General features: G+C 70.2%; 49 protein-coding genes (2 of these 49 running past the window's edge). 31 read left to right on the forward strand and 18 right to left on the reverse strand.

Translation table 11 applies throughout. The features are described from left to right. Both OG568_RS10525 and OG568_RS10530 read right to left on the reverse strand, forming a co-directional pair. A protein-coding gene (locus OG568_RS10525; RefSeq protein ID WP_329531249.1) for an ABC transporter substrate-binding protein crosses the window boundary here: on the reverse strand, nucleotides 1-154 show its 5' end (the start). 1,067 nt of this gene lie to the left of the window's left edge; only the first 154 of its 1,221 coding nucleotides appear in the window; it begins with the start codon at nucleotides 152-154; its stop codon lies beyond the left edge, outside the window. A gap of 29 nt (nucleotides 155-183) precedes the next feature. Continuing rightward, on the reverse strand, nucleotides 184-1,221 hold the full coding sequence (locus OG568_RS10530; protein ID WP_329531250.1) for an ABC transporter ATP-binding protein: 1,038 nt from the start codon (nucleotides 1,219-1,221) through the stop codon (nucleotides 184-186). Nucleotides 1,222-1,325: 104 nt separating this feature from the next. Between OG568_RS10530 and OG568_RS10535 the strand changes: the two genes are divergently transcribed. Together OG568_RS10535 and OG568_RS10540 are read left to right on the forward strand one after the other, a co-directional pair. Further along, nucleotides 1,326-2,162: a FadR/GntR family transcriptional regulator gene (locus OG568_RS10535; RefSeq protein ID WP_443077605.1), complete on the forward strand. Its 837-nt coding sequence runs from the start codon at nucleotides 1,326-1,328 to the stop codon at nucleotides 2,160-2,162. Further along, nucleotides 2,119-2,898, forward strand: a complete 780-nt coding sequence (locus tag OG568_RS10540; RefSeq protein WP_329531252.1) for a cache domain-containing protein — start codon at nucleotides 2,119-2,121, stop codon at nucleotides 2,896-2,898. Before OG568_RS10535 ends, OG568_RS10540 begins: the two co-directional genes overlap by 44 nt. A 31-nt stretch (nucleotides 2,899-2,929) precedes the next feature. On the opposite strand, the gene OG568_RS10545 is transcribed toward OG568_RS10540, so the two are convergent. Next, nucleotides 2,930-3,577 (reverse strand): MmyB family transcriptional regulator, encoded by a 648-nt coding sequence (locus OG568_RS10545; protein WP_329531253.1) that lies wholly within the window; start codon nucleotides 3,575-3,577, stop codon nucleotides 2,930-2,932. A 249-nt stretch (nucleotides 3,578-3,826) separates the two neighbouring features. Between OG568_RS10545 and OG568_RS10550 the strand changes: the two genes are divergently transcribed. Genes OG568_RS10550 through OG568_RS10565 form a run of 4 tightly spaced genes read left to right on the forward strand, consistent with a single transcriptional unit; the run spans nucleotide 3,827 to nucleotide 7,702 of the window. Further along, nucleotides 3,827-4,483, forward strand: a complete 657-nt coding sequence (locus OG568_RS10550; RefSeq protein ID WP_266427874.1) for a helix-turn-helix domain-containing protein — start codon at nucleotides 3,827-3,829, stop codon at nucleotides 4,481-4,483. 32 nt (nucleotides 4,484-4,515) lie between these two features. Next, nucleotides 4,516-5,046 carry a toxin-antitoxin system, toxin component gene (locus OG568_RS10555; protein WP_329536323.1) on the forward strand — a complete coding sequence of 177 codons (531 nt, stop codon included), beginning with the start codon at nucleotides 4,516-4,518 and terminating at the stop codon, nucleotides 5,044-5,046. 15 nt (nucleotides 5,047-5,061) lie between these two features. After that, on the forward strand, nucleotides 5,062-6,270 hold the full coding sequence (locus tag OG568_RS10560) for an MAB_1171c family putative transporter (protein ID WP_329531254.1): 1,209 nt from the start codon (nucleotides 5,062-5,064) through the stop codon (nucleotides 6,268-6,270). Next, entirely contained in the window at nucleotides 6,254-7,702 is a 1,449-nt protein-coding gene (locus tag OG568_RS10565) for an NAD(P)/FAD-dependent oxidoreductase (RefSeq protein ID WP_329531255.1), read from the forward strand. The genes OG568_RS10560 and OG568_RS10565 overlap by 17 nt, the downstream gene beginning before the upstream one ends. A 79-nt stretch (nucleotides 7,703-7,781) precedes the next feature. Here the strand turns inward: OG568_RS10565 and OG568_RS10570 are convergent, their stop codons facing one another. Further along, nucleotides 7,782-8,825, reverse strand: coding sequence for an alpha/beta fold hydrolase (locus OG568_RS10570; RefSeq protein ID WP_329531256.1), 1,044 nt, complete (start codon nucleotides 8,823-8,825; stop codon nucleotides 7,782-7,784). Between the two features lie 216 nt (nucleotides 8,826-9,041). Between OG568_RS10570 and OG568_RS10575 the strand changes: the two genes are divergently transcribed. Together OG568_RS10575 and OG568_RS10580 are read left to right on the forward strand one after the other, a co-directional pair. Further along, a complete protein-coding gene (locus tag OG568_RS10575) occupies nucleotides 9,042-9,284 on the forward strand; it encodes a hypothetical protein (protein ID WP_329531257.1) in 243 nt (80 codons plus the stop codon). A gap of 90 nt (nucleotides 9,285-9,374) precedes the next feature. Continuing rightward, on the forward strand, nucleotides 9,375-10,514 hold the full coding sequence (locus OG568_RS10580) for an IS630 family transposase (RefSeq protein ID WP_329531258.1): 1,140 nt from the start codon (nucleotides 9,375-9,377) through the stop codon (nucleotides 10,512-10,514). Nucleotides 10,515-10,756: 242 nt separating this feature from the next. Here the strand turns inward: OG568_RS10580 and OG568_RS10585 are convergent, their stop codons facing one another. Together OG568_RS10585 and OG568_RS10590 are read right to left on the reverse strand one after the other, a co-directional pair. After that, nucleotides 10,757-11,452: a 4'-phosphopantetheinyl transferase family protein gene (locus OG568_RS10585; RefSeq protein ID WP_266631280.1), complete on the reverse strand. Its 696-nt coding sequence runs from the start codon at nucleotides 11,450-11,452 to the stop codon at nucleotides 10,757-10,759. Further along, nucleotides 11,400-12,308 carry a metallophosphoesterase family protein gene (locus OG568_RS10590; protein WP_266588180.1) on the reverse strand — a complete coding sequence of 303 codons (909 nt, stop codon included), beginning with the start codon at nucleotides 12,306-12,308 and terminating at the stop codon, nucleotides 11,400-11,402. Before OG568_RS10590 ends, OG568_RS10585 begins: the two co-directional genes overlap by 53 nt. Nucleotides 12,309-12,596: 288 nt before the next feature. Here OG568_RS10590 and OG568_RS10595 point away from each other — a divergent pair, with 288 nt between their 5' ends. Continuing rightward, nucleotides 12,597-13,775: an ATP-grasp domain-containing protein gene (locus tag OG568_RS10595; protein WP_329531259.1), complete on the forward strand. Its 1,179-nt coding sequence runs from the start codon at nucleotides 12,597-12,599 to the stop codon at nucleotides 13,773-13,775. A gap of 179 nt (nucleotides 13,776-13,954) precedes the next feature. Then, complete coding sequence (locus OG568_RS10600) at nucleotides 13,955-15,655, forward strand: carbohydrate binding domain-containing protein (protein ID WP_329531260.1); 1,701 nt, start codon at nucleotides 13,955-13,957, stop codon at nucleotides 15,653-15,655. Nucleotides 15,656-15,683: 28 nt separating this feature from the next. Here OG568_RS10600 and OG568_RS10605 read toward each other — a convergent pair whose 3' ends face one another. The 4 genes from OG568_RS10605 to OG568_RS10620 all read right to left on the reverse strand — a co-directional run bounded on the left by OG568_RS10605 (nucleotide 15,684) and on the right by OG568_RS10620 (nucleotide 21,912). After that, the gene (locus OG568_RS10605) at nucleotides 15,684-16,400 is read right to left on the reverse strand and encodes a sulfotransferase family protein (protein ID WP_329531261.1); all 717 of its coding nucleotides are present in this window, start codon (nucleotides 16,398-16,400) and stop codon (nucleotides 15,684-15,686) included. Between the two features lie 318 nt (nucleotides 16,401-16,718). Beyond that, the gene (locus OG568_RS10610) at nucleotides 16,719-19,766 is read right to left on the reverse strand and encodes an alpha-mannosidase (protein WP_329531262.1); all 3,048 of its coding nucleotides are present in this window, start codon (nucleotides 19,764-19,766) and stop codon (nucleotides 16,719-16,721) included. 44 nt (nucleotides 19,767-19,810) lie between these two features. Further along, nucleotides 19,811-21,148: a 6-phospho-beta-glucosidase gene (locus OG568_RS10615; protein ID WP_329531263.1), complete on the reverse strand. Its 1,338-nt coding sequence runs from the start codon at nucleotides 21,146-21,148 to the stop codon at nucleotides 19,811-19,813. Beyond that, nucleotides 21,145-21,912, reverse strand: a complete 768-nt coding sequence (locus OG568_RS10620; RefSeq protein ID WP_329531264.1) for a DeoR/GlpR family DNA-binding transcription regulator — start codon at nucleotides 21,910-21,912, stop codon at nucleotides 21,145-21,147. Before OG568_RS10620 ends, OG568_RS10615 begins: the two co-directional genes overlap by 4 nt. A 126-nt stretch (nucleotides 21,913-22,038) precedes the next feature. Here OG568_RS10620 and OG568_RS10625 point away from each other — a divergent pair, with 126 nt between their 5' ends. The 7 genes from OG568_RS10625 (at nucleotide 22,039) to OG568_RS10655 (ending at nucleotide 32,980) form a co-directional block, all read left to right on the forward strand. Beyond that, the gene (locus OG568_RS10625) at nucleotides 22,039-23,076 is read left to right on the forward strand and encodes a carbohydrate kinase family protein (RefSeq protein WP_266588167.1); all 1,038 of its coding nucleotides are present in this window, start codon (nucleotides 22,039-22,041) and stop codon (nucleotides 23,074-23,076) included. Between the two features lie 103 nt (nucleotides 23,077-23,179). Then, nucleotides 23,180-24,466, forward strand: coding sequence for an ABC transporter substrate-binding protein (locus OG568_RS10630; protein WP_329531265.1), 1,287 nt, complete (start codon nucleotides 23,180-23,182; stop codon nucleotides 24,464-24,466). Further along, on the forward strand, nucleotides 24,466-25,428 hold the full coding sequence (locus OG568_RS10635; protein ID WP_329531266.1) for a carbohydrate ABC transporter permease: 963 nt from the start codon (nucleotides 24,466-24,468) through the stop codon (nucleotides 25,426-25,428). The genes OG568_RS10630 and OG568_RS10635 overlap by 1 nt, the downstream gene beginning before the upstream one ends. Before the next feature lie 11 nt (nucleotides 25,429-25,439). Further along, a complete protein-coding gene (locus OG568_RS10640; RefSeq protein ID WP_266427919.1) occupies nucleotides 25,440-26,324 on the forward strand; it encodes a carbohydrate ABC transporter permease in 885 nt (294 codons plus the stop codon). Then, nucleotides 26,324-29,281 (forward strand): glycoside hydrolase family 2 TIM barrel-domain containing protein, encoded by a 2,958-nt coding sequence (locus OG568_RS10645; RefSeq protein ID WP_329531267.1) that lies wholly within the window; start codon nucleotides 26,324-26,326, stop codon nucleotides 29,279-29,281. Before OG568_RS10640 ends, OG568_RS10645 begins: the two co-directional genes overlap by 1 nt. Nucleotides 29,282-29,407: 126 nt before the next feature. After that, the gene (locus OG568_RS10650; RefSeq protein WP_329531268.1) at nucleotides 29,408-31,252 is read left to right on the forward strand and encodes a LamG-like jellyroll fold domain-containing protein; all 1,845 of its coding nucleotides are present in this window, start codon (nucleotides 29,408-29,410) and stop codon (nucleotides 31,250-31,252) included. A 57-nt stretch (nucleotides 31,253-31,309) separates the two neighbouring features. Continuing rightward, nucleotides 31,310-32,980 (forward strand): histidinol-phosphatase, encoded by a 1,671-nt coding sequence (locus OG568_RS10655; RefSeq protein WP_329531269.1) that lies wholly within the window; start codon nucleotides 31,310-31,312, stop codon nucleotides 32,978-32,980. Between the two features lie 26 nt (nucleotides 32,981-33,006). On the opposite strand, the gene OG568_RS10660 is transcribed toward OG568_RS10655, so the two are convergent. From OG568_RS10660 to OG568_RS10675, 4 genes are read right to left on the reverse strand one after another with little or no spacing between them, the layout of a single operon-like run. Continuing rightward, complete coding sequence (locus tag OG568_RS10660) at nucleotides 33,007-33,462, reverse strand: MaoC family dehydratase (RefSeq protein ID WP_329531270.1); 456 nt, start codon at nucleotides 33,460-33,462, stop codon at nucleotides 33,007-33,009. A 14-nt stretch (nucleotides 33,463-33,476) separates the two neighbouring features. After that, nucleotides 33,477-34,985 (reverse strand): o-succinylbenzoate--CoA ligase, encoded by a 1,509-nt coding sequence (gene menE / locus OG568_RS10665; protein ID WP_329531271.1) that lies wholly within the window; start codon nucleotides 34,983-34,985, stop codon nucleotides 33,477-33,479. A gap of 10 nt (nucleotides 34,986-34,995) precedes the next feature. Continuing rightward, complete coding sequence (locus tag OG568_RS10670; protein WP_329531272.1) at nucleotides 34,996-35,868, reverse strand: amidohydrolase family protein; 873 nt, start codon at nucleotides 35,866-35,868, stop codon at nucleotides 34,996-34,998. After that, nucleotides 35,868-36,785, reverse strand: coding sequence for an SDR family NAD(P)-dependent oxidoreductase (locus OG568_RS10675; RefSeq protein ID WP_329531273.1), 918 nt, complete (start codon nucleotides 36,783-36,785; stop codon nucleotides 35,868-35,870). The genes OG568_RS10670 and OG568_RS10675 overlap by 1 nt, the downstream gene beginning before the upstream one ends. A gap of 291 nt (nucleotides 36,786-37,076) precedes the next feature. Between OG568_RS10675 and OG568_RS10680 the strand changes: the two genes are divergently transcribed. The 4 genes from OG568_RS10680 to OG568_RS10695 all read left to right on the forward strand — a co-directional run bounded on the left by OG568_RS10680 (nucleotide 37,077) and on the right by OG568_RS10695 (nucleotide 41,491). Beyond that, nucleotides 37,077-37,505 (forward strand): MarR family winged helix-turn-helix transcriptional regulator, encoded by a 429-nt coding sequence (locus OG568_RS10680; protein ID WP_329531274.1) that lies wholly within the window; start codon nucleotides 37,077-37,079, stop codon nucleotides 37,503-37,505. After that, nucleotides 37,502-38,269, forward strand: coding sequence for an IclR family transcriptional regulator (locus tag OG568_RS10685; protein WP_329531275.1), 768 nt, complete (start codon nucleotides 37,502-37,504; stop codon nucleotides 38,267-38,269). The genes OG568_RS10680 and OG568_RS10685 overlap by 4 nt, the downstream gene beginning before the upstream one ends. Nucleotides 38,270-38,484: 215 nt before the next feature. Beyond that, nucleotides 38,485-39,756: a L,D-transpeptidase gene (locus OG568_RS10690; RefSeq protein WP_329531276.1), complete on the forward strand. Its 1,272-nt coding sequence runs from the start codon at nucleotides 38,485-38,487 to the stop codon at nucleotides 39,754-39,756. A gap of 349 nt (nucleotides 39,757-40,105) precedes the next feature. Beyond that, the gene (locus OG568_RS10695; protein ID WP_329531277.1) at nucleotides 40,106-41,491 is read left to right on the forward strand and encodes a glycoside hydrolase family 16 protein; all 1,386 of its coding nucleotides are present in this window, start codon (nucleotides 40,106-40,108) and stop codon (nucleotides 41,489-41,491) included. Between the two features lie 96 nt (nucleotides 41,492-41,587). Here OG568_RS10695 and OG568_RS10700 read toward each other — a convergent pair whose 3' ends face one another. Further along, nucleotides 41,588-42,499 carry a helix-turn-helix domain-containing protein gene (locus OG568_RS10700; protein WP_329531278.1) on the reverse strand — a complete coding sequence of 304 codons (912 nt, stop codon included), beginning with the start codon at nucleotides 42,497-42,499 and terminating at the stop codon, nucleotides 41,588-41,590. Nucleotides 42,500-42,645: 146 nt separating this feature from the next. Between OG568_RS10700 and tkt the strand changes: the two genes are divergently transcribed. The 8 genes from tkt (at nucleotide 42,646) to OG568_RS10740 (ending at nucleotide 52,355) form a co-directional block, all read left to right on the forward strand. Next, nucleotides 42,646-44,721, forward strand: a complete 2,076-nt coding sequence (tkt, locus tag OG568_RS10705; protein WP_329531279.1) for a transketolase — start codon at nucleotides 42,646-42,648, stop codon at nucleotides 44,719-44,721. A 19-nt stretch (nucleotides 44,722-44,740) separates the two neighbouring features. Continuing rightward, a complete protein-coding gene (gene tal, locus OG568_RS10710) occupies nucleotides 44,741-45,886 on the forward strand; it encodes a transaldolase (RefSeq protein WP_329531280.1) in 1,146 nt (381 codons plus the stop codon). Continuing rightward, on the forward strand, nucleotides 45,883-47,538 hold the full coding sequence (zwf, locus tag OG568_RS10715; protein ID WP_329531281.1) for a glucose-6-phosphate dehydrogenase: 1,656 nt from the start codon (nucleotides 45,883-45,885) through the stop codon (nucleotides 47,536-47,538). The genes tal and zwf overlap by 4 nt, the downstream gene beginning before the upstream one ends. After that, the gene (gene opcA / locus OG568_RS10720; protein ID WP_329531282.1) at nucleotides 47,535-48,470 is read left to right on the forward strand and encodes a glucose-6-phosphate dehydrogenase assembly protein OpcA; all 936 of its coding nucleotides are present in this window, start codon (nucleotides 47,535-47,537) and stop codon (nucleotides 48,468-48,470) included. Before zwf ends, opcA begins: the two co-directional genes overlap by 4 nt. Continuing rightward, complete coding sequence (gene pgi / locus OG568_RS10725; protein WP_329531283.1) at nucleotides 48,463-50,148, forward strand: glucose-6-phosphate isomerase; 1,686 nt, start codon at nucleotides 48,463-48,465, stop codon at nucleotides 50,146-50,148. The genes opcA and pgi overlap by 8 nt, the downstream gene beginning before the upstream one ends. 155 nt (nucleotides 50,149-50,303) lie before the next feature. After that, on the forward strand, nucleotides 50,304-51,206 hold the full coding sequence (gene gnd / locus OG568_RS10730; protein ID WP_266591575.1) for a phosphogluconate dehydrogenase (NAD(+)-dependent, decarboxylating): 903 nt from the start codon (nucleotides 50,304-50,306) through the stop codon (nucleotides 51,204-51,206). A gap of 5 nt (nucleotides 51,207-51,211) precedes the next feature. Continuing rightward, on the forward strand, nucleotides 51,212-51,817 hold the full coding sequence (locus OG568_RS10735; protein ID WP_329531284.1) for a histidine phosphatase family protein: 606 nt from the start codon (nucleotides 51,212-51,214) through the stop codon (nucleotides 51,815-51,817). Between the two features lie 82 nt (nucleotides 51,818-51,899). Continuing rightward, nucleotides 51,900-52,355: a tellurite resistance TerB family protein gene (locus OG568_RS10740; RefSeq protein WP_329531285.1), complete on the forward strand. Its 456-nt coding sequence runs from the start codon at nucleotides 51,900-51,902 to the stop codon at nucleotides 52,353-52,355. A 53-nt stretch (nucleotides 52,356-52,408) separates the two neighbouring features. On the opposite strand, the gene OG568_RS10745 is transcribed toward OG568_RS10740, so the two are convergent. From OG568_RS10745 to OG568_RS10755, 3 genes are all read right to left on the reverse strand, one after another. Beyond that, nucleotides 52,409-53,371 (reverse strand): hypothetical protein, encoded by a 963-nt coding sequence (locus tag OG568_RS10745; RefSeq protein WP_329531286.1) that lies wholly within the window; start codon nucleotides 53,369-53,371, stop codon nucleotides 52,409-52,411. Between the two features lie 249 nt (nucleotides 53,372-53,620). Then, complete coding sequence (locus OG568_RS10750) at nucleotides 53,621-55,423, reverse strand: bifunctional sugar phosphate isomerase/epimerase/4-hydroxyphenylpyruvate dioxygenase family protein (protein ID WP_329531287.1); 1,803 nt, start codon at nucleotides 55,421-55,423, stop codon at nucleotides 53,621-53,623. A 57-nt stretch (nucleotides 55,424-55,480) separates the two neighbouring features. Beyond that, entirely contained in the window at nucleotides 55,481-56,350 is an 870-nt protein-coding gene (locus OG568_RS10755) for a shikimate dehydrogenase (RefSeq protein ID WP_443077859.1), read from the reverse strand. Nucleotides 56,351-56,512: 162 nt separating this feature from the next. Here OG568_RS10755 and OG568_RS10760 point away from each other — a divergent pair, with 162 nt between their 5' ends. Further along, nucleotides 56,513-57,178, forward strand: a complete 666-nt coding sequence (locus OG568_RS10760; RefSeq protein WP_266427976.1) for a TetR family transcriptional regulator — start codon at nucleotides 56,513-56,515, stop codon at nucleotides 57,176-57,178. Between the two features lie 303 nt (nucleotides 57,179-57,481). After that, on the forward strand, nucleotides 57,482-57,671 hold the beginning of the coding sequence (locus OG568_RS10765) for an MFS transporter (RefSeq protein ID WP_329531289.1). Its footprint extends 1,163 nt past the window's final position; 190 of the gene's 1,353 nt are visible here — the first part of the coding sequence; the start codon lies at nucleotides 57,482-57,484; the stop codon falls past the right edge of the window.

The following is a 57,671-nucleotide window of genomic DNA, read 5'->3' on the forward strand; positions in this document are numbered from 1 at the left end:
ACTGCGCCTTGATGTCAGGGGGGTTGAGGCCGGTGGCCGAGGAGGAGGCCGAGTCGGACGATCCGCAGGCGGTCGCGGCGAGGAGCACCGCGACGGCCGTGAACGCGAAAAGAGAGGCTTGGAGGGTTCGGTTGGGGCGCACGACGTACTCCATACGTGATGGGGGACTGAGCGTGGGGGTCGTCAGCGGGGGGCGGGGACCTTGAAGGTGTGACGGTGGTGCCACTGGAGCCGGACCCGGGTGCCGCGATAGGCGGCGACGTCCTCGGAGGAGGTCTCCAGGTTCTGCTGGAGCGCGGTCAGCCGTCCGCCCGCGTCGAGGTCCACCAGGAAACGGGTGGCATCGCCCAGATAGACGACCTCGACGACGGTGCCCGTGGCGGTTGCGTGCTCCGGCTCGTCGGCCTCGTCGGCCTCCTTGAGGACCCGGATCTTCTCGGGCCTGATGCTGTACGTGCCCGAGGCGCCCACCACCTGCTGCGCGGAGTGCCCTTCGAGCAGGTTGGAGGTGCCGACGAAGCCCGCGACGAAGGGGGTGGCCGGGCGTTCGTAGATCTCGGCCGGGGTGCCGACCTGTTCGATACGGCCCTGGTTGAAGACGGCGATGCGGTCGCTCATCGTCAGGGCCTCCTCCTGGTCGTGGGTGACGAAGACGAAGGTGATGCCGACCTCGCGCTGGATCGCCTTGAGTTCGACCTGCATCTGCTCGCGCAGCTTGAGGTCGAGGGCGCCGAGCGGCTCGTCGAGCAGCAGCACCCGGGGGCGCCCGACGAGGGCGCGGGCGAGTGCGACGCGCTGACGCTGGCCGCCGGAGAGCTGGGAGGGGCGGCGGGCCCCGAAGCCTTCGAGGCGTACGTCCGCGAGCGCTTCGCGGGCCTGTTGGAGCCGCTTGGCCTTGGGCACCTTGCGGACCTTGAGGCCGTACGCGACGTTCTGCTCGACGGTCATGTGCGGGAACAGCGCGTAGTCCTGGAAGACGGTGTGCACGTCCCGCTCGAAGGGGGCCAGCCCGGTGACCTCCTGGCCCGCCAGTTCGATCCGGCCCGCGGTCGGGCTCTCGAAGCCGGCGATCATCCGCAGGACGGTCGTCTTGCCCGAGCCCGACGGGCCGAGCATCGAGAAGAACTCACCGTCGGCGATGTCCAGGTCCACTCCGGCCACGGCGGTCGTCTCACCGAACGCCTTCCGCAGGCCCTGGAGCCGGATCGCTGCTGCCTCCATGGGCGGGAACCTTTCTGGTGCGCTGGCGCGTTGACCGGAAAGATATGAAGTCATAGTTCAAAGCTCAAGACCCCCTTAGAGTAAAGGTTGAGTCAACGCACAAGGTGGTGGCCGTGAAGCAGTACGTGAACAACAACGCCGAGGGCGCCCGCAGAGCCGTTTTCACCCCCGTGGACAACCGCGCCCGGGTGGACACGGTCATCCGCAGGCTCAGCGACGCCATCGAGCTCGGCCTGCTCGCCGACGGGGAGCAGCTGCCCGGCGAGACGGAGCTGGCCGGTCAGCTCGGCGTGTCCACGGTCACCCTGCGCGAGGCGCTGATGGCGCTGCGCCAGCAAGGGCTGGTCACCACCCGCAGGGGGCGCGGCGGCGGCAGCTTCGTCTCCCTACCCGAGGTCCCCGGCGAGGAGCGGCTCAGGATGCGGCTGGCCGGCTGGAGCACGGAGGAGCTGCGCGATCTGGGCGACCACTGGGCCGCCATGTCGGGTGCGGCCGCCCAGCTGGCCGCGGAGCGCACGGAGCCGGGCGATCTACGGCAATTGCGCCGCACCCTGGATGAGTTGGCGTCCGCCGAGGACGCCGCGGCGCGCAGCCGGATCTACGGCCGGTTCCATGTCGAGCTCGCCGCGGCGGCCCAGTCCGCCCGGCTGACCCGCGAGCAGGTCGCGCTCCAGACAGAGGTGGGGGCACTGTTGTGCCTCGTGTTCGGGGACGACGCATATCGTGAAGAAGTCGCAGACCGTCACCGCTCCGTAATCTCGGCCGTGCAAGATGGAGCCCACGCATCGGCCAGAGCGCTGGCCGAGCGGTGCGTCCAGGCCTCGACGGCACGGCTCATCGCCCTCCGCCTCGCGATGCCGCGCGCCGCGTCCGGTCCCCGTCCGCTGGAGGGCACCCATGAGCAGGAGCCCCGGTCCGGCCGGCGCCACGGCGACGCTTGACGCGACACCGGAGGCGGCCGTCGCCGCCCAGGTCCGCTCCACCCTCGAGTCCGTGTTCGAGGCGGTCGCCGAGACCCGCGCCGACACCACGGCCCGGCTCACCGGGGTCGCCGCGCAGGGCCGTCGCCCCGCGACCGTCGACCTGGCCGCGCTGCGCCCGGGGCTTCATCTCCGGCTCACCCGCCAGGAGTTGGTGTCGGGCGTCGGGTTCGTCGCCGCGCCGGGACTGCTGAGTGACGTACCGGCGTGGCTGGAGTGGTGGCAGACCGGCTGCGACGGGGACGTACGGCCGCTGCTGCTCGACCTCGACCCCACGCACTCCGCGTACTCCGACTACACGCACTGGGACTGGTTCGCCCTCCCCCGTGACACCGGACAGCGGGCGGTCGCCGGGCCCTATGTGGACTACCTCTGCTCCGACGAGTACAGCCTGACACTGTCCGCACCCGTGCAGGTGGAGGGCCGTTTCGTGGGGGTCGCCGCGGCCGACGTGTATCTGCGGCACTTCGAGGCGGCGGTCGTTCCGCTGCTCCAACAGCTGCCCGGGGCCGCCCACTTGGTCAACGGGCGCGGGCGGGTGGCCGCGTCCGCCGATCCCGCGCATCTGGCCGGATCGCTCACCAAGGGCCCGGACTTCGGGGCCGTACTGGCAGGGGCGCGGACCGCGCGCCACGACGGGATGCGGCTGATCCCGTGCGACGGAGTGCCCCTCGTGCTCGTTGTGGTGGACCCCTGAGCGGGCCCGCACCCTGGACCGCCGAGCGGGCTCACACCACGCGCAGCTCCGCCGCGCCGTTGCGTGTCCTGCGCGGTCCGGCCGTCATGTGCCGCGCCTCGCGCAGGACCAGGGTCATCCGCGTATAGCCCATGTCCTGAAGGGTCTTGGGGGTCTCGCCGACGATCCGGCAGTCCGTTCGGCCCCAGCGGGGATCGGGATGCACCAGCGGCCGTACGGCGCCGTCGTGCTCGACGGCGTCCGGGCCGACGGCGCGGATCCAGTGCGGCAGGCCCTGCCGGTAGGCGGCTTCCATGATCGGATCCTGGGCGATGTCCCGGCGGATCGACTGCAGCCCGCGGTCCTGGCCGTGGCGCTCCATGGCCGCGGCGAAGTGGGCCAGCATCGGCAGGCACCAGCGCGACTCGTGCTCGCCGAGGACCATGGCCGCGTCCGGGTGAAACAGGACGAACCGGATGAAGTTGTCACCCGGCATCGCGGTCGGATGGGGGCCGACCCCGCTGAAAAGTGTCTCGAACGCGGTGTTGGACAACACGACGTCCCAGCGGTGGTCGAAGACGACGGACGGGAACGCGACGGCCTCCAGAAGAGCGGCGTAGTCCTGGAGATACGCCTGAGCCTCGAGACTCTCGGGGACAGGTCGCGGCTGGGACCGCTGCCATCCTGCCTGGTACGCCATCGGGAGGTCACCCCTCTTGCCTCTGCGGCCTTCACGCGGCGCCCCGATCCTGCTGCCCAGAGCTCAGCCATGTCAACTATCGTGGCATTTGGCGCTTGTTGACGGCTGATTCGCGCCACAGTTGTGGCGACAGCTGGATGTGAGTTCGAACGAGCGGCTACTCTCCGGTTGGTCCCTGAGCCTTGTGAGGGAGACCTGAGAAACCTGAGAGACCTGAGCGAGACTGAGAGAGACGTAGGAGATCAGTCGGTGACGGATGGCTTCGAAGTTCCGGGCGCCACGGCGACGGTTCTACTGCCGGCCGTCGTGGCCCGGGTCACCGCACTCGCCGACCGGCTCGATGTGCAGCAGTCCGAGGTTTTCGACGTCCAGCGCCTGTCGGCCGAGTCCGGCGTCCCCCAACCCGTGGTGCGGGCCCTGCTGAGCGGTCGCCCCGCCGGGGAACCCGATCTGCAGGCCCGCTTCCTCCAGCGCCTGGATCTGTTGCGCCGCACCCGGCTCAAGCCCAACGGGCGCAAATACACCCAACAGGAGATCGCCGACGGCGCCGGAATGTCGCGTCAACAGGCGGGCGCCCTGATCAACGGCGACCGGCGCCCCACCATGGAGCACTGCGACGCCATCCAGCGCTTCTTCCGGGTGCACGCCGGGTTCCTGACGGCCGAGGACTCCGAGGCACTCGTGGGCGCCCTGCAGCGCTCGGAGCAGGAGCTGCTGCAACAGCTCGCCGGCCGCGAGCGCGAGGCGGCCGCGGCCGCCGGCGACCCGCTGGAGCGGCTGCTGCAGGACCACGGCGTCCGTGGAATCGCCTGGCGTGCCGCGCAGTTGCCCACCGACCAGCACCGCGACAAGGTCGCCGAGTGGCTGGACATGCTCCTGGAGAGCGTCAAGCGGCCCGAGTCGTGATCCGGGGGAGAACTGTGGGCATCGGAAAGGACATGCGCCGCCTGTGCGGCGAGTTGGTCGCGGAGCTGTCGCTCCCGGCGCCGGCGGAACCCACCGCCCTGTACGCCGCCCTGTGCGACGCCATGAGCAGACGCCGCGGCCGTCCCGTCCAGTTCCGTACGGCCGCCTTCCCGCCCGGCACCGCCAGCGGACTGTGGCTCGACATGGCCGACCAGGACCTCGTCGTCATCGAGGAACGCACCGCCCCCGACCACCAGTTGGTGATCCTCGGCCATGAGCTGTGGCACATGAAGGCCGGGCACTGCAGTCACCATGTCGAGGGCGCGGCCGTCGCGGCCCGTTTACTCAGCGACACCGCCGATCTGCAGGCGACCGTCCTGAGGGTCGCCGCACGCACCCGCTTCGACCTCGGACACGAGAAGGAGGCCGAGAGCTTCGGTCTGCTGCTCGCCAGCAAGTGCCGTACGTGGCTGGCCGGTTCGCCACTGCGCGGGCCGGTGAGCCGGGACGGTCTGGCCGGCCGCATCGAGGCGTCCCTGGGGTACCGCGGACCGCAGGGCTGAGGCGCCTTCCCGGACATGGACGGACCCAGCTACTACGTCCCGGCCGCCGCCATGGGCGCCGCCCTCGCCGTCAAGGCGCCCACCCTGATCCGCGGCTGGCGCGACCCGCTGCTGCGCTCGGTGGGCGTCCTGCTGGCGCTGGCCAGCCTGGTGTTCCTCTTCGCGGCCCCGCCGACCATCGCCGAGGTCAACGACCTCACCGGTATCCCCAACGTCTCGGCGCCCCTGGTCTACTGCCTGCTGAGCGTCTTCAGCGCGTCCTGCCTGGTGCTGATCATCCACTGGCGCGGCGGCCCCCCCGAGGTCACCCGCCGGCTCTCCCGCCGCTGGATCACCGGGTACGGCGTCGTCAGCGTGGCGCTGGTCGTGCTCTACCTGCTCGGGGACTGCCCCGAGGAACGCCTGCGGGACCTCGACACCTACTACGCGAACACCCCGTTCATCCGCGAGATGATCGTCCTCTACCTCGCCGCGCTGACCGTCGCGGGCGTCGCGATGAACGTCATGTGCTGGCGCTGGGCCCGGCAGGTGGACGGCTGGCTGCGCGCCGGGCTGCTGACGATCGCGGTCGGCTTCCTCTTCAACGTCCCCTACGCGGCGGCCAAGTTCATCGCCGTGGCGGCCCGCTGGAACGGCGCGAACCTGGACGGTCTGAGCACCGACGTGGCCCCCGTCCTGGCCTCTGTCGGAGCGCAGGTCAGCGCGGTCGGCTTCCTGCTCCCGCTGGCCGGTCAGCGTATCGGGGACAGTTGGACCACCTGGTCGACCTACCGGCGGCTCGGACCGCTGTGGCGCGAGCTGAGGACGGTCTCGGCCCACGCGGACCACGCGGTGCGGATCTCCTGGTGGTCCTCCGCCGAACTCCAGGTCACCCAGCGGGAGTCCGACATCCACGACGGCATGCTCAGTCTGTACCCCTACTTCGACTCCGAGGTACGCTCCCTCGCCTACGACGCGGCCGTGACGGCCGGCTCCGAGCCCGCCCAGGCGCAGGCCGAGGCCGACGCGGCGATGGTGACGGCGGCGGTGCGGGCCAGGGCGGCCGATCCCGAGGGCAGGGTCATCAGCGCCGCTGAGGCCGCCACCGCCGGCACCGCTTCCGCCGAGGGTCCACGCGACCTCGTACGGATGTCGATGGCCCTGCGTCAGTCACCCGTCGTCGCGGCCGTCCGAGGACGGGCCGCGACCAGGTCAGAGAGCGACTTCCATGAGCAATCCCGCTAGATCGGCACCGGACGACAGAGGTACGACCCCCCGTCGGGCCGTCGTCATCGGCGCGGGGACGGCCGGCCTGCTGGCCGCCGCCGCCCTGGACCCGTACGCCGAGGTCACCGTCGTCGAACGCGACGTCCTGCCGGACGGGCCGGTGCCGCGCAAGGGTCTGCCGCAGGCCCGGCACGCCCATCTGCTGCTGTCCGGCGGCGCCCGTGCGATGGAGGAGCTGCTGCCGGGGGTCACCGCCGCCTGGCTCGCCGCGGGCGCCCGCCGGATCCCGATGCCCACCGGATTCGTCTCACTGACGGCGCAGGGCTGGCTGCGACGCTGGCCCGAGATGGAGTTCATGATCTCGTGCAGCCGTGATCTTCTCGACTCGGTGCTGCGCGACCAGGTCGCCGGCAAGGACCGGGTGACCGTCGTGGACGGCACCGAGCTGCTAGGTCTGGAGGGCGACGCCTCCCGGGTGACGGGCGTGCGCGTACGGACGCGCGACGGCGAGCAGCGGGTGCTGCCGGCCGACCTGGTGGTGGACGCCTCGGGGCGCGGCTCGCGATCCTCCGTCTGGCTCGACGCGCTGGGCGTCGCACCGGCGCCGCTGGACGAGGTCGACTCCGGACTCACCTACGCCAGCCGCGTCTTCCGGGCGCCGGCGGGCACCGAGAACTATCCCGTCGTCGGTGTGCAGCCCGACCCGGCGCAGCCCGTGCCGGGTCGGTCCGCGACGATCGTGCCCCTGGAAGGCGGGCGCTGGCTGGTGACGCTGTCGGGCACCCGCGAGGGACAGCCGACGGACTCCGCCGAGGAGTTCGAGCCGTTCGCGCGCGACCTGCGCCACCCCGTGGTGGGCGAGCTGATCGCGCACGCGCAGCCGCTGACGGACGTCGCCATCAGCCGCAGCACGATCAACCGGCGGCGCTTCTTCGAGAAGGTCAAGGGCTGGCCGGAGGGGTTCGTCGCGCTCGGCGACGCCGTCGCCACGTACAACCCGGTCTACGGGCACGGCATGTCGGTGGCCGCGCAGGGCGCGCTGGCGCTGCGCGGGCAGCTCGCCGAACACGGGATCGCGGCGCCGGGGCTCGCGCGGCGGGTGCAGCGGGCGGTGGCGCTTCCGGTGACCATCGCCTGGGAGCTGGCCGCGGGCACGGACATCCGCTACCCGGGCGCGATCGGCGAGCAGCCCAGGGCCACCAGGAAGTTGCTGGGGCGCTATGTCGACCGGCTCCTGCGCACGGCGGCGGGACGTCCCCTGGTCGCCCAGGCGTTCCTGGCCGCTGCCACCCTCTCCGCGCCCCTGACCACGCTGCTCAGGCCGGAGATCGTCGTCGCCGTGCTGCGCGGCCCGCGCCGCCCTCCCCTGACCGCGCCGCCCCTCACGGCCGAGGAACGGGAGACGGTACTGGGCGCCCCGCAGGCGTCGGGAGCACCGACACCCGGCTGAGCCGAAGGCGGGCGTCGAGCGGCGCCGGGCACCGTCGGTGGAGACGGGCGTCGGCGGCTGACGGCGTCGGCGGCAGGCGTCACGTCGCGCTGCGTTCGCTCGCCTCGCGCAGGTCGCGTTCCACCGCCCGGCTGTGGGCCGTGTCCGGCCGGCCGGCCGTCGCCCCGGGGCGGCCCGCGCGCAGCAGTTCGCGCCAGTGCTCGCGGCTCCAGTCGGCCGGGCTGGTGGTGCTGGTGAACTCCTCGACGAGGTCGAGGAAACGGGCCGGGTCGCTGTGGAAGGGGAAGTGGCCCGCGCCCTCGAAGATCTCCAGCCGGCTGCCCGGCATGGCCTGGTGCGCGCCGTACGCGTGCCGCACCGGCACCACGCTGTCCCGGTCGCCCCAGAGCAGCATCGTGGGCATGCCCTCGGTCAGATAACAGCGGTCGAGCATGGTCACCGCCTGACCGCGCCAGTCGACGACCGCCCGCAGGGAGCGGATGAACGCACTGCGGGAGGTCGCGTCGGGCAGTGCGTCGACGAGGTTGAGCAACTCCGGCGCGTCCTGTCCCAGATCGGTGTCCAGGAGTCTCATCATGCGCAGGAACAGGCCGACTTGGAGCCGCATGCCGGGCAGTCGCAGCATGGAGAGCATGAGGTGGGCGCCCGGCAGCGAGACGGCCCGCAGTACGGGGTTGACCTCGCCGCCGACGCCGCCCGCGCTGACCAGGATCAGCCGCTCGGTGCGCTCCGGGAACTGGTAGGCGAACTGCATGGCGACACCGCCGCCGAGCGAGTGCCCGACCAGGGTGGCGGACTCGATGTCGAGCGTGGTGAGCAGATCGCGGACCCCGTTGGCGTACGCGGCCACCGAGTAGTCGGCGCGCGGCTTGTCGGAGGAGCCGTGGCCCAGGAGGTCGGGCGCGATCACCGTGTGGGAGCGGGCGAGGTCGGGGATCAGGTCCGCCCAGGTCGCCGAGGAGTCGCCGATGCCGTGGATCAGGACGAGCGCGGGGCCCTCACCGGCCACGCGGTAGGCACGGCGGTAGCCGTGCACGACGCGGTGCCGCAGGCGCGGCTCCGCGCCGCCGACGGAGCGCAGCCGCAGGTTGCGCCGTGGACGCCGAGGCGGTACGTCGACCATGGGCTCACCTCCCGTTCCGGGCCGCCGAGAAGGCGCTTCCCGGCTCTTCTCACCAGCGTAGGGCCCCTGTCCCACAAGGGATTTCCGTGATGTTTCGCCTCGGCTAAGCGGGCGAACCTCCGCGCATCGAAACCGGATTGTCAGTGGCGGTTGGCAAGCTGGAGGCACGTACCGCCATGTACCGCTTCAACCAGCCGACCCGGGGAGAGCCGTCCGATGCCGACCGCCGTACTGACCGACCGCGAACGCGCCGCCGTGCAGGCCTATCTGCGTCTCCTGCAGACCGTTCGAGCGGCGTTCGACGGTCCGCCGGACGGGAGTCGACCACCCGTCGTGCCGCCCTCCGCGCTCGCCGAGGCGGAACAGGCGCTGGCGGCGGCCGGGCTCGCGGGCAACGAGGAGGAGTTCTTCCGTCTCCTGCACAGCTGGTGCCCGGAGCCCAGAGGGCGACTTGGCTAGTAGCGTGTCGCTGCTTAGGTATGGGCTGTTTGATTGAGAGGCTTGCGTCTGGCAGATTCCTCTCCCGCTCTGCCGGACAGGACTGGTGCGATGGGTTCGCAGAAGAAGAGGCCGGTGGTGCTGACCGCGCAGGACCGCGAGGAGTTGGTCCGGGTGACCACGACGGGGGTTCATCCGGCCTCGGTAATCAGGCGGGCGAGGGTGCTGCTCGCACTCGACACCTCTGCAGGCGGGATCGGCTCGCAGGAGGTGATCGCGGCCCGGCTCGGCGTCTCCGGTGAGACGTTGCGGCTGGTCGCCAAGCGTTTCACCGAAACCGGTGGCGATGTTCACGCCACCATCGCGCGGAAGAAGCGCGACCTCCCGCCGGTGCCCTCACCGGTGACCGGTGAGGTCGAAGCCCGGCTGATCGCGATGGCGTGCTCACAGCCACCCCAGGGCTATACCCGGTGGTCGCTGCGGCTGCTGGAGAAGCACGTCGCACTGGTCGAGGACATCCCCGATCTGGACCATTCCACCATCGGCCGGGTCTTAAAAACGGAACTGCGTCCTCACCTGAAGAAGTGCTGGACCATCCCACCACGGGCGAACGCGGAGTTCGCGGCCCGGATGGAAGACGTACTGGCCGTCTATGCCCGGCCCTATGACCCGGCACGTCCGGTCGTGTGCATGGACGAGAAGCCCTACCAGCTCCTCGGCCATGTCCGCGACCCGCTCCCGGCCCGCCCAGGTCACGACGCCTGCCAGGACAGCGAGTACATCCGCTGCGGCACGTGCTCGATCTTCGTATGGGTCGAACCCCTGCGCGGGTGGCGTCGAGTTCAGGCACTGTCCCAGAGGACCCGGATCGACTGGGCCGGCCAGGTCAGGCAGCTGCTGAGCGTGGACTACCCCGATGCCGAGACGGTTGTGCTGGTGATGGACAACCTCAACACCCACGGCATCGCCTCACTGTACGAGGCATTCGAACCAGAAGAGGCCTTCGCCCTGGCTCAGCGCCTCGAGATCCACCACACGCCCAAGCACGGGTCATGGCTCAACATCGCCGAGATCGAACTCTCCGCGCTGACCAGGCAATGTCTCGACCGCCGGATCGGCGACCTCGACACCCTCAACACCGAACTCTCAGCCTGGCAGAACGCCACCAACACCGACCAACGTCAGGTGGACTGGCAGTTCACCACCCACGACGCACGCATCAAACTGCGCCACCTCTATCCCAGGAATTAGCTGCGACAGTCTACTAGTGCCGCGGCAGGCAACGTTTGCCCGTCAAGGAGCGGCGTCCGGTGCGTGCTCTGGGGGTCCCCCCGGCCGAAGGCTGGGGGAGTGCCGGCCGGAAGGCCCCGTCGACGGACCGGACGTACTTGGGCTTTCGGCCGGTGCGGCGAGTGGGGGCACCGCCCACGCCCTTGAGGCAGTGGGGGAGCGTGCCGGGCGTCGCGACGGGGCGAACTTCGCCTGTCGCGGCACTAGACGCCGTCGGCCTCGGTGTGCGGGACGGTGACGGCCGTGGCCAGTAGGCCTCGTCGCACGGTCCAGCGTCCTTCGAAGGACTGGATGCGTCGCCCGTTCACCAGTGGTCCCGGCACCAGGAGTTCGGCGCGCAGAGCGCCGGAGCGCGCGGAGCCGCCGTCCGCGCGGAGTTCGATGTCCGCCTCGAAGAAGTCCAGCCACTTTCCGGTGAGGGGGTACCACGCCTTGTAGACGGACTCCTTGGCGCTGAACAGCAGCCGGTCCCAGTGCACGGAGGCGTCCCGTTCCGCCAGCTCGCGCAGCCGGTCGTGCTCCGTGGGCAGGGCCACGGAGACGATGACGTCGTCCGGGAGCTCCTCATGGGGTTCGGCGTCGATGCCCAGGGAGGCCAGGTCGGTGGCGCGGGCGAGGGAGGCGGCACAGTAGCCCTCGCAGTGCGTCATGCTGCCGATCAGTCCGGCGGGCCAGACGGGCGCCCCGTGTTCGCCGCGCAGGACGGCCTGCGCGGGCACGCCGAGCTTCTCCATGGCCCGGCGGGCGCAGGCGCGCACGGCGGCGAACTCATGGCGCCGCTTCTCCACGGACCTCGCCACGAGCTGCTGCTCCCCGGGGTACAGCGGCGCGCCCCGGTCCTGGTCGTCACCGTGTGTCTCCACGGTCACGACCGAATCCGGGAGCAGCTCCTCGATCACCGGTTCCGACCTCCATCGGCAGTATGCGGCGCAGGGTGTCCGGCGGGCCGGGGCGAGGGCGCCACTCGCGGGGGTATCCCACCGAGACCTCTTCGAAGCGGACGCCCTCGTGGTGAGTGGTCCGCGGGATGTGCAGATGACCGTAGACCATGACCTGGACGCGGAAGCGGCGGTGCCAGTCCGCGGTCAGCCGGGTGCCGCACCACATGGCGAACTCGGGGTAGTGCAGGACGTCGGTCGGGTGGCGGTCCAGCGGGTAGTGGTTGACCAGGACGGTGGGCAGGTCCTCGGGCAGTTCGGCGAGTCTGCGCTCGGTCTCGGCGACCCGGGCCCGGCACCAGGCCTCGCGGCTCGGGTAGGGGTCGGGGTGCAGGATGTGTTCGTCGGTGCAGATCACCCCGGTCCCCTCGGCGTACGCCATGCCCTCGTCCTTGGTCGCGCAGCCCGGCGGCAGGAACGAGTAGTCGTAGAGCAGGAAGAGCGGTGCGACGACCGCGGGGCCGCCCGGTCCGTCCCAGACGGGGTAGGGGTCCTCGGGGGTCGTGACGCCCAATTCCCGGCACAGGGACACGAGATGCTCGTAGCGGGCGACACCGCGCAGTTGCACGGAGTCCTTGGGATGGGTCCACAGCTCGTGGTTGCCGGGCGCCCAGACGACCTTGCGGAAGCGTCCGCTGAGGGTTTCGAGGGCCCAGCGGATGTCGTCCACGGTCTCCGAGACGTCACCGGCCACGAGGAGCCAGTCGTCGTCGGTGTGGGGGCGCATCTTCTCGACCAGGGCACGGTTCTCCTCGTACCCGATGTGCAGGTCGCTGATGGCCAGCAGGTTTCCGTGTCCGCCGGCCGTCGACCGCACCCTCGCCACCTCCGAGAAAAGGACTGGAAACACAAGAACACATTCGCCCCCGCGGGACAAGGACGGCCCGCGCGCCGGGCTCCGCGCCCCAGCGCGTCGAGCGTGTTTTCGGGGTCTCGGCGAATCCGTAACACGCCCGTAGCGTCACACCGGCCTCGCGCCCCTTATGATCGCCCCAACACAACCGCCACGAACCTTTCTCGGCGTATGGCGGTTTGCTGTTCCTCCCTCTCCCCTGGCCGGGCACGGCCTGCTCCGCCGTGCCCGGAACCCTGAAAGGCGGCCTGCATGGGTTCTCGCGTACGCGTCTGGCTCAACCGCACGTACGCGGAGAACGTGTTCTTCATGGACCAGCTGCGAAGTAATCCGCAGCTGCGCCCGGTCGAGATCCATGCCACCCACGGCGATCCCGACTCCCCCGTGCTGGCCGCCGCCGACACCGCCGCCATGGAGCCGGAGGGTCTCTCCCCGGCCGCGTACGTCGAGTACGCCCTCGACCAGTGCGCGCGCCACTCCTTCGACGTGTTCGTGCCGGTCCTGCACCAGGCGGCGATCGTGGCGCACCGCGCCGAGTTCACGGCGCTCGGTACGGCCCTGCTGGCGCCGCCCTCCGAGGCCGTGGCCGTCTTCCAGGACAAGGCCACCGCGTACCAGGCGGTGCAGGCGGTCGGCGTTCCGGTGCCGCCGTGGTGGCGGGTGCGCACCGAGGAGGAGCTCGTCGCCGCGGTCGAGGCGCTGGAGGCCGAGGGTCACAAGGCCTGCTTCAAGCCGGCCGCGGGAGCGGGTGGTGTGGGCTTCCGCGTGATCACGCGCGCCCCCTTCTCGCTCGCGCACCTCAACGGATTTCCGAGCCCGTACGTGCCGCTCGATCTGGTCGTGGAGGCGCTGCGGACGGCGGACGAGGCCGTCGACTGGCTGGTCATGCCGCTCCTGGGGCAGCCGGAGGTGTCCGTCGACTGCCTCACGGCGCCGGACGGACGGGTCCGTATGGCGGTGGGCCGCACCAAGAACGGACGGCGTCGCGGTTTCACGCTGCACCCTTCGTTCATCGAGCCCGCGCGGCTTCTCGCGGAGGCGTTCGGACTGCACTATCTGACGAACATTCAGTTCCGTATGTTCGGTGACGATCCGGTCCTCATGGACGTCAACACCCGCCCGGCGGGCGGCCTGCACCAGCTCTCGCAGTGCGGTATCAACGCGCCGTGGGCCGCGGTGCAGTTGGCGCTCGGCGAGGAGCCGGGCGAGATGGTTCCGCCGCTGCTCGGGCAGGACTACACCGTGCTCGCGGGACCGCGTCCGGTGCGTCCGCTCTCGCTGCCGCAGCAGCGCACCGAAACTCCCGCGTCCACGCTGCCCGCCGTGCCCGCCCCGGCCCCGGCCACGGAGGCCGCCCCGGCATCGGAGCCCGCGCCCGCCCATGCGCCCAAGGCCTCGAGCGCGGCCACGGCGGCCATCGCCCCCGCCTGATCCCCGCACCCACACCCCCGGCCCCGCCCCTCACGTCACCCCCCCCACCATCCGCTCACCGGTCTGGACCAATTCCGCGCAATGCCTTGACACCGGGATTGGTCCATACCAACTTGGTTGCGCACCTCTCAGCACTCCCGAAGCACTCCCGAACACCCCCATTTCTTCAGGGAGATCGCGTGCGCATCACCGACCTCAGAACAGACCTCAGGCGCTCCAGACATCGCGTCCTCGCGCTGCTCGGCACCGCCGCCCTGGCCCTGGCCGGGGCGGTCGCCCTGCCCACCACGGCCCAGGCGGCCAACATCCTGTCCAACCCCGGCTTCGAGTCGGGCAGCCTCTCCCCCTGGTCCTGCACCGGGAACCTCGGCTCGGTCGTCTCCAGCCCCGTGCACGGCGGCTCCAAGGCCCTGGCGGGGGCGGTGAGTTCCAGTGACATCGCCCAGTGCAGCCAGACCGTCTCGGTCCAGCCGAACACCACGTACAGCCTCTCGGGCTGGGTGCGCGGCAGCTATGTCTACCTGGGCGTGGACGGCGGCGCCTCGACGTGGACGACGTCCCCGTCGGCGTACAGCCAGCTCAGCGTCTCCTTCACGACCGGCGCCGCGCAGACCAGCGCCAAGATCTACGTCCACGGCTGGTACGCGCAGGGCACCTACTACGCCGACGACGTCAGCCTGGACGGTCCGGGTGGCGGGGGCGGCTCCGACACCCAGGCGCCGACCGCGCCGACGAGCCTGACCTCCACCGGCAAGACCTCCTCCAGCGTGTCGCTGTCGTGGGGCGCGTCGAGCGACAACGTGGGCGTCGCCGCGTACGACATCTACAGCGGCTCGAACCAGGTGCTGAGCGTGTCGGGGACGAGCGCGACGGTCAGCGGTCTCTCGTCGAGCACCGCCTACACGTTCACGGTGAAGGCGCGGGACGCGGCCGGGAACACCTCCGGGGCCTCCAACTCCGTGTCCGTGACCACGGACGCGGGCAGCGGCGGCGGCACCGGCTTCAAGCAGGCGGCACCGTACCTCTACCTCGGCTGGGGCGACCCGCCGAGCGCGACCTCGGTGATGAGCTCGACCGGGGTCAAGTGGTTCACGATGGCGTTCATGCTGGACTCGGGCGGCTGCAACCCCGCCTGGGACGGCAGCAGGGCGCTCACCGGTGGCAACGACCAGACCGTCATCAACCAGATCCGCTCGGCCGGCGGTGACATCGTCCCCTCGTTCGGCGGCTGGCAGGGCAGCAAGCTCGGCGCCAACTGCTCCTCGGCGAGCGCGCTCGCCGGTGCGCTGCAGAAGGTCATCGACGCCTATGGCCTCAAGGCGATCGACATGGACATCGAGAACACGGACGAGTTCGAGAACGAGGCCGTCCAGGCCAAGATCCTGACCGCGCTGAAGACCGTCAAGGCCAACAACCCGGGCCTGAAGACGATCGTCACCTTCGGCACCTCGACGACCGGCCCGACCTACTACGGCAACCGGCTCATCGAGCAGGCGCAGTCGCTGAACGCGGGCATCGACGTCTTCACCATCATGCCCTTCGACTTCGGCGGCGGCTCCGACATGTACGGCAACACCGTCAACGCCACCGAGGGGCTGAAGGCCAAGCTGAAGTCCACCTTCGGCTGGGACGACGCCACGGCCTACTCCCACATCGGCATCTCCGGCATGAACGGTCTGTCCGACCAGCAGGAGAACACCACCCCGGCGATCTGGACCCAGATCCGCGACTGGGCGAACTCGCACCACATCGCCCGCCTCGCCTACTGGGCGGTCAACCGTGACCGGCCCTGCCCCGGCGGCGGCGTGGTGAGCAACTGCTCCGGGATCAGCCAGAGCAACTGGCAGTTCACCTCCATCACGGCCGGGTTCACCGGCTGACACCACCGGGCGTGGGGGTATCCGGCCGTCAGACGGTCGGATACCCCCACACTCGCGCCAACTCGACCAGCCTGGGCGGGAGTTCGACAGTGGATCCGGCGACCTTGGCGGGCTGGATACGGCCCGACCTGATGGTGTCGCTCCAGTCGCCGAGCTGCGGACGGAAGGCTCCGTGGTCCTGACGGCCGTAGTCGAGCATGCCGCTCTCCCAGGGGACACCGAGGTAGTCGCACAGGCCCCGGGTGGTCCGCTCGGGATCGGCGGTGAGTTCCTCGTACGTGATCACGTGCGCGTCGAGGTTCTGCCGGGCCTCCTCCAGCTTCTCGCTGTAGCCGAGCACCTCCTCGTGAATGGCCTCGAGGTCGGGGTCCGAGCGGCGGTTCGTCAGCGAGGCGATGACCGCCGCGGGATGACGCAGCAGCACGATGTAACGGGCGCTGGGCCAACATCGGTGCAGGCGGGGCCAGACGAGGGTGTTCGGCGGGGTCTTGTCGACGATGATCCGCTTGCCGCTGCGGGTGAGTTCGAGGTGCAGCAGCCGGTCCCACAGGGCGTGCTCCAGCTCGTCCTTGTCGAGTTCGAGGGCCCGCATGGCGTCCGCGGTGAAGTCCCGGGACAGGTGCACGTGGACGGTGCGCAGATGCATCTCGTGCGGGGCGCGGATCTGGCTGTGACTGTTGAGCAGCACCCGCAGCAGGGTCGAGCCGGAGCGCACGGACGAGAGCACGAAGACGGGCGAGTCCACCAGCCGTGGGCGGGCGGGGCGACGTACGGCCCCGCGTCGGGACCCTCGGGACTCCGGGGCGACGGCATCCCGTCGAGGGTTCGCCGCGGCGGACGTACCGCCTGGGCCATCAGCCTCCCCCGGCGCTTCAGTCCCTTGCCGATCGCGGACATACGCGGATCTCGCACCGTGGCACCTCTTTCTCGCAGGTCCCCGCATCACAAGGGGGAAGGGCGAACTCCAGGTGTCACGCAGAAGAAGCGCCGTGGTCACGGCGGGCACGAAACCCGCCATGACCAGGCCTTTTACCGTTTCCTTAATACTTCATGGGAACTGGGGTCACGCCTTCGCCACGGCCAGCCTCAACGTCTGCACCTCGAAGGGGCGCAGCGCCACCGCGACCGCGTTCCCGTCCGTGTCCGCCGTCGTCAGCGGACGCTCCAGGAGGTCGGTCACCTGGGCCCCCGCGAGCGGGAAGCCGGTACGCAGGGTGCCGGTGGCGCGGCCGCCGCGGGACTCGTAGAGGCGTACGACGACATCGCCCGAGGCGTCGTCGGCGAGCTTGACCGCCTCGATGGTCACGCCCTCCCCGTCGACGGAGACGACGGGCTCGGCCGGACCGGCCGAATCCGCCACCCGCAGCGGCAGGTTGAGCGCGTAGCCCTCCGCGATCGCGTCCTCGATGCTCGCCCCCGGCAGCAGCGCATAGGTGAAGCGGTGCTTGCCCTGGTCGGCCTCGGGGTCCGGCACCCGCGGGGCGCGCACCAGCGACAGCCGGACGGTCGTCGTCGTGCCGCCGTCCTCGCGGACCGTGCGGGAGACGTCGTGGCCGTACGTCGAGTCGTTGATGACCGCGACGCCGTAGCCGGGCTCGGCGATGTGCACCCAGCGGTGGCCGTAGACCTCGAAACGGGCCGACTCCCAGCTGGTGTTGGTGTGCGTGGGCCGCTGGACATGCCCGAACTGGATCTCCGCGGAGGAGTGCGGGGCCCGGATGTCGACCGGGAAGGCCGCCTTGAGGATCTTCTCCGCCTCGTGCCAGTCGATCTCGGTCTCGACGTCGATCCGGCGGCTGCCCGCCCGCACGGTGATCGTCTGCACGATCCTGGAGCCCTTGCCGAAGGCGCGCTCCACCTTCAGCGCGCCGAGCAGCGGGCCCTCCTCGACGACCGTGACGGACTCGGCGTCGAGCAGGTCGGTGTAGCGGTTCTTGTAGTGCTTGTCGATGTCCCAGGCGTCCCAGTAGTTCGGGAGGTCGCTGTGCAGACGGAGCAGGTTGCCCTTGTCGGCGAGAACCTCACGGCCGGCCGTCAGGTCCCGTACGGAGGCCAGCGTGCCGTCCTCGGCCAGCTCGACTCGGACCAGACCGTTGTCGAGGACGCGGCCTTCGACGGTCACCGGCCGCGGGGGCTCCGCCGCGTCGAGCAACGCGCTGCCGTTCGCGGGGACCTCGGCGTACATCGGGATGCCGACGGAGGTGCGGACCACCTCGGCGCGGTCGACCGGGCTGGTGTTGAACACCCGGGTCCGGCCCGTGCCCAGCGCGGCCACGGCCTCGGTCGTGATCGCCTCGACCTCCTTGGCCACCCGCGCGTACTCCGCCTCGGCCTCCCGGTGCACCCAGGCGATGGACGAACCGGGCAGGATGTCGTGGAACTGGTGGAGCAGGACCGTCTTCCACAGACGGTCGAGCTTCTCGTACGGGTAGGAGTAGCCCGGCGCGTTCAGCGCGGCGGTGGTCGCCCACAACTCGGCCTCACGCATGCGGTGTTCGCTGCGCCGGTTGCCCTGCTTGGTACGGGCCTGCGAGGTGTAGGTGGCGCGGTGCAGCTCCAGGTACAGCTCACCGGACCAGACCTGGTCCGCCGGGATCTCCTCGCGGGCGGTGGCGAAGAACGCGTCCGGGTGCTCGACACGGACCTTCGCCGAACCCTCCAGGTTCGCCAGCCGGCGGGCGCGCTCCATCATCTCGCGGGTGGGGCCGCCACCGCCGTCACCGTGACCGAAGGGCGCCAGCGAGGTCGTCCCGCGGCCCTTGTCCTGGTAGTTGCGGACGGCGTGCGCCATCTCCTTGCCGGAGAACTCGACGTTGTAGGTGTCGACGGGCGGGAAGTGCGTGAAGATGCGGGTGCCGTCGAGGCCCTCCCACCAGAAGCTGTGGTGGGGCAGCTTGTTGGTCTGGTTCCAGGACAGCTTCTGCGTCAGGAACCAGTCGTTGCCGGCCAGCTTGGCGAGCTGCGGGTAGGCCGCGTTGTAGCCGAAGGAGTCCGGCAGCCAGACACCCTTGGTCTCGATGCCGAAGTGCTCGATGAAGAACCGCTTGCCGTGGATGAGCTGGCGGGCCAGCGCCTCGCCACCGGGCAGGTTGCCGTCGGCCTCCACCCACATGCCGCCGACCGGCGCCCAGTTCCCGTCGGCGACGGCCTTCTTGATGCGCTCCCAGACGTGCGGGTAGTTGTCGCGCACCCACTCGTACTGCTGGGCCTGCGAGCAGGCGAAGACCAGTTCCTCGTACTCCTCGGCGAGCGCGGTGACGTTCGAGAAGGTACGGGAGGTCTTGCGCTTGGTCTCGCGGATCGGCCACAGCCACGCGGAGTCGATGTGCGCGTGGCCGGCGGCGGAGAGGGTGTGGGCGCTGGCGTGCGCGGGCTTGGCCAGGGTGGGGGCCAGCACCGCGCGGGCGGCGGCGGCCGTCCCCGAGATGTCGTCCAGGTCGAGAGCGTCCATCGCCTGGTCCAGCGCGATCATGATCTCGTGGCGGCGCGGGTCGAGCTCGCCGAGCTCCAGCATCAGCTCGCGCAGCACCTGGATGTCGAGGTCGAGGTGCCAGACGTTCTCGTCGAGGACGGCGATGTCGGCGCGCTTGAAGGTGTAGAGCGGCTTGTCGCCGGCGGTGAGGCGGTCACCGAGCGGGGTCGGGGCCGCGAAGTCGTTGGCGAGGATGTCGGGGTTCGAGGCCGCCTCGACCAGGTAGTGGATCTCCTCGCCGCCCGTGGCCGGGTTGGCGATCGGCACGTACTGGTTCTGCGGGTTGACCGCCTTCAGCGGCACCCCGTCCGGGAGGTGGACGAGCGCCTCGGCCTGGTTGCCGGGCCAGTCGCCCACGAAGCCGAGGTCGAAGACGGCCTCGACCCGCTTGCCCGCCCAGTCCGCGGGGACCGACCCGCGCATCCGGAACCAGGTGGTGCCCCACGGCGGACCCCAGGGGGTGTCCATCACGAAGGGCTTGTAGGGCGCCGCGGCGGCCTCCTCGAAGGGGACCGGCTCACCGGGCGCCTGCCAGGCCTCGACCTCGAAGGGCACCGAGGTGGCGTGGATCGCGGGCTTGATGCGCTGGTCGTGGACGCGTGCGACGCGCTCCTCGATCCGGCGGCGTTCGTCGTGCATGTGAGGTCTCCAGGAGCCAAGAAGCCAAGAAAGGGGGAAAGCGCTTACTTAAGGTACGCCAGGCCAGGATGGACCGACGTGTACCCCTCGACCAGACGACGGGCCACGTTCACGGAGTCGACGAGCGGGTGCAGGGCGAAGGCCTTGACGGCGGTCGTGCGCGAGCCGGACTCTGCGGCGGACAGGACCTCGCGTTCCACCGCCTTGACCGCGCAGACCAGTCCGCTGGCGTGGTCGGGCAGCGGGTCGACGGCGACCGGGTGGGCGCCGTTGGCGTCGACGAGGCAGGGCACTTCGATGACGGCCTCCGTGTCGAGCACGCCCAGGGTGCCGCGGTTGCGGACGTTGAGGATGAGCGTGGTGCGCTCGTCGCGGGCGATGGCCCGCATCAGGGCGAGCGCCACCTTCTCGTAGCCGCCGGACAGGTCGTCGGCGTCGCGCTCGCCCGCGCCCGCCGCGTCCCGGTTCTCCGCCATGTAGGTGGCCTCGCGCTCGGCCCGCGTACGGTCCCAGGCGGTCAGCGCGGCGGTGTCGGGGCGCTTCATCTCGGCGTAGAACTGCTCCTGCTGGTCACGCAGGAACGCGCCGCGCGTCTTCTCCGCCTGCTGGTAGGCGTGGACGGTCTCCCGGTTGAAGTAGTAGTAGTGCAGGTACTCGTTCGGGACGGCGCCCAGGGACTGCAGCCAGTCGACGCCGAAGAGCTTGCCCTCCTCGAAGGAGCCGAGCAGTTCGGGGTCGGCGAGCAGCCGCGGCAGCTCGTCGCGGCCCTGGACGCGCAGCCCGCGCACCCAGCCGAGGTGGTTGAGGCCGACGTAGTCGATCCAGGCCTCGCGGGGGTCGGCGCCCAGCACGGTGGCGATCCGGCGGCCGAGGCCGACCGGCGAGTCGCAGATGCCGATCACCCGGTCGCCGAGGTGGCGGGACATGGCCTCGGTGACCAGTCCGGCCGGGTTGGTGAAGTTGATGACCCAGGCGTCGGGGGCCAGCCGGGCCACCCGCTGGGCGATGTCCACGGCCACCGGGACCGTGCGCAGTCCGTACGCGATGCCGCCGGCGCCGACCGTCTCCTGGCCGAGGACGCCCTCGGCGAGCGCCACCCGCTCGTCGTCGGCCCGTCCCTCCAGGCCGCCGACGCGGATCGCGGAGAAGATGAAGTCGGCGCCGCGCAGGGCGTCGTCGAGGTCGGTGGTGAAGGACACCTCGGGGGCGTCCGGCAGGTCCTTCGCCTGCTCCGCCAGCACCCGGGCGACGGCCGTCAGCCGGCCGGCGTCCACGTCGTGCAGCACGACATGGGTGACGCGGCCCTCGGCGCGGTCCCCGAGGAGCGCCCCGTACACGAGCGGCACCCGGAACCCGCCGCCACCCAGAATCGTCAGCTTCACGCCGTTTCCGCCTTTCCTGTCACGACCACTTGCACGCCCGCTTCCTCCAACGACGACCGCGTCGCCGGGTCCAGCGGACCGTTCGTCACCACCACGTCCAGCTCCTCGGGACCGCAGACCCGCGCCATCCCCGTACCCGGGAACTTCGCGCGGTCGGCAAGCAGGACGACCTTGTCGCCCGCCTTGATCATGGCCCGCTTGACCGGCACCTCGACGACGGTGGTGTCCATCACCTGCCCGCCGGGCCGCACCCCGCTGGTACCGAGGAACAGCCAGTCGGCATGCAGTTGTCGCAGGTTGTCCTCGGTGAGGAAGCCGACCAGGGAGCGGTACTCGCGGCGGACCATCCCGCCGAGCAGCACCAGCTCTATGCCCTCGTCGTCCACCAGCTCCTCGTAGACCACCAGGTTGCTGGTGATCACGGTGATCCGGCGGCCGTGCAGCTGCCGGGCCAACCGGTAGGCGGTAGTGCCGATGTCCAGCAGGACGGACTGGCCGTCCTGGACCATCGAGGCGGCGCGCGCCGCGATGGCGTCCTTCTCGAGCACGCGGACCTCGGCGACCTCGGCGAAGGGCTGGTCGCCCTCCTCCACGACCGCCCCGCCGTGCACCCGCGTGAGCCGGCCTTCCTCCTCCAGTTTCAGCAGGTCACGGCGGACCGTGGCGGGGCTCACACCCAGCTGTTCGGAGAGATCGGTCACGGCTGCGGGCCCGCCGGAGCGCAGGGCCCGCAGGATGAGTTGATGTCGTCGCTCTGCCAGCACCCTGTGAACAGTACTCGTCATTCCCAATCATTTCTATGCTCAGCTCTGCTCAACTCTTGCCAAATTCGTTGGATGCGCGCACGATCCTGTGCACCGCTTGCAGAGTTTTGACGAGAGGATGCGCTCGTGGGTGACGAACGGCCCGATGTACTGCTGACCGGGCTGCTCTTCTACGACCTCGTCCTCACCGGCCTGGGGAAGCCTCCGACGGCCGGCGAGGAGATCTGGACCGAGGGCATGGGCGTGAGCCCCGGAGGCATCGCCAACCTGGCGGTCGCGGCCTCGCGCTTCGGCCTGCGCACCTCCCTGGCCACGGTCTTCGGCGACGACCACTACGGCGCGTACTGCCGTGAGGTCCTCGCCGACCAGGAGGGCATCGACCTCTCCCTGTCCCGCACCGCGGACGGCTGGCACACTCCCGTCACCGTCTCACTGGCCCACGGCAACGACCGGGCGTTGGTCACCCACGGCCAGGAACCGCCGTACTCGCAGGACGAGCTGATGGGCGACCCGCCCGAGGCGCGCACGGCGCTGGTGCACATCGAGGCCGAACCGCGTGCCTGGCTCGCCAAGGCCGCCGCGGCCGGCACCCAGATCTACGCGGACGTCGGCTGGGACCCCACACAACGGTGGTCCCGGGACCTCCTCGACCAGCTCTCCCTGTGCCACGCCTTCCTCCCGAACGAGGGCGAGGCGATGGCGTACACGCGCACCGAGAGCGCGGTCGCGGCCCTGGGCACGCTGACCGAGCTGGTGCCGGTCGCCGTGATCACCCGGGGCGGCGACGGGGCGGTCGCGGTGGACCAGACGACGGGCGAGTACGCGGAGGTCCCGGCCCTCCCCGTCGACGTCCTCGACGCGACGGGCGCCGGAGACGTCTTCGGCGCGAGCTTCGTCGCGGCCTCGCTCGGCGGCTGGCCGCTGGAGGAACGGCTGCGCTTCGCGGTGCTGGCCGCCGGCCTGTCGGTCCAGAAGCACGGCGGCGCCCTTGCCGCGCCCGGCTGGTACGGCGTCCACCGCTGGTGGCAGTCGCTCGAGGACCGTGAACTGCGGCGCGCGTACGGCTTCCTGGCCGACCGCATCCCGGCGGACCCGGGCCCGCCCGTCCACCCCGCCCCCGTGACCCCGCCCGACGCCAGTCGCCGGCCGGGCACACCCCGATGACCCCACGTAACACCCCTTACACCCCACGTAACACCTCTTTCATGACCCCACGTAACACCCCTCGTACGCGAAGACCGAAAAGATCCGAAAGGCGGTGAGAGCAGTGCGGCTCTCACGAAGGGGCCTGCTGCGCGCTGGCCTGGCCGGTACGGCCGCCACGGCGCTGGGCGGCCTGGCGACCGGCTGCGGCGTTCCGACCGGCTCGACCGGGCGCAACATGGTCCTGTGGTACTGGAGCGGCGGGCTGAGCCCGAAGGTCGTCCAGGACGCCAAGACCCGCTACGACAGCGCGGTGAACCTGCAGGCCATCCAGATCGGCGGCTACTACCGCTCGAAGCTGCTGACCACGATGACCGGACGCGCCCACATCCCGGACATCGCCGGGCTCAAGGGCGAGGACATGGCCTCGTACCTGCCGAACTCCGACCAGTTCGTGGACCTGCGCACACTCGGCGCCGACAAACTGAAGAACCAGTACCTGCCCTGGAAGTGGGAACAGGGGCTCGCCGACGACGGTTCGATGGTGGGCTTCCCGATCGACTGCGGTCCGGTCGCCCACTACTACCAGCCCGCCGTCTTCGAGAAGGCCGGACTGCCCTACGAGCCGGAGGACGTCTCCAAGGAGCTGGCCACCTGGGACCAGTTCTTCACGGCCGGCGAGCAGCTGAAGAAGCGCATCCCCGGCACGTTCATCCTGACCGACGCCCTCGGCGTCTTCGGTATCGCGGTCAACCAGACGACGAAACGATTCGTCGACAAGGACCGGCACTTCATCGGCGACCAGGAGCATGTGCGCACCGCCTGGGACCTTGCCGTCGAGGCCACCCACCGCGGCCTGGTCTCGAAGATCATCAATGGCACGGCGGACAACACTTCCGCCACCGAGCGGGGCCTGCTGCCCAGCCAGCTGAACGCCTCCTGGGCGGCCGGCGACATCAAGCTCAACGTGCCGAAGACCAAGGGCAAGTGGCGGGTGGCCGCCTGTCCGGGCGGGCCCTCGAACATCGGCGGTTCGTTCCTCGCGATCACCAAGGCGTGCCGGGAGCCGGAGAAGGCCTTCGAGATGATCACCTGGATGCTCGACGCGGGCAACCAGGCGCAGGGCTTCGTCGACTCGGCGCTCTTCCCGTCGACCCCGGCGTCCTACGCGATGAAGAAGCTGCGCGAACCCGACGAGTTCTTCGGCGGCCAGACCACCATGGACGTCTTCGGTCCGGCGGCGCAGAAGATCCCGGTCGCCTTCAACAGCCCGTACGACATCGCGCTGAGCACCCCGATCAACGACGAGCTGCGGAACTTCTCCGTCCTCGGCAAGGACGAGAAGCAGGCCTGGAGGGATGCCATGAGCAAGTGCCGGCGCATCGCGGACCACCTGGGGGTGAGTTACTGATGGCTACCGCACCCGTGGTCGACACGCCCCCCGCGGCCCTCGCCGAGACCCCCGTGACCCATCCCAAGAAGGGCATACGCAGCTACTGGCGGCTGTACGCCGCGATCTCCCCCTTCTATCTGCTCTTCCTCGCCTTCGGTCTGATCCCCGTCGGCTTCTCGCTCTATCTGTCGTTCCACCGCTGGGACGGCCTCGGCTCGATGGAGTTCGCGGGACTGTCCCAGTACCGCTATCTGCTGTCGGACACCCAGTTCTGGACCTCGATCGGGAACACGCTCATCATCTGGGCGCTGGCCACCTTCCCGATGATCTTCCTGGCGATGGTCACGGCCGTGATGCTCAACTCGGCCGTCCGCTTCAAGAACATCTACCGCTTCGCCTACTTCCTGCCGAACGTCACCTCGATCGTCGCGGTCGCGATCATCTTCGGCTCGGTCTTCTCCACCAACTTCGGCCTGGCGAACGCCTTCCTTCAGGCGATCGGCCTGGACCAGGTGGCCTGGCTGAACACACCGTGGGGCATCAAGGTCGCCATCGCCGTCCTGATGACCTGGCAGTGGACCGGCTACAACGCGATCATCTTCCTCGCCGGCCTGCAGACGATTCCCGGCGAGCTGTACGAGGCGGCGCGCATGGACGGCGCCGGGCCCATCCAGACCTTCTTCCGGATCACGCTGCCGATGATGCGGCCGATGCTGCTGTTCGTGCTCATCATCTCGACGGTCACGGGCCTGCAGACCTTCTCCGAACCGCAGGTGCTGCTGCAGACCACGGACAACAACTCGTCGTTCGCGGGCGGTCCCGGCCACTCCGGCCAGACCATGGTCCTCTACTTCTTCCAGCAGACCTTCGACAACAACGACTTCGGCTACGGCGCCGCGGTGGCCTGGGGCATCTTCCTCGTCGTCATCATCTTCTCGATCATCAACTGGCGGCTGGTGCAGCGCCGGGGCGAAGACTAGGAGGCCCCACCATGGCAATTCTCAAGGATTCACCGGCCTCCACGAAGCAGGCGCGGCGCAGGTCGTCCATCAAGGGGACACAGCGCCGGGGCATAGCCCTCCACGTCACCCTGATCCTCGGTCTGCTGCTCTCGGTCTTCCCGTTCTACTGGGCCGTGATCATGTCGACGCACTCGTCGACCGAGATCTTCTCCTACCCGCCGAAGCTGCTGCCCGGCTCGCACTTCTTCGAGAACGTCCGGAATCTCTTCGACAACGTCGACTTCTTCGGGTCGATGTTCAACTCGCTGCTGGTCGCGTGCTCGGTGACCTTCCTGGTCCTGTTCTTCGACTCGCTGGCCGCGTTCGTGTTCGCCAAGTTCGAGTTCCCGGGCCGCCGGTTGCTGTTCGCGCTGATGATGGGGATCTTCATGGTCCCGGGCCAGCTCCAGGCGATCCCGCAGTTCGTGATCATGGCGAAGCTGGGCTGGATCGGCTCGATGACCGCGCTGATCGTTCCGGCGGCGGCCAACGCGTTCGGCATCTTCTGGATGCGCCAGTACATGAAGAGCGCGATCCACGACGAGCTGATCGACGCCTCGAAGCTCGACGGCGCCGGCTTCCTGCGCCAGTACTGGCACGTGGCGCTCCCGGTGGTCAGGCCGGGCCTCGCCTTCCTCGGCATCTTCACCTTCATGGGCCAGTGGAACGACTACGCCTGGCCGCTGATCGCCCTCACCAACCCGCACAACGTGACCCTCCAGGTCGCGCTCTCCCAACTGAACGGTGTCCACGGCACCACCGACTACGGAATGGTCATGACCGGCGCACTTCTCGCCCTCATACCGCTGCTGATCGTCTTCGCGATCGGCGCCAAGCAGATCATCGGGGACCTCGGCAAGGGGGCCATCCGCTGATGACGGACCCCCTGCTCGCGCTCCGCCCCTGGGAGTCACCTGAGGTGACCTCCTGGGGGCGGTTGCCCATGAACGCCGTCGACCGCCGGTCCGGTGCCCTCTCGCTCGACGGCTCCTGGCGCTTCCAGCTGCTGCCCACGCCCACCTCGACCCCCGGTCTCGCCTGGTCCTCGCTCCAGGTACCCGGCTCCTGGACCACCCAGGACACCGACGACCTGCCGCAGTACACCAACTTCACGATGCCCTGGGGCGAGTTCCCGCCCACCTCCCCCGCGGCGAACCCGACGGGCGTGTACGAGCGTGAGGTCGACGTCCCCGCCGAGTGGGCCGGCCGCCGGATCGTGCTCCAGGTCGGCGCCGCCGAGAGCGTGCTGCTGGTCCATGTGGACGGCCGGCCGGTCGGCGTGTCCAAGGACTCGCACCTCGCGGCCGAGTTCGACCTCTCCGACGTCGTACGACCCGGCGAGCGCGCCTCGCTGCGGCTCACCGTCGTCAAGTGGTCGGACGCCTCGCACCTGGAGGACCAGGACCAGTGGTGGCACGCCGGGATCACCCGCTCGGTGCTGCTGTACGCGACCGATCCGCTGCGGCTGGCCGACGTGAGCGTGCACACGCGGTGCGACGGCGGGCTGCGGATCGACTGCCAGGTGCGGGACGCCGGGGGCGCGCTGCCTGAGGGCTGGTACGTCACCGGGGAACTGGACGGCCACCTGCTCACCCAGGACGCCGAGTTCGAGCGGTTCAAGGAGGAGGACGAGCGGGTCTCCGACTTCCTCGGCGAGGCCCGCCTGACCACGGTCGTCGAGGCAGTCCGTACCTGGACCGCCGAGACGCCCGAGCTGTACGACCTGACCGTACGGCTGCACCGCGGCGACGGCTCGGTCGCCGACACCTCGCACCACCGCGTCGGCTTCCGCGAGGTGGAGATCCGCGGCCGGGACCTGCTCCTCAACGGCGAGCGGGTCTACATCCGGGGCGTCAACCGTCACGACTTCCACCCGCTGACGGGCCGGACGGTGTCGTACGACGACATGCGCGCGGATCTGGTGACGCTGAAGCGCTTCGGCTTCAACGCGATCCGTGCCGCCCACTATCCCAATGACCCCTCCCTGCTCGACCTCGCCGACGAGCTCGGCTTCTACGTCGTGGACGAGGCGAACATCGAGTCGCACGACCACGCGCACGAGATCGCCGACGACCCGCGCTACCTCGGCGCCTTCGTGGACCGTGTCTCCCGTATGGTCCTGCGCGACAAGAACCACCCCTCGGTGATCATCTGGTCGCTGGGCAACGAGTCCGACTACGGCGCCAACCACGACGCCGCCGCGGGCTGGGTGCGCCGTCACGACCCGAGCCGGCCGCTCCAGTACGAGGGCGCGGCCAAGCTCGGCTGGGCCGACCCGAAGGTCGCCTCCGACATCGCCTGCCCCATGTACGCGCCCCTTGAGGACTGTGTCGCGCACGCCCTCTCCGGTGAGCAGACCAAGCCGCTCATCCAGTGCGAGTACTCGCACGCCATGGGCAACAGCAACGGCACGCTGGCCGACCACTGGGCCGCCATCGAGTCAACCCCGGGACTTCAGGGCGGTTTCATCTGGGAGTTCTGGGACCACGGCATCCTTCAACGCGTGAACGACGGAAGACCGGCCGGACGCGGTGGCGCCGGGCTGTATGACAACGGTGTCACCGCGCCGGGCCACCGCTGGGCCTACGGCGGTGACTTCGGCGAGACGATCCACGACGGCGCCTTCATCGCCGACGGGGTCGTCTTCCCCGACCGCACGCCCAAGCCGGTGATGTACGAGCACCGGGAGATCGCGGCGCCGGTGCGCCTCACGTATGTCGGGGGCGAGCTGCGGCTCACCAACCACCAGCACTTCCGGGGCCTGGAGTGGCTGGCCGCCGAGTGGGAGCTGTCGCTCGCGGACGGCGGCACGCTGACGGCTCCGGCCCAGCTGCCCGACGTGACAGCGGGCGAATCGGTGGCCGTGCCGATGCCGTTCACGCTGCCTGAGGACGGCGGCGAGGCCTGGCTGACGCTGCGGGTGACCACGGCGGACGAGGAGGCGTGGGCGCCGCGCGGCACGGAGGTGTGTGTGCCGCAGGTGCGGCTCAGGGCGGCCACCCCCGTGGTCCCCGTCGCGCTGCCGGACTCCCCCGTCGAGGTCGACGAGGACGGGCTGCTCGTCCATCCGCTGCTCACCGCGGCCCCCGTGCTGTCGCTGTGGCGGACGCCGACCGACAACGACGAGATCGGCGGCATGGCGGCACGCTGGCGGGCCTGGGGGCTCGACGCGCTGGAGCGCAAGCTCGTGGACGTACACCGGGAGAGCGAGCGGAGCGAGATGGGGGTCCCGCCGGCCGGAGGCTGGGGGAGGGTCACCGTGGTCGCCGAGTACGCGACCCTGGCCGGCCCCGTACGCCACGAGCAGGTGTTCACCCGTGTCGAGGGCGGGGTCCGGATCGAGGAGACGGCACACCTGCCGGCCGCGCTCGACGACGTACCGCGGGTGGGCTCGGTCTTCGAGACGGTCGCCGGGCTCGATGTCCTGGAGTGGTACGGGCAGGGCCCCTGGGAGTCCTACCCGGACCGCAGCGCAGGCGCGCCGGTGGGCCACCACGCCCTTCCCGTGGACGAGTTGTTCACCCCCTATCTGCGTCCGCAGGAGAGCGGTGGGCGGCACGGTGTACGCCGCTTCACGCTCTCGGCGCCGGACGCCACGGGGCTCGCGGTCGCGCTCGACGAACCGCGCCAGGTGACCGTGACCCGCTACCGGGCCGGGGACCTGGCGGCCGCCGCCCATCACGACGAGCTGGTGGCGCGGCCCGGCTGCGTGGTGCACCTCGACGCCGCGCACCGGGGGGTGGGCACGGCCTCGTGCGGGCCCGACACCTCGCCCGGCTATCTCGTCCCGGCCGGCACCCACCGCTGGTCCTGGACGCTGCGCGTGCTCTGACCCGCGCGCGGCCCCGCCCGTCCCACTTGTTCGTCCCGTCCCACTTGTTCGACCTGTCCCACCTGATTCGACGCTCGACCTGACTCGACCTCCTCACTGACCTTTGCGCACCTTCATGGAGCAGACGTGTGTACTTCGCATGACCAGGCGACGGAGGCCGAGCAGGCCGGCGCCGGAAGACGCAACTTCCTTCGGGCCACGGCTCTGATCGGCGCGGCGGCCACCACCACGGTGGCCCTGCCCGCGGTGACGGCGCGGGCGGCGGCGCGTGAGACGAACTGGCGGCCCGACGCCGACAGCCGTCGCTTCACGCTCGCCGTCATGCCCGACACGCAGTACCTCTTCGACGGACCGAGCATCAACCCCGCGCCGATCGAGGCCTCGCTGCGCTATCTCCTGGAGCACGGCAAGGACGAGAACATCGTCTTCCTCTCGCACCTGGGCGACCTCACGCAGAACGGCGCGCAGGCCGAATTCGAGGCGGCGGACAAGGCGTTCGACCTGCTCGACCGGCGCGGCGTCGGCTACAGCGTGCTCGCGGGCAACCACGACATCAGGTCGTCCACGGACGACCAGCGGGGCGCGAGCCCATACCTGGACGTCTTCGGCCCACAGCGCTTCCAGAGCAAGCGCACCTTCGGCGGCGCCTCGCCGGACGGCTACAACACCTTCCACCTGTTCCGGGCGGCGGGCATCCAGTGGCTCGTCCTCGCGCTGGACTGGCGGCTGTCGGCGCGGGGCTACGCATGGGCGAAGGACGTCATCGCCCGGCACCCGAAGACGCCCGTCATCCTCACCACGCACGAGCTGGTCGTCGAGGACGACGCCCTGTCCTCGTACGGGCAGCAGCTCTGGGACCAGCTGATCCACGACCACGACCAGATCTTCCTGACCCTGAACGGGCACTACTGGCCCGCCGCCCGCGCCACCCGCACCAACGCGGCCGGCAACGACGTCCATCTGCACCTGACGAACTATCAGAACCGTTACTACGGCGGCGCGGCGATGATCCGCCTCTACCGCTTCGACCTCGACCGCGACGCCATCGACGTCGAGACCGTCTCGCCCTGGATCCTGGGCCGGGCGGCCGAGGGACTCAACGAGTTGGAGCGGCAGGAGAGCGAACTCAGCGGCGACGCCGACCGGTTCTCGGTCGCCGTCGACTTCGAGAAGCGCTTCTCGGGCTTCGCTCCGGTGCCCGCCCGCGCGTCGCGGCCGGTGTCCGAGATGCTGGTGCGGGGCACGGTCGCGTACTGGCGCTTCGACGGGCACGCGGACGGTACGGCGGTCGAGGGCACGGTCCGTGACCGGTCCGGGCACGGCAACGACCTGACCGTGGTCAAGGTCGGCGACGGCGCACTCACCTGGTCGTCCGCCCACCACCCCGACCAGCCCGGCCACGGCAGCCTCGTCTTCGATGGCGGCAAGCCCCCGCTGAAGGGCGCGTATCTGCGTACGGTCGACGGCGCCCCCCTCAACTCCGCCACCTTCGAACGCGGATACACCATCGAGGCCTTCTACCAGGTCCCCGCCGACTGGGACGCCTCGCACCACGCGTGGGCCTCGCTGATCAGCCGTACCGGTACGGGCGGTGGCGCGGGCAAGACCGCCGACGACCCGGACGAGCCGCTCGCCACGCTCTCCCTCTCCGACGGGCCCGGCCCGCAGTGGGCCGTCCGGCCGCTCAACCAGCAGGGCATCGTCACCAACTGGGGCGACGAGACGGCCCGCGAGCAGTGGTGGCATGTCGCCGTCGTCAACGACGGCTCGCACACCACGATGTACGTCCAGGGCTGCCCGGTCGCCCGCAATCCGCACACCGTCGCGGTCGGCCTCACCTCGCTCGGGCTGCCCTGGCTGCTCGGCGGCTACGAGTACGCGGGCCGGATCGACCAGATCCTGCACGGACGGCTCGGCGACGTACGCGTCGTCGAACGGGCGCTGTCCGTCTCGCAGTTCATGAACCACTGAGCCGTCCCGGCCACCGGTGCCCCCAGACCTTCCGACTCCCCGAGGGAGAACTCCCGCATGTCCGAGCAGCAACTGCCCGACTGGGCCGATCCGTCCGTCTCCCCCGCCGCGCTGGACCCGCAGGGCGTGTCACGGCGCGGGCTGCTGCGCAGCGCCGGTCTGTTCGGGGCGGCCTTCGCGGTGGGCTCCCTCGCCACGCCCGCGGTGGCCGACTCCCGGCGCCTCGGCGGCGACGACCCGCGCCTCGCCTATCTCGTCGGCGACCACCACATCCACTCCGTGTACAGCCACGACGCGAAGTACACGTTCTCCCAGCTCGCCCAGGCGAGCGCCAAGTACGGCCTGGACTGGATGGTCTTCAACGAGCACTCCAACTTCGGGCACGCCAACTACGGCGCCCAGTTGGAGCACCAGGAGATCCTGAAGGCGCGCGCCGAGAACCCGCGTCAGCTGATCTTCCAGGGTCTGGAGTGGTACATCCCGGGCGCCGAGCACGCCACGGTGTTCGCGGCGCCCGGCCGCCACGAGGTGGATCTGCTCACGAAGTTCGAACTCGCCTACGACGGCAAGCTGCTGGGCTACACGGCGGGCTCCCCGACCAGCCCCGACACGGCCCGCAACGAGGCCCACGCGGTCAAGGCCGTCAAGTGGCTCGCGGAGCAGCGCCGCACCGGTTACGTCGACGACGTGCTCGTCCTCGCCAACCACCCCACCCGCCTGGGCATCGACTCCCCGCACGAGATACGGAACTGGCGGGACGCGGCGCCCGAGATCATGATCGGCATGGAGGGCGCGCCCGGCGCCCAGGGCGGCGGCATCCCGGGCTGGGTCGGCTCGGGCCAGCAGCGCGGCGAGTACACCAACAAGCCGTCCGAGAACTCCTTCGCCGGCTACCCGGAGAACGCGTACGTCCTGTACGGCGGCTTCGACTGGATGACGGCGACCGTCGGCGGCATGTGGGACGCGATGCTCGCCGAGGGCAGGCTGTTCACCATCACCACCAACTCCGATGTGCACCGCGTCGTCTTCGACACCTGGAAGAACGGCGACTGGGCACCCGGACAGAACTTCGACAACACCGGGCACATCCCCGACCCGGTGAACACCGACTCCCAGCAGCCGGGCGGCGACTTCTGGCCCGGCCAGTTCAGCCGCACCCACGTGGGCGTGACCCGCTACGGCTACCGCGCCGTGATGGCGGGCCTGCGCGCGGGCCGCGTCTGGCTCGACCACGGGCATCTGCTCGACGGGCTCGACGTCCGGGTGAAGCGGGACTGCGACCACGGCCCGGGGGTCACCATGGGCGGCCGGATCCGCGTCCGCAAGGGCGAGAAGCTCACCCTGTCGGTCACCGTGACCACCGCCTCGCGCGCCAACCCCCACGGAATCCTGCCGGAGTTGGCGCACGTCGACGTGATCCGCGGCGCGGTGCGCGGACCTGCCGCCGACCGCGACGACTGGCGCGCGCCCGACACCAAGGTCGTCCGCACGGTGGACGTGAGCGGCCGCAAGGGCACGTACACCCTGCGCATCCCGCTGGTCGCCGGCGACGAGTCCTTCTACGTCCGGCTGCGCGGCAGCGACGGCAACCGCAACGGCACGGGCTACCTGGGCGCCTCGATCGACCCGCACGGCCCGATTCCGCACGTGCCCGGAAACGGTGACCCGTGGGTCGACACGTGGTTCTACGCGAACCCCGTGTTCGTGGACGTGGTGGGCGGCCGGTAGGGAGAACGGCCGTCTGACGTGGACCGTCAGGCGTAGAAGCGCGACAGGCTCTGGAGGACGGCGGCGGGCTTCCCGCCGCCGTCGATCTCCACCGTCCCGTCGACGGCGATCTGCACCCCGCCCGGCACGTCCTCGACCGAGGCGAGCCGCGCGACCAGCCGGATGCGCGAGCCGGCCTTCACCGGGGCGGGGAAACGCACCTTGTTCAGACCGTAGTTGACCTTCGTCGACACACCCTCGACCTCCAGCAGCTCGGTGAAGAGCGGGATGAAGAGGGAGAGGGTCAGATAGCCGTGCGCGATGGGCGCGCCGAAGGGGCCTTCGGCCGCCTTCCGAGGGTCGACATGGATCCACTGGTGGTCACCGGTGGCGTCGGCGAAGGTGTTGATCCGCTCCTGGGTGACCTCGATCCACTCGCTGGTGCCGAGGTCGCCGCCGGCGAGCTTCTTCAGTTCGTCGAGACCGTTCACGGTGATGCTCATGTGTACTTCCTTGCTTACGAGTCGGTGGTGCCGTACCGCGTACGGACACGGGCCTTGAGGAGCTTTCCGGAGGCGGTGCGCGGGAGTTCGTCCACGACGACCACCGACTTCGGGATCTTGTACTTGGCGAGGCGTCCGGCGAGCGAGGCGAGGACCTCGTCGGGGTCGAGCTCGACGCCCTCCCGGGGGACGACGACCGCGCGCGGCACCTCGCCCCACTTGTCGTCGGCGACGCCTATGACGGCGCACTCGACGATGCCTGGGTGGCCGAGGAGCAGGTCCTCGATCTCGGCGGGATAGATGTTCTCGCCGCCCGAGATGATCATGTCCTTGATGCGGTCGACGATGAAGACATAGCCGTCCTCGTCGACCCGGGCGGCGTCCCCGCTGCGGAACCAGCCGTCGGCGAACACGGCGGCCGTCTCGTCGGGCAGCCCCCAGTACCCGGGCATGACGTGCGGCCCGCGGACGACCACCTCGCCCGTCTCCCCCACGTCGACCGGCGTGAAGTCGGGGCGTACGACCCGTACATCGCTGAAGAAGTGCGGCACGCCCGCCGAGCCCGCCTTGCCGACCGCGTGCTCCGCGTCCAGGAAGAGGGTGCCGGGCGAGGCCTCGGTCATGCCGTAGCCCTGGAGGAAGGTGAGCCCGCGCTCCTGGTAGGCGGCTATGAGCGAGGTCGGTACGGGTGAGCCGCCGCAGGTGAGGATGCGCAGCGAGGACAGGTCGGCGTCGGCCCACCGGGGATGGCGGGCCACCTGGTCGAACATGGTCGGCACCCCGAACATGAAGGTGATCCGGTGCCGTTCGATCAGGTCGAGGGTGGCCGCCGGGTCGAAGGACTCGACCAGGACGCAGGTGCCGCCCTTGAGCAGCACCGGCAGGGTCAGCATGTTCAGCCCGGCCGTGTGGAACAACGGGGCCGAGACCAGGGCGCGTTCGTCGGCGGTCAGGTCGTGGTCGACGAGGACGTTGACCGCGTTCCAGGTCACGTTGGCGTGGGTGAGCATCGCGCCCTTGGGCCGGCCCGTCGTGCCCGAGGTGTACATGATGATGCACATGTCGTCGGCGGTGACGGGCTGGTCGATCGGTTCCTCGGCGGCCCCGTCGATCAACTCCTCGTACCAGGAGCCGATTTCGACGAACGTCCGGACGTGCGCGTTGCCCGGCAGCCCCGCCACGAGCGCGGCCGTCGACGGTGCGTACACGAGGGCCTTGGCGCCGGAGTCGCTGAGCTGGTAGGCGATCTCGGGTCCGGCGAGACGGGGGTTGAGCGGAACGAAGACCGCGCCGAGCGTGCCCGCCGCGAAGAGGGTTTCGAGGTAGGAGGGATGGTTGGGGCCGAGGTAGGCGATGCGGTCGCCGCGGCGCAGGCCGAGCGCGCGCAGCGCGTGGGCGAGGCGGGTGGTGCGGGAGTACAGCTCGGCGTAGCTGACGCTGGTGTCGCCGTGGATCAGGGCGGTGCGGTGCGGGGTCTTGCGGGCCCGGCGTGCGGGCCACGACCCCAGTCCCTCGTTGCGCATCTGTGGCCCCTTACGGTGTCAGCCCGAGCAGCCGGGCGGCGTTCTCCTTGAGGATCTTCGGCTTGACCTCGTCCTTGATCGTCAGCTTGTCGAAGTCGGCGAGCCAGCGGTCGGGGGTGAGCACGGGGTAGTCGGAGCCGAAGAGCACCTTGTCCTTGAGCAGCGTGTTGGCGTACTGGACGAGCTGGGGCGGGAAGTACTTGGGTGACCAGCCGGACAGGTCGATGTGCACACCCGGTTTGTGGGTGGCGACGGCCAGCGCCTCGTCCTGCCAGGGGAAGGAGGGGTGCGCCAGGATGATCTTGAGGTGCGGGAAGTCGGCGGCGACGTCGTCGACGTGCAGGGGGTTGGAGTACTTCAGACGGATACCGCCGCCGCCCGGAACCCCGGCCCCGATCCCCGTCTGCCCGGTGTGGAAGAGGGCGATGGTGCCGGTCTCCTCGATCACCTCGTACAGCTCGTACGCCACCGACCTGTCGTTGGGGAAGAAGCCCTGGATGCTGGGGTGGAACTTGAAGCCCTTGACCCCGTACTCCTCGACCAGCCGCCGGGCCCGCTTCACGCCGGCTCTGCCGCGGAAGGGGTCGATGGAGGCGAAGGGGATCAGCACGTCGGGGTGGGCGGCGGCGGCCTCGGCGACCTCCTCGTTCGGGACGGGCGCGGTTCCGGTGGCGGACTCGGCGTCCACCGTGAAGATCACGGCGGCCATCCTGCGCTCGCGGTAGTACGCGGCCGTCTCCTCCAGGGTGGGTTTCCGCTTGCCCTCGACCTTGAAGTAGGCGCTGGAGGCCGCGTGCAGATCGTCGTCGAGCGAGGCGTGGCCCTGCGAGGACACCTCCGCGTGGGTGTGGACGTCGATCGCGACGAGCTCGTTCAGGTCCATCACGCCTCCGGGAGGTGCGGCGCGGGGATCCCGACGGTCTGCGGCTCGGCGCCGACCGACGTGGCCCAGGCGTCGGCCAGGGTGTCGGGGGTCCAGCCGCCGTCCGCGTACGCCGCCCTGATCTCCTGCGGGTGCGACCAGAGCGTCACCTTGTCACCGCCGATGCCGATGGCCTGGCCGGTGACCCCGCGGGCCGCGTCGGAGGCGAGGAAGGGGACGAGGGCGGCGCAGTCCTCGGGGGAGCCGAAGCCCTCGCCCCTGCGCAGGAAGTCGGGCAGCGGCTCGCCGTTCCTCATGGCCTCGACGTAGGGGGCGAAGGCGGGGATGGTCTCGGTCATCGCGGTGGCGGCGACCGGCACGATCGCGTTGACGGTGATGCCCGCGCGGCCCAGCTCCATCGACCAGGTACGGGCCATGGCGGCGATGCCCGCCTTCGCGGCGGCGTAGTTCGTCTGGCCGAAGTTGCCGCGCTGTCCGGCCGGCGAGCCGACCAGGATCAGGCTGCCGCCCTCGCCCTGCTCACGCATGCGCACGGCGGCGGCGCGGGCGCAGGTGAAGGTGCCCTTCAGATGTGTGGTGATCACCGCGTCGAAGTCCTCGTCGGTCATCTTCCACAGCACCTTGTCGCGCAGGATGCCCGCGTTGGTGACCAGGATGTCGAGCCGTCCGAACTCCTGAATCGCGCGGGCGACGAGCCGGTCGGCCGCCTCCGCGGTGCCCACCGGGACCACCTCGGCCACGGCCTTGCCGCCCGCCCCGGTGATGGACTTCACGGCCTGCTCCGCCACATCCTCGTCGACGTCGTTGACGACCACGCGGGCACCGACGGCCGCGAGGGCGTGTGCGTAGGCCAGGCCGAGGCCACGGCCGCTGCCGGTGACGACGGCCACCTTGCCGGTGAGATCGATGCTGGGCACGAGAGGTCCCTTCGACGCTGAGGGTCCAAAGCGCGGCGTGCGACGCCGGGCTGCGGCTACGGGATCGAAGCTAAGGACAATAATTGTTGACGTCAATAGTTGTTGCCGTCTCATCCGTGCGGCATGCTGTGCGGAGTACGACGTGCCGCTGTACGCGGTACGGCATCACGTACCCGGCACGAAAGAACCGCCCCGCCCGGGGCCCGGCCCAGGGAGCCCGTCATCGCAGGCCAGCAGCACGCCACCAGCCCGGCCACCGGTCCCGCCCCCATCGACGCCCAGGAGCCGTGGATGCGCGGACTGCACGCGGACACCGGCTATCTGCTGTACCGGCTGGGCCTTCGCTCCGGGCAGCTGTTCAACACCTTCCTCCAGGAGTCGGGGCTGCGGCTGCGCCACTACGCGCTGCTGCGCTTCCTGGCCACCTCCGAGGGCGCGCTCCAGCGGGAGTTGAGCTCGCGGCTCGGCTACGACCCGAGCGCGATCGTCGGACTCGTCGACGACCTGGAGAAGCTCGGTTTCGCCGAGCGCCGCCCGTCGCCGGACGACCGGCGCAGCCGGATCGTGGTCCTCACGGAGGTCGGCCGGGCGTTCCTGCGCGACACGGACGAGGCGGGCCTGCGTGTCACGAACGACCTCCTCCAGCCGCTCGACCCCGCCGAGCGGGCCGTCCTGCACACGCTCCTGCAACGGGTCGCGGAAGCCGAACTGAACTCATGACCACGCTGTCCGCGCCCGACCGTCTGCTCGCGGTGCTCGCCTCCTTCGACCACGAGCACCCGGCACTCTCCCTGACGGGAATCAGCCGCCGGGCCGGGCTGTCCCTCACCACCGCGCACCGGCTGGTGGGCGCCCTCACCGACTGGGGTGCGCTGGAGCGGGACGCCGACGGCGTCTACCACGTGGGCCTGCGTCTGTGGGAGGTCGCGGCCCTCGCACCCCGCGGCCTCGCTCTCCGTCAGATCGCGCTGCCGTACCTGGAGGACCTGTACGAGGCCACGCACGAGAACGTGCAGATGGCGGTCCGCGACGGCTCCGAGGTCGTCTACATCGAGTGGATCTCCGGACGCTCCGCGGTCGGCGTACGCATCCAGGTGGGCGCCCGCTGGCCGCTGCACGCGACGGGCGTGGGCCTCGCGCTGCTGGCCCACGGTGACCCGGCGTTCCAAGAGGCCTACTGTTCGAGGCCGCTGGCCGCGTTCACCCCGCACACCCTCACCGACGGGGCCCGCCTGCGCCGCGCACTCGCCGAAGTCCGGCGCACCGGCGTCGCGGTGAGCAGCCGTCAGGTCACCGACGACGCCCTGTCGGTCGCCGCTCCGGTGCGCGGCGCGGGCGGCACGGTGGCAGCCGCGATCTCCGTCGTGGTCCCCGAACACGACGCACAGATACCGGCGTTGATCCCGGCCGTACGACTGGCGGCGCGCGGGATCTCCCGGGCGCTGGGGTGGCGGCCGGGGACGCGGACCGAGCCGGGCGCCTGAGGCTCCCGGGAACGCGGACGCGCCGAGCGCGAGGAGCCCGCCGAAGCCGAAGGGCCGGCTCGGCCTCGCACATGCCGTATGCCGTTCCTTCAGGCCGATTCTCAGGCCCTCTTCACGTAAATCTCAGACGGCGGCCCCGGGTTTCAAAGAATCACCCCAGGAAAGCGGCGCAGGATGCACCAGAAGTCGTGGTGGTGATCCAGGAAAGGCGTGCCGTGGGCTTCGCAAACAATTCGAACCGGTCCGAGCAGCGGACGGCGAACCGGTCCGAGCGGCAGGCCTGGTCGCGGCGCGGGGTGCTGGCCGCCCTCGGCGCCGTTCCGGCCGTGGGCATCCTCGCGGGCTGCAGCGGCTCGGCGGACGCCTCGGAGGGAACGGACGCCAAGGCGGGGGCGACGGCGGGGGCGAGCACGAAAGCCGAGGTCAAGTCGCCCACCGTGACCGTCACCCCGGCCGACGGCACGAAGAAGGCCGGTTTCACGAGCCCGGTCGAGGTCACCGTCAGCGACGGCACGCTCGCGAGCGTCGAGGTCAGCGGAAACGACGGCTCCACCCTGGCCGGATCCTTCAATGACGCCCGTACGAAATGGACGTCCACGAAAAACCCTTACTCGGGCACCAAATACACGGTCACGGCCACGCCGAAGGGCGCCGCCGCGCAGAGCGCGAGCTTCGTCACGAAGCAGCCCTCGGACACGTTCGTGGGCTATTTCACGCCCGAGCCGAATTCGACCTCCGGTGTCGGTATGCCCGTCTCGATCAACTTCACCGAGGCCGTGAAGGACCGGGCCGCCGTGGAAAAGGCGATCACGGTGACGGCGGAGCCCGCGGTCGAGGTGGTCGGGCACTGGTTCAGCGACACACGGCTCGACTTCCGGCCCGAGGAGTACTGGGCCGCGGGCACGAAGATCACGCTGAGCCTGCGCCTGAAGGACGTCCAGGGCACGACCGGCGTCTACGGCACCCAGTCCAAGGACGTCACCTTCCACATCGGCCGCCGCCAGATCAGCACGGTCGACCTGGCGAAGAAGACCATGACCGTCGAGCGCGACGGCTCCACCCTCGCCTCCTACCCGGTGAGCGGCGGCGACGCCGACCACACCACCTGGTCCGGGATCATGGTGATCAGCGAGCGTTTCAAGCAGACCCGGATGGAGTCCTCGACCGTCGGGCTCGGCGACGAGTACGACATCTCGGATGTTCCGCACGCCCAGCGCCTGACCACCTCCGGCACCTTCATCCACGGCAACTACTGGGCCTCGACCTCGGTCTTCGGCTCCACCAACACCAGCCACGGCTGCGTCGGTCTGCACGACGCCAAGGGCGCGAACGACAGCTCCGTACCGGGCTACAAGTTCTACGCCGCCTCGATGCTCGGCGATGTCGTCGTCGTCAAGAACTCGGGCGAGAAGACCGTCGAGGCGTCCAACGGCCTCAACGGCTGGAACCTGTCCTGGGCGGACTGGAAGGCGGGGAGCGCCCTCTAGTGCCGCGGCAGGCAACGTTCGCCCCGTCGCGACGCCCGGCACGCCCTCTCGCCGCACCGGCCGAAAGCCCAAGTACGTCCGGTCCGTCGACGGGGACTTCCGGCCGGCACGCCGAGAGCACGCACCGGACGCCGCTCCTTGGCGGGCAAACGTTGCCTGCCGCGGCACTAGGCCCTGTCCCAGCCTCGCCCGTCCCAGCTTCAATGCCTGAACTCCCGTACAGGGAAAGGAGTTTCTCGGCTTTACCTCTTGACGGTCGGAGTAGCAGAGAGCACATTGGCCGCGCACCTTGCTTGAGAGCGCTCTCAGCAGTACCCGCGCACCCCCACTCCGTACCGAAGAGGCATTCATGAGTGAACCCTCCGGCACACCTGTCAGACGTGGCCCCCTGCGGCGCGTCATCCTGGCCGCGGTCGGCACGCTGTCCCTGGCCGTGGCCGCGGCCCTCCCCGCGAACGCGTCCGCGCCCACTCCCCCGGCCGGCTGGTCCCAGGTCTTCGTCGACGACTTCACCGGGGCGGCCGGCTCCGGCGTCAACACCTCCAACTGGCAGTACGACACGGGCACCAGCTATCCGGGCGGCGCCGCCAACTGGGGCACCGGCGAGGTCGAGACGATGACCTCCAGCACCAACAACGTGGCGCTCGACGGCAACGGCAACCTTTTGATCACCCCGCGCCGGGACGCCTCCGGCAACTGGACCTCGGGCCGTATCGAGACCACCCGCACCGACTTCCAGCCGCCCGCGGGCGGCAAACTCCGCGTCGAGGCGCGGCTGCAGATGCCGAACGTGACCGGCGCCGCCGCCAAGGGCTACTGGCCCGCCTTCTGGACGCTGGGCGCGCCCTACCGCGGCAACTACCAGAACTGGCCGAGCGTCGGCGAGCTGGACATCATGGAGAACGTCCAGGGCCTCAACACCGAGTGGGCCACCATGCACTGCGGCACCAACCCGGGCGGCCCGTGCAACGAGACCAGCGGCATCGGCGGCAACACCCCGTGCGCCGGCACCACCTGTCAGGCCGGCTTCCACACGTACGCCATGGAGTGGGACCGCTCCACGAGCCCCGAGGAGATCCGCTTCTACCTCGACGGCGTCAACTTCCACACGGTCAAGGCGAACCAGGTCGACGCGACCACCTGGGCGAACGCCACCAACCACGGCTACTTCGTCATCCTGAACGTGGCGATGGGCGGCGGTTTCCCCGACGCGTTCGGCGGCGGTCCGGACAGCGGCACCGAGCCCGGCCACCCGCTGGTCGTGGACTACGTCCAGGTGCTGCAGGCCAGTGGGAGCGGTACCACACCGCCCCCGACCGGCAACCGTGACGCCTACAGCGCCATCCAGGCCGAGTCGTACGACACCCAGTCGGGCACCAGCACCGAGGCCACCACGGACACCGGCGGCGGCCAGGACATCGGCTCACTGGCCAACGGGGACTGGGCGCTGTACAAGGGCGTCAATTTCGGCTCCACGGCGGCCACGCAGTTCATCGGGCGCGTGGCGAGCGGTGCGGCGAGCGGGGTCAGCGGCCTGGTCGAGGTGCGTCTCGACAGCCGTACGAGCACGCCCATCGGCAGTTTCGCGGTGGGCAACACCGGCGGCTGGCAGAGCTGGCGGACGGTCCCGGCCAACATCAGCGGCGTCACCGGCACCCATGACGTCTATCTGACCTTCACCAGCGGCCAGCCGGCCGACTTCGTGAACGTCAACTGGTTCGACTTCGGCCACTGACGAGGCGGTTCCTCGGCAAGCGGTACGAGGAGTGAAGGGGCGGGCCCGCGGGCCCGCCCCTTTTCTTCGGTACGGACCCTTTTCCTCGGTACGGACTCAGCGCAGCTCCGCCCGGAACACCACCGGGCTCGTCCCCGTGTGCTGGTGGAAGAACTTGGAGAAGTTCGCCGAGTCCGGGAAGCCCACGGCGACGCCGATGCGGCCGATGGGCATCTCCGTGTGGGCCAGCAGCCGCTTGGCCTCCAGGACCACCCGCTTGTCGATGAAGCCCTTGGGGGTCTCACCGGTGGCCGCGCGCACCGCGCGCACCAGGGTGCGGCGGGAGTAACCGAGCGCGTCGGCGTAGGCGCTGACGCTGTGGTTGGTGGCGAAGTCCTTCTCGACCGCGTCCCGGAAGCGCGTGAACGTGGTGTCGGTCTGCTCGCGGGCCGCCTCGGCCGAGCTGGCCGCGAGATGGGCGAGGCGCAGCAGGAACGCGGTGAGGGAGTGCCGCAGCACCGAGGTGTGCAGGCTGAGCGGCAGCGTGGTGGTGTCGACGTACTCGCGTTCCAACTGGGCGAGCGAGTGCTCCAGGGCGGCCAGCTGGGCGGCGTCCGGGCGCAGCAGCGGGGGCTGGTCGTAGCGGTAGAGACCGGTCGCCTCGACGGTGGCCCGGGGGAGGAAGCCTGGCTGCATGATCAGGACGGTGCCGCGGTAGCGGTCGGTGCGGGAGAAGCGGTGCACTTGGCCGGGGCGGATCCACAGGATGTCGCCGGCGGACACGTCGTACTCGGCGAAGTCGATCATGTGTCTGACCGGGCCCTCGTGGAACAGCATCACGACGTGGAAGTCGATGCGGTGCACCCGTTCCAGCGGGGCGTCCGCGTGCCAGACGCGTCCGGTCCCCATCTCGCCGACCTGCATACCGACGCCGGACAGGCTCAGATCGACCGGGAAGGGGAAGGTCCTGATCCCGTCCTGGGTGCCGTCTTCGCCCTGGACACCGCCTTGGGTGGTTCTGTCTGTCATGTCCCTCTCGCGTCGACTCGCTCCAGCACTCCGTGTCCCACTTTCACCGAAGGCTGACACACGGGCACCTTCCCCGGCAAAAGTCAGACTTTTAGGTTTGAAGGCGTTCCACCAGCGATTCCAGATCCAGTGAGGACTTCTTGAAGATGAGTACGCAGAGCCCCGACGGCTTCGAATGGACCGAACTCGACCGCCGAGCCGTCGACACCGCCCGCATCCTGGCTGCTGACGCCGTGCAGAAGGTCGGAAACGGCCACCCGGGCACCGCGATGAGCCTGGCCCCGGCGGCGTACACGATCTTTCAGAAGGTGATGCGACACGACCCCGCCGACCCGGAGTGGACCGGCCGCGACCGGTTCGTCCTGTCCCCCGGCCACACCTCGCTGACCCTTTACACCCAGCTCTTCCTCTCCGGCTACGAGCTCGGACTGGACGACCTGAAGGCGTTTCGCACGCACGGTTCGAAGACGCCGGGTCACCCCGAGTACGGGCACACCGCGGGCGTGGAGACCACGACCGGCCCGCTCGGCCAGGGTGTCGCGAACGCGGTGGGCATGGCGATGGCCGCCCGCTACGAGCGCGGTCTGTTCGACCCCGAGACGCCGGAGGGCGAGTCGCCCTTCGACCACACCATCTGGGGCATCGTCTCGGACGGCGACCTGGAGGAGGGCATCTCCGCCGAGGCCTCCTCGCTCGCGGGCCACCAGAAGCTGGGCAACCTGGTCTTCGTCTACGACGACAACCACATCTCCATCGAAGGCGACACCGCCACCGCCTTCTCCGAGGACGTGCTGAAGCGCTACGAGGCCTACGGCTGGCACGTGCAGCGCATCGAGCCCTCGGCCGACGGCGACATCGACGTCCGCGCGCTGTACACGGCGCTGAAGGCGGCGCAGGCCGAGACCGAACGGCCCTCGATCATCGCGATGCGCACGATCATCGCCTGGCCCGCGCCGAACGCCCGGAACACCGAGGCCTCGCACGGCTCCGCGCTCGGCGCGGACGAGGTCGCCGCCACCAAGCGTCTCCTGGGCTTCGACCCGGAGCAGACCTTCGAGGTCGCGGGCGAGGTCCTCGCCCACGCCCGTGCGGCCCTGGACCGGGGTGCCGAGGCGCACGCCGCCTGGGACAAGCGGATCGCCGAGTGGCGCACCGCGCAGCCCGAACGGGCCACGCTGTTCGACCGTATCGTCGCCGGCCAGCTTCCCGAGGGCTGGGAGGAGAAGCTGCCGGCGTTCGAGGCGGGCACGTCCGTCGCGACCCGCGCCGCCTCCGGCAAGGTCCTGCAGGCGCTCGGCTCGGTCATCCCCGAGCTGTGGGGCGGCTCCGCCGACCTCGCCGGCTCGAACAACACCACCATCGACAAGACGTCCTCCTTCCTGCCGAAGGGCAACCCGCTGCCGGAGGCCGACCCGTACGGCCGTACCGTCCACTTCGGCATCCGCGAGCACTCCATGGCCGCGGAGATGAACGGCATCGCGCTGCACGGCAACACCCGTATCTACGGCGGCACCTTCCTGGTCTTCTCCGACTACATGCGCAACGCCGTGCGTCTGTCCGCGCTGATGCAACTCCCCGTCACCTACGTCTGGACCCACGACTCCATCGGTCTCGGCGAGGACGGCCCCACCCACCAGCCGGTCGAACACCTCGCCTCGCTGCGCGCTATCCCCGGCCTGAACATCGTCCGCCCGGCCGACGCCAACGAGACCGCGATCGCCTGGGCCGAGATCCTCAAGCGGCACGCCACCAACCCCGCCCCCCACGGCCTGGCCCTGACCCGCCAGGGCGTGCCCACCTACGAGGCCAACTCCGAGGCCGCCAAGGGTGGTTACGTCCTGCGTGACGCCTCCACCCAGGCGCCCGACCTGGTCCTGATCGCCACCGGCTCCGAGGTGCACCTCGCCGTCGAGGCGCGCGAACTGCTGGAGGCCGAGGGGATCGGCACCCGGGTCGTGTCGATGCCGTCCGTGGAGTGGTTCGAGGAGCAGTCCCCGGAATACCGGGCGAGTGTCCTTCCGCCGTCCGTGAAGGCCCGCGTGGCGGTCGAGGCGGGCATCGGCCTGACCTGGTACCGGTACGTCGGTGACGCAGGACGCATCGTTTCGCTCGAGCACTTCGGCGCCTCCGCCGACGCCAACACCCTGTTCGCCGAGTTCGGTTTCACCGCCGAGAACGTCGCCGCCGCCGCGCGGGAATCCCTCGCCGCCGCCCGCGGTTGATCCGATCGCACGAAGGAAGATGATCACTGTGACCGAAGCAACCGCGACCGCGGTAACCCTCAAGCGCCTCTCCGACGAAGGCGTCTCCATCTGGCTGGACGACCTCTCCCGCAAGCGCATCGCCTCCGGCAACCTCGCCGAACTCGTCGAGACCAGGCACGTGGTGGGCGTCACCACCAACCCCTCCATCTTCCAGGCCGCCATCGGCTCCGGTGAGGGGTACGAGGAGCAGCTCGCCGACCTGGCCGAGCGCGGCGTGACGGTCGACGAGGCCGTCCGGATGATGACCACGGCCGACGTCCGCGCCGCGGCCGACATCCTGCGCCCGGTGTACGACGCGACCGCCGGCCGTGACGGCCGGGTCTCCATCGAGGTCGACCCGCGCCTCGCCCACCACACCACCGCGACCGTCGCCGAGGCCAAGCAGCTCGCCTGGCTCGTCGACCGCCCGAACGTGATGATCAAGATTCCGGCGACGAAGGCCGGCCTCCCGGCGATCACCGAGGTCATCGGCCTCGGCATCAGCGTCAACGTCACGCTGATCTTCTCCCTGGAGCGCTACCGCGAGGTGATGGACGCCTACCTGGCGGGCCTGGAGAAGGCCAAGGCGGCGGGCATCGACCTCGCCACCGTCCACTCCGTCGCGTCCTTCTTCGTCTCCCGCGTCGACAGCGAGATCGACAAGCGGCTGGCGAAGGTCGGCACCGACGAGGCCCTCGCCCTCAAGGGCAGGGCGGCGCTCGCCAACGCGCGGCTCGCCTACGAGGCGTACGAAGAGGTGTTCGCCTCCGCCCGCTGGACCGCGCTCGCTCCGGCCGGCGCCAACAAGCAGCGCCCCCTGTGGGCCTCGACGGGCGTCAAGGACCCCTCGTACAAGGACACGCTGTACGTCGACGAGCTGGTCGCGCCGGGCACGGTCAACACCATGCCGGAGGCGACGCTCAACGCCACCGCCGACCACGGTGACATCCACGGCGACGCGGTGACCGGCGGCTACGCCCAGGCGCGCGCCGACCTGGCCGCCGTGGAGAAGCTCGGAATCTCCTACGACGAGGTGGTCGGCCTCCTGGAGGACGAGGGCGTCTCGAAGTTCGAGGCGGCCTGGGGCGACCTGCTCGACGCGGTCGCGACCTCGCTGAGCGGCAAGGGAGTTGAAGGGGAATGACCAAGCATGAATCGCTTCCCGACGGTATCCCGCAGGATGCGGCCGCCACGCCGGAGGGACCTGGTGACACGACCGTGGAACCGGTCGGTGTGAAGGCTCGGGCCAAGGGCGACGGACCCGTTCCGGTGACGGAATGGGACAACCCGCTCCGTGACCGCCGTGACCGCCGCCTCCCCCTGATCGCGGGTCCCTCAGGACTCGTCATCTTCGGTGTCACCGGCGACCTGTCCCGCAAGAAGCTGATGCCGGCCGTCTACGACCTCGCCAACCGCGGTCTGCTGCCGCCGGGCTTCTCGCTCGTCGGGTTCGCCCGCCGCGACTGGGAGGACGAGGACTTCGCCCAGATCGTGCACGACTCGGTCCGTGACCACGCGCGGACGGAGTTCCGCGAGGAGGTCTGGCAGCAGCTCGCCGAGGGCATGCGGTTCGTCCCGGGCACCTTCGACGACGACACGGCGTTCAAGCAGCTGCGCTCGGCCATCGAGGAGCTCGACGCGGCCCGGGGCACCAGCGGCAACTACGCCTTCTACCTCTCCGTACCGCCGAAGTTCTTCCCGAAGGTCGTCCGGCAGCTCAAGAAGCACGGGCTCGCGAGCCCGCCGGAGGGTTCCTGGCGGCGCGCGGTCATCGAGAAGCCGTTCGGCCACGACCTGGAGAGCGCGCGCGAGCTGAACGCGCTGGTGCACGACGTGTTCGACCCGGAGCAGGTCTTCCGCATCGACCACTACCTCGGCAAGGAGACCGTCCAGAACATCCTGGCGCTCCGCTTCGCCAACCAGATGTACGAGCCGATCTGGAACCGGTCGTACGTCGACCACGTGCAGATCACCATGGCCGAGGACATCGGCATCGGCGGCCGGGCCGGCTACTACGACGGCATCGGCTCGGCCCGAGACGTCATCCAGAACCACCTGCTCCAGCTGATGGCGCTGACCGCCATGGAGGAGCCGATCGCCTTCGACGCCGAGTCGCTGCTGACCGAGAAGCTCAAGGTCCTCAAGTCGGTGAAGCTGCCGGAGAGCCTGGGCGAGCACACCGTCCGCGGCCAGTACGCGGCGAGCTGGCAGGGCGGCGAGAAGGTGCCCGGCTATCTGCAGGAGGAGGGCATCGACCCCCGGTCGACGACCGACACCTACGCGGCCGTCAAGCTGGAGGTCGACAACCGCCGCTGGGCGGGCGTCCCCTTCTATCTGCGCACCGGCAAGCGCCTGGGCCGGCGGGTGACGGAGATCGCGGTGGTCTTCCAGCGCGCCCCGCACTCCCCGTTCGACTCGACCGCCACCGAGGAGCTCGGCCAGAACGCGATCGTCATCCGCGTCCAGCCCGACGAGGGCATGACGGTGCGCTTCGGATCGAAGGTCCCGGGTACGTCGATGGAGATCCGGGACGTCACGATGGACTTCGCCTACGGCGAGTCGTTCACCGAGTCCAGCCCGGAGGCGTACGAACGCCTGATCCTGGATGTCCTGCTCGGCGACGCCAACCTCTTCCCCCGTCACCAGGAGGTGGAAGAGTCCTGGAAGATCCTCGACCCGATCGAGGAGTTCTGGGAGACCCACGGCAAGCCCGCGCAGTACCCCTCGGGCAGCTGGGGTCCGAAGGAAGCCGACGAGATGCTCGCACGAGACGGACGGAGCTGGCGCAGGCCATGAAGATCGACCTGACCGACACCACGGCAAGCAAGATCAACAAGGCGCTCGTGCAGGGGCGCCGTGCCATCGGCACCCCCGCCGTGGGCATGGTCCTGACGATGGTCATCGTCACCGACGAAGAGAACGCGTACGACTCGATCAAGGCCGCCGAGGAGGCCTCGCGCGAGCACCCCTCGCGCACCCTGGTCGTCATCAAGCGGCACGCCCGCACCCCGCGCGACCGCACCACCTCGCGCCTCGACGCCGAGGTCCGGGTGGGCACCGACTCCGGCGCCGGTGAGACCATCGTGCTGCGGACCTACGGAGAGGTGACCGACCACGCCGACTCCGTGGTCCTGCCGCTGCTGCTGCCGGACGCGCCCGTCGTGGTCTGGTGGCCGGTGAACGCCCCCGACGTACCCGCCAAGGACCCGCTGGGCGCCCTCGCGCAGCGCAGGATCACCGACATGTACGCCGTCGAGGCGCCGCTCACGGCCCTGGAGGCCCGCGTCCACTCGTACGCGCCGGGCGACACCGACCTGGCCTGGACCAGGCTGACACCGTGGCGCTCCATGCTGGCCGCCGCACTCGACCAGGCCCGTACGAAGGTGATCTCGGCCGCCGTCGAGAGCGAGGCCGACAACCCGAGCGCCGAGCTGCTCGCCCGCTGGCTGGGCGCCCGGCTCGAAGTTCCGGTCGAGCGGGTCGTCACCGCCGGTCCGGTGGTGACCGCGGTACGGCTCGGCACGGCGAACGGCGAGATCGTGATCGACCGGCCCGAGGGCCCGCTGGCCACGCTGTCGCTGCCCGGGCAGCCCTCCCGCACCCTCGCGCTGAAGGTGCGCAGCACTTCCGAGCTGATCGCCGAGGAGCTGCGCCGCCTCGACGCGGACGAGATGTACGCCGTCGCCCTGCGGGGCGAGGGCGCCAAGGAGACCCCCCGTCATGTCTGACTCCCCCAAGCTCACGCGGCGTCCGGAGTGGGTGGCCCTGGAGGACCACCGCGCGGACGGTCTGCTCCACCCGCGGCTGCGTGAGCTGTTCGCCGCCGATCCCGCCCGCGCGGAGCGCTATGTCGTGCGGGTCGGCGATCTGCGGATCGACTACTCCAAGCACCTGATCACGGACGAGACCCTCGCCCTCCTCCAGGAACTGGCCACCGCCACCGATGTGTTCGGGCTGCGCGACGCGATGTTCCGCGGCGAGAGGATCAACGTCACCGAGGACCGGGCGGCGCTGCACACCGCGCTGCGGGCCCCGCGGAACGCGGTGATCGAGGTCGACGGCGAGAACGTCGTCCCTGGCGTGCACGCCGTCCTCGACAAGATGGCCGACTTCGCCGAGCGGGTCCGCGCCGGCGAGTGGACCGGCCACACCGGCAAGCGCATCAAGAACGTCGTGAACATCGGTATCGGCGGCTCCGACCTCGGTCCGGCGATGGCCTACGAGGCGCTGCGCGCCTTCACGGACCGTTCGCTGACCGTGCGGTTCGTGTCGAACGTGGACGGCGCCGATCTGCACGAGGCCGTCCGTGACCTCGACCCGGCCGAGACGCTGTTCATCATCGCCTCGAAGACGTTCACCACGATCGAGACGATCACCAACGCGACCTCGGCGCGGACCTGGCTGCTCGCCGCGCTGGAAGATGGGGGCACCTCCCGCTCGAGCGAAGTCGAGAGTGGGGGAGAGAAGGCGGTCGCCAAGCACTTCGTGGCGCTGTCGACGAACGCCGGCAAGGTGTCGGACTTCGGTATCGACACGGCCAACATGTTCGGGTTCTGGGACTGGGTCGGCGGACGCTACTCCTTCGACTCGGCGATCGGCCTGTCGTTGATGATCGCGATCGGCCCGGACCGCTTCCGTGAGCTGCTCGACGGGTTCAGGATCGTCGACGAGCACTTCCGTACGGCTCCCGCCGAGGCCAACGCGCCTTTGCTGCTGGGCCTGTTGGGCGTCTGGTACGGCAACTTCTTCGACGCCCAGTCGCACGCCGTGCTGCCGTACTCGCACTACCTGTCCAAGTTCACCGCCTACCTGCAGCAGCTGGACATGGAGTCCAACGGCAAGTCGGTGGACCGCGACGGCAACCCGGTGGAGTGGCAGACCGGTCCGGTGGTGTGGGGCACGCCCGGCACCAACGGGCAGCACGCGTACTACCAGCTCATCCACCAGGGCACGAAGCTGATCCCGGCCGACTTCATCGGCTTCGCCAACCCGGTCGACGAGCTGGAGACCGAACTCGCCGCCCAGCACGACCTGTTGATGGCGAACTTCTTCGCGCAGACCCAGGCCCTCGCCTTCGGCAAGACGCCGGACGAGGTGCGCGCCGAGGGCGTGCCCGAGGAACTGGTGCCGCACAAGACGTTCAAGGGCGACCACCCGACGACCACGATCCTCGCGAGCGAGCTGACGCCGTCGGTCCTCGGCCAGCTCATCGCCCTCTACGAGCACAAGGTGTTCGTCCAGGGCGCGATCTGGAACATCGACTCCTTCGACCAGTGGGGAGTCGAGCTGGGCAAGGTTCTAGCCAAGCGCGTGGAACCAGCGCTGACCGAGGGCGCCGACGTGAGGGGTCTCGACCCCTCCACCGCCGCCCTCGTGGCCGCGTACCGCACTCTCCGAAAGAATTGAATCCTCACCCTTGCGAACAAGGGTGATTCCTGGCTCACACAGCCCAGCGGAACACCGTTCCGTCAGGTCTTACACGATCAACGCCAGCCGGGTCGAAACCTGCCCGGCAACATGCCAAGTTCTCGCATGTTGAGGCACGTAATCTACATCACACTCTGGAGCGCCGCAAAGTGAACAACATGCAGCTCGGACTCATCGGCCTCGGCAAGATGGGCGGCAACATGCGCGAGCGGATCCGCCGCGCGGGCCACACGGTCGTCGGCTACGACCGTAACCCCGAGGTCTCGGACGTGAGCAGCCTCACCGAACTCGTGAGCGCGCTCGAAGGCCCGCGCGTGGTGTGGGTGATGGTCCCCGCCGGCGCCCCGACCCAGTCGGTCATCGACGAGCTCGGCGACCTGCTGGAGCCGGGTGACACCGTCGTCGACGGCGGCAACTCCCGCTGGACGGACGACGAGAAGCACGCGGAGGAACTGACCGCCAAGGGCATCGGCTTCGTCGACGCGGGCGTCTCCGGCGGCGTCTGGGGCCTCAAGAACGGCTACGCGCTGATGGTCGGCGGCGACGCCGAGCACATCGCGAAGGTGCAGCCCGTCTTCGACGCCCTCAAGCCCGAGGGCGACGCCGGCTTCGTGCACGCCGGCAAGGTCGGCGCGGGCCACTTCTCCAAGATGGTCCACAACGGCATCGAGTACGCCATGATGCAGGCCTACGCCGAGGGCTGGGAGCTCCTGGAGAAGGTCCACTCCGTCACCGACGTACGCGAGGTCTTCCGCTCCTGGCAGGAAGGCACCGTCATCCGCTCCTGGCTGCTCGACCTCGCCGTCAACGCGCTGGACGACGACGAGCACCTGGAGAAGCTGCGCGGCTACGCGGACGACTCCGGCGAGGGCCGCTGGACCGTCGAGGCCGCCATCGACAACGCCGTCCCGCTGCCCGCCATCACCGCCTCCCTCTTCGCGCGGTTCGCCTCCCGTCAGGACGACTCCCCGCAGATGAAGATGGTCGCGGCGCTGCGCAACCAGTTCGGCGGACACGCCGTCGAGTCGGCGAAGTAACGACCATGGGCGACCTCCTGTTGGTCCGTCACGGTGAGACCGAGTGGAGCGTGTCGGGCCAGCACACCAGCTGGACCGACCTGCCCCTCACCCAGCACGGCGAGGAACAGGCCAAGTCCCTCGCCCCGCTGCTCGCCGGCCGGACCTTCGCCCTGGCCCTGACCAGCCCGCTCCGCCGCGCGATACGCACGGCGGAACTCGCGGGCGTGTACGGGGCCGTGGCCGACCCCGATCTGCACGAGTGGGACTACGGCGCGTACGAAGGCATCACGACCGTCGAGATACACCGCACCCGGCCCGACTGGTTCCTGTGGAACGACGGCGTGCCGCCCGGCCCCGACGGCCGTCCCGGCGAGTCACCGGCGGAGGTGGCAGAGCGCGCCGACCGCGTGCTGTCCCGCGTCGGGCCGGCGCTCGCCGACGGCGACGTGATCCTCGTGGCACACGGCCACTTCCTGCGCATGCTGACGGCCCGTCGGCTCGGGCTGTCCCCCACGGACGGGCGACTGTTCCAGCTCGCGACGGGCACCGTCAGCCGGTTGTCCACCGAGCACGGGCATCCTGTGATCGCCGAGTGGAACACCACCGGAACTTCTGCGGCGGTTCGCTAGTTTCTACATTGCTGTAGAAATCGAAGAGGTCGTGGTCCGCCCTCCGGGGCGGACCGGGCCTCTCCCAACGTATGGAGTTCTCATGGCCCTGTGGGACCGCATCAAGGAGTCCGCGTCGACGATGCAGACCCAGCTCGTGGCGAAGAAGAACGATCTGAAGAGCGGTGCCTTCCGCGACGCGAGCATGGCGATGTGCGCGCTGGTCGCCGCGGCGGACGGTACGGTTGATCCCTCCGAGCGTCAGCGTGTCGCCCAGCTCCTCGCCACGAACGAGGTGTTGCAGAACTTCGACGCCGACGACCTGCGCCGCCGCTTCGACGACAACCTGAACAAGCTGACCGCCGACTTCGCCTTCGGCAAGGTCAGCGTCCTCCAGGAGATCGCCAAGGCGAAGAAGAAGCCGGCCGAGGCGCGCGCCGTCATCCAGATCGGCATCGTCATCGGCGGCGCCGACGGCGACTTCGACAAGACCGAGCAGGCCGTCGTGCGCGAGGCGTGCTTCACGCTCGACCTGCCGCCGCACGAGTTCGACCTGTAGTTCCCCACCGGTCCCGGCCGTGCCACCTTTGCGGCCGGGACACGTGAGGTGGCTCAGGCGCCGTGCGAGGAGCGCCTGCGCCACTTCACGAACTCCGCCTCCGGGTCGCCGGTGCACGACCAGGGCATCCGGCTGGCGCGCACCCCGAGGATCCGGAAGAGCGGGGCCGCGATGTCCGGCAGGCCCGCGTAGCTGGCGGCGTGCGCCAGGTAGTTGAGGTCACGCACCTCCTCCGGTGCGGGCTGGCCGTCCGGGCGCTCGGTGATCCAGCGCTGCCAGGTGCGCCGTACGTCGTCGACGGCTCCGTCGTGGTTCCAGTGCCGGTCGAGATCGCCGGGCGCGTCCCCCCGGCCGTTCGCCCCGTCCTGAAGGGAGCGGTACTCCTCGACGCGGGCGAACTGCACCAGAACCGGCAGCGCGCAGCCCGGCGGGGCGACGGCCGCCGCGTCACGGGCGAAGTCGTACATCAGGCCGTGGGTGCCGTGCCAGCGCGCCGAGTAGTAGCGCAGCACATGGAGGTGGCCCTCCATCGTGTAGGGGTCGCGGGCGTGCAACTCGTCCCACCAGCGGCCGAGTTCCTGGCGGCGCACCCCGGCGGTGTAGAGCCGGGCGACGGAGATGAGGCAGATCCAGGGTGTGGGGTCCTCGGGGCAGGCCTCGGCGCCCTGGAGACAGGCCATCACCGCCTGGTCGACGCGGCGCTGTTCGACGGGTACGTGCCCGCCCGTGGCGGCGGCGAGGCCGAAAGCCCTGGCCACCTCGGTCGCGGCCCGCAGGACCAGCGCGTCGGCGCTGCGGGGCTCCGCGGCGAGCCAGGACTCGACCAGCGAGTTGCCCGCGCACGCCGGCGCGAGCAGCCGGATCCGGTGGCCGCGCACGGACCACGCGGGGCCGGTCACCCGCAGCAGATCACGCAGGCCCTGCCAACGGCCGTTGGCGATGTCCTTGCGTGCGGTGGTGAGGCGCGCGTCCCCGTAGTCGGGGTCGAAGTCGGGGGTGAAGCGGTCTCCCGGCATGGACTCCCTCTCAGAACGTGAAGCACTGAAACCGGCCTCGGAGCCGGAGGCCGATTGCTCCACGTCCTGGGCAGCAGACTGGGGGCGATGCCGCGCTGCCGCTGTGATCGGCCGGCGGTCGCTCCGCAGAGGTGTTCCGCGGGTGGTGCGATGATAGCGGTGGTCATTGCTGTTTCAATGTCAACTGACGGGTAATATGCGCCACGTGGGGCTCAGATGAGCGGCGTCATGACATGACTGCGCAGTCTGTCAGCGCCCTGGTCGGCGCACCCCGTGCTGCGCGGCCAGCCGCACCGGGGCGTTCTGCGCTCCGTAACCCCGGTAACCCCCGTCCCGCTGGACGAGTTCGAAGAAGACACGGCCGACCGTCTCCGTGTAGCAGTGGCGGAACTCGCCCTCCGCGTCGCGGTCGTAGAGGATGCCGAGTTCCCGGTACGCCGCCAGCTCGCCGTCGGCGAACTCATAGCGGGCGGCCAGGTCGTCGTAGTAGTTCGCGGGTATCGGCAGCAGCCGACCGCCGGCCTCGCGGAAGCGGCGGGCCGCGGCGACCACGTCGTCCGTGGCGAGGGCGATGTGCTGGGCGCGAGCGCCCTCGTCGGTGGGGGCGGGGCCGACACCGAGGGCGATCCGGACGCTGCCGTCGGCGTTGGTGACCGCGCGGCTGCGGTGCAGTCCGTACGGGTCGGCGACATCGACGCTGTCCTGCGCGCTCAGGCCGAGCACGCTGCGGTGGAAGAGGGCCGCCTCGTCGAACTGGTGCCAGGGCTGGGTGAGGGCCAGGTGGTCGATGCGGGCCACGTGCTGCGGAAGTCGTTCGTGTACGACCGCCACGAAGTCGCCCGTCCAGCTCGTGGGTTCGGGGCGCCCGGGGTGATCCGTGACGCAGAAGAAGAGTTCGGTGCCGTCGGGGGCGGCCACCGCGTCCAACAGGGCGTCCTCGGGGGCACGGCGGCGGGGCAGGACCGGGGCCAGGAGGGATTCGGCGCGCCGGGCCGCGGCGGCCGGGTCCGGGGACTCCAGGCCGACGGCGGCGAGGGAGGTGCCGTCGCGCCGGGCGGCCGGACCGGTGTTGACCAGGACGCGGGCCTCGCCCTGCTGCCAGAGGTCCACCGGCTTGCTGCGGTGCCTGGCCCTGCGGGTGAAACCGAGGGCGCCGAGGAGCCCGGTGACGGGCTCGGCGTCGGGGGTGACGAGTTCGGCGAAGGCGACACCGGTCGGCACCACGGGCGCGGGCGGGGTCGCGAGTCCCGTCGCCTCCTGGAGGACGAGAAGGGAACGGCGCGCGTCCACGGCGGTCGGGCCTGCCTCGGCCTGCCGGAAGACGTCGTTGAAGACCTCGAGGGAGAGCGGTCCGCGGTATCCGGCACGCAGGACGTGTCCGAGGAACCCCGCGATGTCGAAGCCGCCCTGGCCCGGGAAACAACGGTAGTGGCGGCTCCACTGCAGGACGTCCATCGCCATCAGCGGGGCGTCGGCCAACTGCAGGAAGAAGATCTTCTCGCCGGGGATGTCCTCGATGCCCTTGGGGTCGCCGCCCCGGGCGAGGATGTGGAAGCTGTCCAGGCAGGTGCCGAGGGCGGGGTGGTCCGCGGCCTCGACGATGCTCCAGGCGTGGTCGTACGTACTCACATGGCGGCCCCACGCGAGCGCCTCGTAGGCGACGCGCATGCCGAAGTCCTGTGCGAGGTCCGCGAGCCGGCGCAGTTGGTCGGCCGCGAGCGCGTCGTCGTCCACGGCGAGCGGGGAGACGCTGGAGCACACCAGGACCGTCTCGGCCCCGAGGCGCCGCATGAGTTCGAACTTGTGCCGGGCGCGGCGCAGATTGCGGGCGAACTCCTCCTCGGGCACCGCTTCGATGTCCCGCATCGGCTGGTACAGGTCGATGCTCAGACCGAGGTCGGCGGTGCGGGCCCGGATCTCCTCGGGCGTGAGGGGGCTCGCGAGCAGATCGTTCTCGAAGATCTCCACCCCGTCGAACCCCGCCCGCGCCGCGGCCGTGAGCTTCTCGGTCAGGGACCCACTGAGCGAGACAGTGGCAATGGACGTACGCACGTCGATACTCCTCAGCAATCGCTCCACAACCGAAGCCACCCCACCCATGAGGCGCCCTCAGCCACGAACACCCGCCGCACCCGCCAGCTCAGAGATGTCCGCCAGCATCCGAACCGCGTCCGGCTCCCGCCCCGTGAACAGCCGAAACGCGTCCGCGGCCTGGAACACGGCCATGCCCCCACCGTCCAACGTCGCGCACCCCAGCGCCCGGGCCGTACGCAGCAACTCGGTCTCGAGCGGCCGGTACACCACCTCGGCAACCCACAGACCGGGATGCAGCAGCTCGGCCGGGAAGGGGAGCCCGGGATGGGCCGCCATCCCGGTGGGCGTCGCGTGCACCACACCGTCGGCACGACCGAGAAGCTCCCCCAGCGCATCCGGCGTCGCGGCCTGTGCCCGCCCCGCGCCGAAGTGCAGGTTCAGCCCGGCGGCGAGATCCGCCGCCCGGTCCGGCATCGCGTCCACGACGGTGACGTGCCCCGCGCCCAGCGTCAGCACGGCATGGGCGACGGCCGCCCCCGCCCCGCCCGCGCCCAGCTGCACGACCCGCTCGAGCGAGACATCGGGCAGCCCGCGCGCGAAGGACGCCGCGAACCCGGTGACATCGGTGTTGTGCCCGATCGCACGGCCGCCCTCGAAGACCACGGTGTTGACCGCGCCGAGGGCCGCCGCCTGCGGAGCGAGCTCGTCGAGGTGGTCGATGACCAGCTGCTTGCAGGGGTGCGTGATGTTCAGCCCGTCGAAGCCGAGGTCCCGCGCGGCACGTACGAGGTCGCCCACCGCCTCCGGTCCGACGCCGAGCATGTCGATGTCGATCAGCCGGTACAGATAGCGCAGTCCCTGCCGGTCGGCCTCCCGCTCGTGCAGCGCGGGGCTGAGCGAGGGGCCGATGCCGGAACCGATGAGGCCGACGAGATAGGTATCCATGGTCACGGCGGACCTCCTGAGCGACTCACTAATGTACGAACTAGTACGTTAGCTATATCAGCATCCCGCGCCCACGGGAAGGCCCACCCAGGAACCCGGGACCACCGCGACAGACCCTGCTTCTAGAATCGCGGGCACCGACCCCTCGCCCGAAGGAAGCCGATGACCAGCGTCGAAGAACCTGCACGGCCCATCGGGCGCACCCGCGACGCCGCCCGGACCAAGGCCGAGATTCTCGACGTGGCGACGCAGGAGTTCTCGCGCGCCGGCTTCGCCGGTGCCCGCGTCGACGAGATCGCGGCCCGCACCCGCACCACCAAGCGGATGATCTATTACTACTTCGGCGGCAAGGAGCAGCTGTTCACGGCCGTTCTGGAGCGTGCGTACTCCGAGATCCGGATGGCCGAACAGGAGCTGGACGTCGAGCACTTGGACCCGGTCGCGGCCATCCGCAGGCTCGCCGAGCTGACCTTCGACCACCACGAGGCGCATCCGGACTTCATCCGGCTGGTCAGCATCGAGAACATCCACGAGGCGGAGCACATCGCCGCGTCCGAGGAGCTCGGGACGATCGGCTCCCCCGCGCTGGAGGTGATCCGCCGGATCCTGGAGACCGGCCGGAGGTCGGGGCTGTTCACGGCCGACGTCGACGCCGTGGACCTGCACGCGATGATCAGCTCGTTCTGCTTCTTCCGGGTCTCCAACCGGCACACCTTCGGCGCCCTCTTCGGCCGTGACCTGGTCGCCCCCGACCAGCGCGAGCACTACCGGACCATGCTCGGCGACATGGTCATCGCCTATCTGACGGCGGACCGCACGGAGGACTGAGTAGCGGAGGACCGAGACCGCGCCCCCTGCCACGCTCCCGGGGCAGGCGTGAGGCACGGCGGGGAAAGCTCCTTCAGCGCAACCTCTTGACACCTGGGAAACGTGGGCGCAACATCCGTAGCCATCCGCTACTAACTATCCAGTGGGTTAATTAGCCGGGCGCGTAACGTTGAGCAGACCTATCACCGTCGAGCAGACTCGTCGCATCCGGCACGGCCGACCCGTACATCCCAGGGCCCCGGCACCTCTCCCCTCCGCCACTCCGTCACTCCCTCCCCCGGAGTTCCCTCGAAGGAGCACGCCGTGTCCGTCCCCGCCGCCCCGCTCGACGCGCCACCCGGCCAGCCCCGGAAGGCGGCCATGGCCGCCTGGATCGGCAGCGCCCTGGAGTACTACGACTTCTTCATCTACGGCAGTGCCGCCGCCCTGATCTTCCCGAAGGTCTTCTTCGACGATTCGGACCCGGCCACCGCGACCCTCCTCTCGCTGGCCA

It is taken from the genome of Streptomyces sp. NBC_01450 (assembly GCF_036227505.1).
GTDB lineage: Bacteria > Actinomycetota > Actinomycetes > Streptomycetales > Streptomycetaceae > Streptomyces.

Coding starts and splice junctions, on each gene's coding strand:
- OG568_RS10740 (WP_329531285.1), top strand. CDS start 51,900: ATGGCCCTGTGGGACCGCATCAAGGAGTCCGCGTCGACGATGCAGACC.
- OG568_RS10735 (WP_329531284.1), top strand. CDS start 51,212: ATGGGCGACCTCCTGTTGGTCCGTCACGGTGAGACCGAGTGGAGCGTG.
- OG568_RS10755 (WP_443077859.1), bottom strand. CDS start 56,350: ATGGATACCTATCTCGTCGGCCTCATCGGTTCCGGCATCGGCCCCTCG.
- OG568_RS10570 (WP_329531256.1), bottom strand. CDS start 8,825: ATGGTCGACGTACCGCCTCGGCGTCCACGGCGCAACCTGCGGCTGCGC.
- OG568_RS10580 (WP_329531258.1), top strand. CDS start 9,375: ATGGGTTCGCAGAAGAAGAGGCCGGTGGTGCTGACCGCGCAGGACCGC.
- OG568_RS10530 (WP_329531250.1), bottom strand. CDS start 1,221: ATGGAGGCAGCAGCGATCCGGCTCCAGGGCCTGCGGAAGGCGTTCGGT.
- OG568_RS10670 (WP_329531272.1), bottom strand. CDS start 35,868: ATGGACCTGAACGAGCTCGTCGCGATCGACGTCCACACCCACGCGGAG.
- OG568_RS10610 (WP_329531262.1), bottom strand. CDS start 19,766: ATGCACGACGAACGCCGCCGGATCGAGGAGCGCGTCGCACGCGTCCAC.
- pgi (WP_329531283.1), top strand. CDS start 48,463: ATGTCTGACTCCCCCAAGCTCACGCGGCGTCCGGAGTGGGTGGCCCTG.
- OG568_RS10660 (WP_329531270.1), bottom strand. CDS start 33,462: ATGAGCATCACCGTGAACGGTCTCGACGAACTGAAGAAGCTCGCCGGC.
- OG568_RS10700 (WP_329531278.1), bottom strand. CDS start 42,499: ATGACAGACAGAACCACCCAAGGCGGTGTCCAGGGCGAAGACGGCACC.
- OG568_RS10540 (WP_329531252.1), top strand. CDS start 2,119: ATGAGCAGGAGCCCCGGTCCGGCCGGCGCCACGGCGACGCTTGACGCG.
- OG568_RS10745 (WP_329531286.1), bottom strand. CDS start 53,371: ATGCCGGGAGACCGCTTCACCCCCGACTTCGACCCCGACTACGGGGAC.
- OG568_RS10685 (WP_329531275.1), top strand. CDS start 37,502: ATGACCACGCTGTCCGCGCCCGACCGTCTGCTCGCGGTGCTCGCCTCC.
- OG568_RS10640 (WP_266427919.1), top strand. CDS start 25,440: ATGGCAATTCTCAAGGATTCACCGGCCTCCACGAAGCAGGCGCGGCGC.
- OG568_RS10680 (WP_329531274.1), top strand. CDS start 37,077: ATGCGCGGACTGCACGCGGACACCGGCTATCTGCTGTACCGGCTGGGC.
- OG568_RS10560 (WP_329531254.1), top strand. CDS start 5,062: ATGGACGGACCCAGCTACTACGTCCCGGCCGCCGCCATGGGCGCCGCC.
- tal (WP_329531280.1), top strand. CDS start 44,741: ATGATCACTGTGACCGAAGCAACCGCGACCGCGGTAACCCTCAAGCGC.
- OG568_RS10575 (WP_329531257.1), top strand. CDS start 9,042: ATGCCGACCGCCGTACTGACCGACCGCGAACGCGCCGCCGTGCAGGCC.
- menE (WP_329531271.1), bottom strand. CDS start 34,985: ATGCGCAACGAGGGACTGGGGTCGTGGCCCGCACGCCGGGCCCGCAAG.
- OG568_RS10635 (WP_329531266.1), top strand. CDS start 24,466: ATGGCTACCGCACCCGTGGTCGACACGCCCCCCGCGGCCCTCGCCGAG.
- OG568_RS10545 (WP_329531253.1), bottom strand. CDS start 3,577: ATGGCGTACCAGGCAGGATGGCAGCGGTCCCAGCCGCGACCTGTCCCC.
- opcA (WP_329531282.1), top strand. CDS start 47,535: ATGAAGATCGACCTGACCGACACCACGGCAAGCAAGATCAACAAGGCG.
- OG568_RS10595 (WP_329531259.1), top strand. CDS start 12,597: ATGGGTTCTCGCGTACGCGTCTGGCTCAACCGCACGTACGCGGAGAAC.
- tkt (WP_329531279.1), top strand. CDS start 42,646: ATGAGTACGCAGAGCCCCGACGGCTTCGAATGGACCGAACTCGACCGC.
- OG568_RS10760 (WP_266427976.1), top strand. CDS start 56,513: ATGACCAGCGTCGAAGAACCTGCACGGCCCATCGGGCGCACCCGCGAC.
- OG568_RS10565 (WP_329531255.1), top strand. CDS start 6,254: ATGAGCAATCCCGCTAGATCGGCACCGGACGACAGAGGTACGACCCCC.
- zwf (WP_329531281.1), top strand. CDS start 45,883: ATGACCAAGCATGAATCGCTTCCCGACGGTATCCCGCAGGATGCGGCC.
- OG568_RS10645 (WP_329531267.1), top strand. CDS start 26,324: ATGACGGACCCCCTGCTCGCGCTCCGCCCCTGGGAGTCACCTGAGGTG.
- OG568_RS10655 (WP_329531269.1), top strand. CDS start 31,310: ATGTCCGAGCAGCAACTGCCCGACTGGGCCGATCCGTCCGTCTCCCCC.
- OG568_RS10695 (WP_329531277.1), top strand. CDS start 40,106: ATGAGTGAACCCTCCGGCACACCTGTCAGACGTGGCCCCCTGCGGCGC.
- OG568_RS10555 (WP_329536323.1), top strand. CDS start 4,516: ATGCGCCGCCTGTGCGGCGAGTTGGTCGCGGAGCTGTCGCTCCCGGCG.